Genomic DNA, 56075 nt, shown 5'->3' on the forward strand with positions numbered 1-56075 from the left:
CATCAGGTAAATCAACGATAAAAATTTCGGGAACTTTACGGCCGTCAAATGCGACCGTTTCACCAATGAAAGCTAACGCCCAACGCTGCCAATGTCCTGAAGTGGTTAAATAACCATTATGGCCGATCCAACCTTCCTCGAAAGCTCGTAAAATTTGGTCACTCCCGGGTTGAGGATGTAACGTCGTCTCGCTAACCACTACACAAAAATGAGAACCATCATGTTCGCGTGGAGCTTTATTTCTAAGAGAAACAGACTTGTGGGGAAGAGCTATCGCAACGTTACGTTGATCTTCTTCTAACGAACGTTGATGCATAACATGGTCGTTATAAGTGAAACTAATTCTGTCTCCGTCATGACTAAACATATGCACATGACTTCCACCTCTTAATGCTCCGACTGTATAAGGCGGTGTAATATCACACGCATCGATTGTCGTCGCTTTTCCGCCTGACAAGATCACACCACGGCGATGATGGATATCATACTGCCAAAATTCATCCGGATATTCTGGACCATGAATACAGATAAAACAGTCATTATCGTGTGGATGTGCAGTAATCACACCAACATGTGCCCCTTGTGTTGCACGATAAATCTCTGTGACTTGCCCTGTTTCCACGTTCACTTTCTCAACAGTTTGGCTAGTGAAAAGATGCTGAGCAGGGCGTCGGTCATACACTAGGCAGAGCCCATCAGCACTCCAAACTTGAGCATTGGTTAGTTGATGGTGGTGCGGGAGAGTCGTGACTTGAACTTCGTGCATACAACATTCCTAGTGCATGTTTTGAAAAAAGCACTATGCCGTAATCCTTGAAAACCGTCTAGGCAAAAAAAAGCTGCCTCTCGGCAGCCATTCAGGGAATAAAACGCTCTTATTATAATTAATGGATTAGACGACTTGCTCACAGTGCTAATCGTTGATATTGCGGAGTAATCTCGCAATGACTGAGTCCTGTAATAATAACGTTGGTTACTATTCTACGATTACCCAAAAATGCGATTTTTTCAGAGTCAATCATATCCGTTTTTGGATACGTTCCCGACTATTGCAGTGCCCACTGGCGAATCGCTTTCGCAACCCCATCTTCTTGATTAGACGCAGTATGATAAGAGGCTTGTTCTTTTACCGCATCAATGGCATTACCCATTGCCACACCATATCCTGCCCATGCTAACATCGTTAAATCATTTTCGTGGTCACCGACGGCTAAAACCTCTTGGGCACTAATACCCAACTGCTCCGCAAGATGGCGTACACTATTCCCTTTACTCACCCGTTTATCCAAAATTTCTAAGTAATGGCTAGCACTTTTTACTAAGGTGTAGCGATCAAATAACTCGGGGGGAAGCTGGCTGATAGCGTTGTCTAACAACTCGGGTTCGTCAACGATCATCAATTTAGGAAAACGCGCATTGGCTTGCATTTCATCGACTCCGCGATACCTTAGCGGTATTCCCGTTATCTCTGATTCATGTACAGTATAGCGGCTGATATCTTTGTTCGGTGTATATAGATACTGTTTGTCTAAGGCTTGAAAATGAACGCCTAAGCGTTGGGCCAATTGTTCAAAAAAGTGATAGTCATCCATACCTAGCGTCGTTTCAAGGATAGGCTGTCCGTCCTCTGCTCGCTGTACCAGACCACCATTATAGCTAATGCAATATTGCCCTGGTGTGTTCAACCCAAGCTCGGCGATAAATTTTTCCATGCCGATATAAGGACGACCTGAAGCCAATACGACCAATATTCCTTGCGCTTTAGCATCTTCTATCGCTGACTTTACCGCCGCAGTGATTTCATGCTGTGGATTGAGCAATGTCCCATCCATATCAAGTGCGATCATTTTTACTGTCATAGTTATCCCTCTGCATAAATAAAAAAACACCGTCAGCTAACCGCAGACGGTGTTTTTAGGGTAGCGTAGTTATCGTGATCCGACTACTGCCAAACAGTGCTAACGCACACTATCTTAAATATCAATATTCGCTGCTTTCAATGCGTTATCTTCAATGAACGCACGGCGAGGCTCAACGGCATCGCCCATCAACGTAGTAAAGAGTTGATCAGCCGCGATAGCATCTTTGATAGTAACGCGTAACATACGACGACTTTCAGGATCCATCGTTGTTTCCCATAACTGTTCCGGGTTCATCTCACCGAGTCCCTTATAACGCTGGATAGAGAGACCACGGCGTGATTCTTTGATCAGCCATTCTACAGCTTGAGCAAAGGTTGCAATCGGTTGGCGACGCTCACCACGTTCAACATAAGCATCTTCCTCAAGTAATCCATTAAGTGCATGACCTAGTTGAGAAATTTTACGGTACTCAGGACCTTCAATAAAGTCGCGGTCTAAGGTGTAATCCGTATCGACACCATGAGTACGAACTCTAATAACTGGCTCGTGAATATTTAATTCACGATTTTCACGGATAATGGCCGAGTAGCTGCTGCCATGTGCTTCATTTTCCGTGAGATAGGTGACTAAACCGTTGACCCAATTCTGCGTGTGCGTGCTATCGGAAAGCTCTACTAACGCAGGGTTATACACTAGAGCATTTAATAACGCGCTCGGATAATGACGCTCCATGCGTTTAATCATCTTACCGGTGCTGATAAATGAAGCGACTAATTGCTCAAGAGCTTCGCCTTGTAGCGCTGGCGCACCGCTTGTAGTGTGAAGTGCAGCCCCATCAAGAGCAATCGCGATGTTATATTGATCCATCGCATCACTGTCTTTAATGTATTGCTCTTGCTTACCTTTTTTCACTTTAAATAAGGGTGGCTGAGCAATATAGACGTGACCACGTTCGATCAGCTCAGGCATTTGACGATAGAAGAATGTGAGCAAAAGAGTACGAATGTGCGAACCATCGACATCGGCATCGGTCATGATGATGATGCTATGGTAACGGAGTTTATCTGGGTTGTATTCATCACGCCCAATACCGCAGCCTAGTGCAGTGATAAGTGTCGCTACTTCCTGTGAGGAGAGCATTTTATCAAAACGCGCTTTTTCCACGTTCAGAATTTTACCTTTCAGTGGAAGAATCGCTTGGTTTTTACGATTACGCCCTTGCTTCGCCGATCCGCCTGCCGAATCACCCTCCACCAAGTAAATTTCTGAGTGTGCAGGATCTCTTTCTTGGCAATCCGCCAATTTACCGGGTAGACCCGCTAGATCAAGCGCCCCTTTACGGCGAGTCATTTCCCGTGCACGGCGTGCTGCTTCACGTGCACGTGCAGCATCAATAATTTTCCCGACAACGATTTTTGCATCGCTAGGATTTTCAAGAAGATACTCAGCCAGCAATTCATTCATTTGCTGCTCAACCGCCGATTTAACTTCGGAAGAAACCAGCTTGTCTTTAGTTTGTGACGAGAACTTAGGATCAGGAACTTTCACTGAAACTACCGCGATCAACCCTTCACGAGCATCATCACCCGTGGCGCTGACTTTCGCTTTTTTGCTATAGCCTTCTTTATCCATGTACGCGTTTAGTGTACGCGTCATCGCGGCCCGAAAACCGGCTAGGTGTGTACCGCCATCACGTTGTGGAATATTATTGGTGAAACAATAAATATTTTCTTGGAATCCATCGTTCCATTGCAGTGCGACTTCAACACCGATGCCGTCTTTTTCAGTTGAGAAATAGAAAACATTTGGATGGATAGGTGTTTTATTTTTATTAAGATACTCAACGAAGGCTTTGATACCCCCTTCATAGTGGTAATGATTGGATTTATCATCACGCTTATCTTCAAGACGAATAGAAACTCCAGAGTTCAAAAACGAAAGCTCACGCAGACGTTTTGCTAAAATCTCGTATTCAAATACTGTGACGTTAGTGAAGGTTTCGTAACTCGGCCAAAAACGGACCTGCGTCCCCGTAGTGTCAGTTTCTCCAACAACAGCTAACGGGCTTTGGGGAACACCGTGTACATACGTTTGCTGGTGAACTTTGTTATCTCGACGAATAGTAAGTTCAAGTTTTGCGGATAGCGCATTCACAACCGAAACACCTACGCCGTGTAATCCCCCTGAAACTTTATAGGAATTATCATCAAATTTTCCGCCAGCATGCAGAACGGTCATGATGACTTCAGCGGCAGATACACCCTCTTCTGGATGAATCCCAGTTGGAATACCCCGTCCATCATCTTGAACTGAGACAGAGTTATCGGCATGAATGGTGACTGTAATCTCATTACAGTGACCCGCAAGGGCTTCGTCGATGGCGTTATCCACAACCTCGAATACCATGTGATGCAACCCAGTACCATCATCGGTATCACCAATATACATGCCTGGGCGTTTACGTACCGCATCAAGTCCTTTTAAGACTTTAATACTTGAGGAGTCATAAGAATTCGACATCAACGTTTCTCACTCATTTTTCTGAAGATTGAACGGTTATTTTACCCTTTTCTACGCTGAACATCTTGCCCTTTTCGTCATTCCTGTCGATTACCTGATCAAAATTAATTGCGCTTACGAAAACTTGAGCCTGTGTCGCCGTTAAACGGTCAGCTAATAATTGCCGACGCTTATCATCAAGTTCTGAAGCAAAATCATCAATCAAGTAAATACAGCGACGACCACTTTGCTGGGTAAGAAATTCACCTTGGGCTAACCGTAGTGCACACATAAGTAATTTCAATTGACCGCGTGATAAAAGGTCTTCGACCGGGGTCGCTTCTGCGCGAATTCTAAAATCCGCTTTATGAGGCCCGGACGAAGTATATGTTAGCCCGCGGTCACGCTCGAACTGGCGCTCGAGTAATTCGGCATAACCACTTTCTTTATCCCAGCCTCGATGGTAGGAAAATTGCAAAGTGAATTCCGGTAAGAACTGCTGGCAGGTTTGCTGGATCTCTCGCGCAATTTGTTGACTGTACTCCGCCCGCCACGCACTAATCTGCTCAGCCAAAGGTACCATCAGTTGGTCCCAAGGATGTAACTGCTGATAGCGGTGGACTTGTCGTAATGCAGCATTACGCTGTTTGATTAATCGACGATAATCATTCCACGCAGCAAAAAAACCCGGATAGCGATGAAAGCAGCCCCAATCGATATACGCACGCCGAAATTTCGGGCCACCTGTCAACAAGGTAAAGCCCTCTGGCGTAATCAGCTGCATCGGCAATAACTGGGCTAATTCAGCCACCCGATGCCCATCCGTGCCATCGATCCTCACTGTTGTCGTGCCGGTTCGATCTTTACTTAGCCCTAATGTTTGTTGATATTGCTCACCGTCTAAGCGGCCATGCAAGACAAATTCCGGCATCTCGTGACGGATCACTCTTCCCGTCTGGATACTACGAAACGCGCGACCATGCCCTAAGGTATAAATCGCCTCTAAAACACTGGTTTTACCGCTACCATTTTCACCAATCAAGTAATTAAACCCCGGAGCCGGAGTAAGATCTGCGTAATCGATATTACGAAAATCTTTAATAATTAAACGATTAATTGCCATGAGAGTAGCCTGTAATCAGCAAGTTATCCCTGCTTATTACCATTTAGAGTCTCATCGGCATAACTACATAAGCAGCATGCGGGCTAGCAACATCTTCAATTTGTACACTCGATACTGAATCGGTCAGCAGCAATCGTACATTTTCACATTTCAGAGCGTTTAAAACGTCCAATACGTAACTGACATTGAAACCAATCTCAAGGTCACTACCTTGGTAATCAACATCAAGAATTTCTTCAGCTTCTTCCTGCTCAGGATTATTAGCCGTGATACGTAACTGATTTTTAGTGATAAAAAGTCGTACACCGCGGAATTTTTCGTTAGATAAAATCGCCGCTCGTGCAAAGGCTTGTTTAAGAACATCACAGCCAGACGCTAATGTCTTATCCGGATTTTTCGGTAAAACACGTCGATAATCAGGGAAACGACCATCGACCAGTTTTGAGGTAAAAATATAATCCCCAACATGAGCGCGAATATTATTACTGCCAATCTGAATGCGTAAAGGTGTCTCACTACCGTCTAATAAGCGTACAAGTTCAGTCACACCTTTACGGGGAACAATCACAGAATGATGCGGTAACGACTGTCCCACAGACATAGCGCACACTGCAAGGCGATGACCATCGGTCGAGACGGTACGAAGTTCTTCACCTTCTGTTTCAAACAGCATACCGTTTAAGTAGTAGCGCACATCCTGATGAGCCATTGAGAACTGTGTAGCATCAATCAAGCGTTTTAACGTGGCATGCGGTAGTGTGAACTCCACATCACTTTGCCAATCATCAAGGTTAGGGAAATCTCCCGCAGGCAAAGTAGAGAGTGAAAAACGACTCCGACCAGAGCGAACCAGAATACGGTCACCCTCTAGGACGACATGAATTTCTGCTCCCTCAGGAAGTCCACGGCAAATATCGAGAAACTTACGTGCAGGAACAGTGGTCGCACCAGTTTCGTGCGGCTGCGTTAAACCCACCCGAGCGATCATCTCCATTTCGAGATCAGTTCCCGTTAGAGATAAACAGTTTTCCGTTACCTGTAATAGAATATTCCCTAAAATAGGCAGAGTAGGTCTACCACCTAAAGGGCTGCTAACTTGCTGTAATGGTTTGAGCAGTTGCTCACGTTCGATAATAAATTTCATAGCATCAAGAGGATAATGTTCTGATTAAATTAGAAAAGTCTTCTTTGATATCATGACTTTCTTCACGTAACTGTTCGATCTTACGGCATGCATGCAATACTGTCGTATGATCGCGTCCACCAAATGCATCACCAATCTCAGGTAAGCTATGGTTCGTTAATTCTTTTGCCATCGCCATCGCCATTTGTCGTGGGCGCGCGACTGATCGAGATCGGCGTTTAGAAAGTAGATCCGCCACTTTAATTTTATAATATTCCGCGACTGTTTTCTGAATATTATCGATGGTGACTAATTTTTCTTGAAGCGCCAATAAATCACGTAGCGCTTCGCGGACGAAGTCGATAGTAATCGCACGGCCGGTAAAATTTGCATTCGCTATTACTCGGTTTAATGCTCCTTCCAATTCACGGACATTGGAACGTAAGCGTTTTGCGATAAAGAACGCGACTTCACCCGGCAGACGGATGTTATTTTCGTCCGCTTTTTTCATTAAGATCGCTACTCGGGTCTCAAGTTCTGGTGGCTCAATAGCCACTGTCAATCCCCAGCCAAAACGTGACTTGAGGCGGTCTTCAACACCATTTATTTCTTTAGGATAACGGTCAGAGGTTAAAATAATCTGCTGATTACCCTCCAACAAAGCATTAAAGGTATGAAAAAACTCTTCTTGAGAACGCTCTTTATTAGCAAAAAACTGAATATCATCAATAAGTAATGCATCGACTGAACGGTAATAGCGCTTAAACTCTTCAATGGCATTATTTTGCAGTGCTTTAACCATATCCTGAACGAAACGCTCTGAATGCATATAGACCACTTTTGCATTTGGCTTACGCGCCATAATGCCATTACCCACCGCATGCAGTAAGTGAGTTTTCCCTAATCCCGTACCGCCATAAAGAAATAACGGATTATAAGCTCCGCCCGGATTATCAGCGACTTGTCGTGCAGCTGCACGAGCCAACTGATTGGATTTACCCTCGACAAAATTATCGAAGTTATGCCGGGTATTAACGTTTGATCGGTAAGCAACATCGACAGCCGCAGGCACACTATCCCAACTAGGACGACGATTGTCGTTTGGAATAACGGGTGGAACCGGCGCTGTAGCGACAGGCACCCTTTCAATAGCGGGGGCCGTATTGACGGTTTGTGTAGTTGCCGGACGAGCGCCGACTTCAAAACGTAATTGTGGGATATTTACGCCGCAAAATTCGTTTAGCAGGCCGTTAATATTATTGATGTACTTATCGCGTACCCAATCTAAGACAAAACGGTTGGGTGCATACAGAGCCAAAATGTTATCGCTTAGTTCAGCTTGAAGCGGTCTAATCCACATACTGAACTCAGTGGCAGGAAGCTCATCCTGCAAACGGGTAAGGCACTGTTGCCAAAGCGTAAGTGACACGGCGGACTCCACTCATACAAAAAGTAAGACAAGAAATGGCGCTAAGATATTGATAAATATGTTTTATATATATAAGCGTAGATACGTCAGCAGCGATAATTCCCCCTAGTTACCTTAGAGACAGGATAGGGATCGCTTGCGGAACCGTGGATCATAACGCAAAGCGCGCCAGAGATCTTCCTTTTCTACACTGATTTTACCCATTTTATCCACAGACTTTTCCAATAGTTGTACAGCCTAAGACAAAAAACCGTATTAGCCGGGGCAGAATGAACCGATCAATATCACCGCAACGATCTTGAACGATCCTTGCGCTTTATTAGGAAGCAAGTATAATCTTGGCCATTCTATTTTAGGGGCATTACGGTTTTTCCGTAAAATCACCTTCCAATAGAGAATAGGCGTATGATAATCAGCGAAGTAAATTGACTCCGGGCTGTACAATTATTACAATCCCGCCTCTTTGATAAAATATACCGAGGCGTTGGTCGTTTTACTGGCCTTATAACGCATCACCAAGTGAACATTTTCAAGTTTAGGTAGAAATCGCCATGAAACGCACTTTTCAACCATCTGTACTGAAGCGTAACCGTTCTCACGGCTTCCGTGCTCGTATGGCTACTAAAAATGGTCGTCAGGTTTTAGCACGTCGTCGTGCTAAAGGCCGTTCTCGTCTGACCGTTTCTAAGTAATAAAGCTAGCCCTAGTGGTTAAGCTCGCATTTCCTAGGGAGTTACGTTTGTTAACTCCCGCTCATTTCACTTTCGTCTTCCAGCAACCACAACGGGCTGGCATGCCGCAAATCACTATTCTCGGCCGCCAAAATTCGCTGGGGCATCCCCGCATCGGTCTCACCGTCGCTAAAAAACATGTTAAACGTGCTCACGAACGTAACCGAATTAAACGCTTAACTCGGGAAAGTTTTCGTCTGCGTCAACATGAATTGCCTGCGATGGATTTTGTGATTGTCGCGAAAAAAGGGATTGCGGAGCTGGATAATCAGTCACTTACGGAAGTGTTGGAGAAATTATGGCGTCGTCATTGTCGCCAAGCACGCGGCTCCTGATTGCTCTAATACGTGTTTATCAGCGGATAATTAGTCCATTACTTGGGCCACATTGCCGTTTTACTCCGAGCTGCTCTCATTACGGCATTGAAGCATTACGACGTTTTGGGGTAGTAAAAGGGTGTTGGTTAACGATTAAACGCGTATTAAAATGCCACCCTTTACATCCGGGTGGTGACGACCCTGTGCCGCCGAAAAACACTGAAACCAGAGAAAATTAACGATGGATTCGCAACGCAATCTTTTTTTCATCGCTTTTCTGTTCGTCTCCTTTATGGTCTGGCAAACGTGGCATACGGATCATAATCCGCAGCCTCAAACGCAACAGACGGTTCAGAATACGAACGCACCTGCGGGTGATGCCGCAAATCAGGCCAATAACAGTGGTCAAGGTAAAACCATTACCGTTACTACTGATGTATTATCCTTACAGATCAATACACGTGGCGGGGATATTGAACAAGCTAACCTTCTGGCTTACCCTGATAAATTAGGATCATCAACGCCCTTCCAACTACTGGAAACTGCACCCGACTTTGTTTATCAAGCACAAAGTGGACTGATTGGACAAAATGCACCAGACAGTAATGCCACACGTCCACTCTTCGCCACGACTCAGGATCACTACACCTTAGCCGATGGGCAGTCCGAATTACGTGTTCCGATGACTTGGACAGCAGCAGATGGCGTTGTCTATACCAAGACATTTATCTTCAAACGCGGCGGATATGCTGTCAATGTTGATTACAACGTTAATAACGTCACACAGCAACCGCTGTCATTAGCGATGTTTGGACAATTAAAGCAAACCATTACACTGCCTAAAGCACGCGATACCGGTAGCAGTAACTTTGCCTTACATACTTTCCGTGGCGCCGCTTATTCCACCAATGACGAAAAGTACGAAAAGTATAAATTCGATACGATTGCTGAAGACAAAAACCTGAATACTACCACCAGCAATGGTTGGGTAGCGATGTTACAGCAGTACTTCGCAACGGCTTGGATCCCTCAAACATCAGGCAACAACACGTTCTATACTGCAAAACTCAGCGATAACCTAGCCGCGATTGGTTTTAAATCGACACCAGTCACCATTGCAGCTGGGCAACAGCAAGATTTGAAAGCCACCCTTTGGGTTGGCCCTGAAATCCAAGATCAGATGGCGGCTGCGGCTCCCCACTTGGACTTAACAGTAGATTACGGTTGGTTATGGTTTATCTCGCAACCGCTGTTTAAGCTGCTGAAATTCTTACACAGCTTTATCGGTAACTGGGGCTTCTCCATTATCGTTATTACCTTTATCGTTCGCGGCATCATGTATCCATTGACGAAAGCGCAGTACACGTCAATGGCTAAGATGCGTATGCTACAGCCTAAAATCCAGGCAATGCGTGAGCGTCACGGTGAAGATAAGCAACGAGTCAGCCAAGAAATGATGGCGCTGTATAAAGCAGAGAAAGTTAACCCGTTGGGTGGATGTCTTCCCCTGTTAATCCAGATGCCAATCTTCTTAGCACTTTACTACATGCTGATGGGATCGATTGAATTACGTCATGCACCTTTTGCATTATGGATTCACGATTTAAGTGCACAGGATCCGTACTATATTCTGCCAATCTTAATGGGTGTAACGATGTTCTTCATTCAGAAGATGTCGCCAACAACCGTTACTGATCCAATGCAGCAGAAGATTATGACCTTTATGCCGGTCATCTTTACTGTCTTCTTCTTATGGTTCCCATCAGGTCTGGTGCTGTACTACATCGTCAGTAACCTCGTGACGATTCTGCAACAACAGTTGATTTATCGTGGATTAGAAAAGCGTGGATTACATAGCCGTAAGAAAAAAGGCTAATCCCGTATTACGTTAAATCGCGTTATACTTAGGCGGTCATTATGACCGCCTTTTTTTATGCTAGAGAGAATAACATGAGCCACAACGATACGATCGTCGCCCAAGCAACCCCTCCCGGCCGTGGTGGCGTTGGGATATTGAGAATATCAGGCCCAGCCGCCGCCGACGTTGCACAGGATTTATTAGGTAAATTACCTAAACCTCGAACCGCTGAGTATCTTCCATTCAAAGATACCGATGGTGCAGTGCTTGATCAAGGCATCGCGTTATGGTTTCCCAATCCACACTCCTTTACGGGCGAGGATGTGCTAGAGCTTCAAGGCCATGGCGGACCGGTTATTCTCGACCTATTACTTAAACGCATTCTGGCAACCAATGCGGTACGTATTGCAAAACCGGGGGAGTTTTCAGAGCGCGCATTTCTTAACGATAAACTCGATCTGGCTCAAGCTGAAGCTATTGCTGATCTGATCGATGCAAGTTCAGAGCAAGCCGCTCGCTCTGCCGTTAATTCTTTACAAGGTGCGTTTTCCGCACGCGTCAATCACCTTGTGGAAGCACTGACACATCTTCGTATTTATGTTGAAGCGGCGATCGATTTCCCTGATGAAGAGATCGATTTTCTTTCTGACGGTAAAATAGAGGCACAGTTAAATACCGTTATTAGTGACTTAGATGCGGTCCGCCAAGAGGCTCGTCAAGGCAGTTTATTACGCGAAGGTATGAAGGTCGTTATTGCCGGTCGCCCAAATGCGGGTAAATCCAGTTTACTCAATGCCCTTGCCGGCAGAGAAGCCGCCATCGTTACCGATATAGCGGGAACAACCCGTGACGTCTTACGCGAGCATATCCATATCGATGGCATGCCATTACATATTATTGACACAGCAGGCTTACGCGAAGCCAGTGATGAAGTCGAACGTATTGGTATTGAGCGTGCGTGGCAAGAAATTGAACAAGCTGACTGTGTATTATTTATGGTCGATAGCACGACGACTGAAGCAACGAATGCTGCAGAAATTTGGCCTGATTTTATCGCCCGTTTACCAACTTCTATTCCTGTTATTGTTGTTCGCAATAAAGCAGATATTACCGGTGAATCACCAGGCCTATCAGAGGATAATCATAATCTGTTGATTCGTCTCTCTGCGAGAGAGGGAACAGGTATAGATGCGCTGCGTGAATACCTTAAAAAGAGCATGGGGTTCGCTGGGAATATGGAAGGCGGATTTATTGCGCGAAGACGTCATTTAGAGGCATTAGAATCCGCGGGAACTCATTTATTGCAAGGTAAAATTCAATTAGTTGATGCACGCGCGGGAGAGTTATTAGCAGAGGAACTTCGTGTCGCTCAACATGCGTTAAGCGAAATTACGGGTGAGTTTACATCCGATGATTTACTCGGCCGTATTTTTTCCAGTTTCTGTATTGGAAAATAAATAAAAGGTTGGCACAGGAACGCTGTGCCTTACCTTCTACTGCTGGTTTTTTGACGCTTGGCCAACACTCATTAATACTCCAGCATTGAGTAGTCCGCCTACCGATTGCGCTAAGTCTGCAGGAATAGCAACTACTTTGCTGTTATCACTGGCAGCTAACTCTGACAATGCATTCACATAGTTATTCGCTAACTGAAAGGTCATTGCCTTCTCTCCCCCCATTTCCACTAAGGCTTGTGAGAGTTGTAAGGTCGCCTTACGTTGCCCCTCCGCTAAGGTCTCTAATGCTTCCGCTTCTCTTCTCGACGCCTCTAGCTTTGCTTCAGCCTCTAGGATCATCGCTTGCTTTTTACCTTCCGCTTCACGGATAGCTGCGTTTTTATTCCCTTCTGCGCGAGTTTCTGTCGCTTTACGCTCGCGTTCTGCCGCGGCTTGCTGTTCCATGGACTTACGCATTGAGCTTGATGGCGTAATATCTTGTATATCAACCGCTCTCAAAATCAATCCCCAATCGCTCATCTGTTCTTCCATATTAGCGCGTAGGGTTATCGCTAATTGGTCACGATTCGATAAGCTATCATCAAGATTCATTCCCCCTACCGCATTACGAATAGTGGTCATGACGAGGTTTTGAACTGCCTCGCTATAACTGTCAACGCCATAAGCGGCTTTTGCGGGATCAGCAATACGGATGAAGCAGATGGCATTGACCCCTACCGTTGCGTTATCGCGGGTAATTCCTTCAATACCTTTCACTTCAAACATTTGGTCTTTTGCTGACATACGATAAGCAACCGCATCAATAAAAGGGATAAGAATGTTTAAACCTGGATTTAAGGTTTTATTATATTTACCTAATCGTTCAACAATCCATTGATCGGCTTGTGGCACAATACGAACACATTTTAGAAATGTGATAATAACAAATACAACAAACAAGACAGCAACAATAATTCCCGGCATAATAATTAGTTAACTCCATTTTTTAATAATTCACTGGATTGCACTTTTACAATACCATTGTCCATTATGGCTGTAGCCACAACACGTGTTTGTCTTGGCAACGGCATATCACTACAGCAAGGCCATTCTTGCTTTCCCTGAATGGGTCGACTGAGAAGCAAAGTACCGATTTGTCCCGGCTTTATAGCATCAGCAAGGACGCCTTCATTACCAATCAATACTGTTTCGATATGCTCTGCAGGTTTACTTCTAATCCATTTAATCCAGATAAATGCACAGATCAGTGATGAGAATGTCCAAGTTAATAACTGTGTAATAACAGCTAATTCCGGAAAATAATAGGATATAACAGCTGGAACAAGTGCAGCAATTGCCATCCATAACCCGAAAAAGGTGACAGTACAGAATTCAATAATCGCGAATATTATCGCTACGCCGAGCCATATCCAGTAAAAACCCATCAAAAATCCTTAACATAAAAAATTCATAGAATGATACCTTTTATTTCGACTTAGAGACGGATAACAAAAAAAAATTTACATTTAATCATCCCTAGTTCTCATTGGTTAATTCAATAACGCGATCCGCACTAGCAATAGTCGAAGGACGATGGGCAATGAATACTCGTGTGATATTCAATGATCGGATTGAAGCATTCACCGCTGCCTCATTGTCTAAGTCTAAATGACTTGTTGCTTCATCTAAAAATAATATCGCTGGTCGCCGATATAATGCACGTGCAATCAGTAAGCGCTGTTTTTGCCCTCCAGAAAGGCTCCCACCCAACTCGCTGACTAAAGTTTCATAGCCCATTGGCATACTGATAATTTCGGTATGTAAGTGAGCCATTTTCGCACACTCAATAACCCTTTCACGGCTATTATCTTCACTAAAACCTGTAATATTCTCAGCAATAGACCCTGCAAATAATTTGTCTTCTTGCAAAACACAAGCGATTACATCTCTAAAATTATTCAACCCTACCTGTTGAATATCTAATCCATTAAAACGAATGGTTCCGCTGTCAGGAGTCAGTAATCCACACATCAATTTCATTAATGTCGTTTTACCAACACCTGACGCACCGACTATCGCTACACTTTCACCAGGCTCTATAGTAAATGAACGATGAGAAAATACCGGAGGTGTTAGCTTATCGTATTGATAGGATAGATTATCTACTTCAAACCTTGCTGCTTGGTTATATTCACATAAACGCGTTGAACTCTGTTGCGGTTCAGGCTCTTGATAAACAATATCAGCAACCCTTTCATTATGCAGGCTGAGCATCCTTAACTGTAAAAGCATATCAACAATTGCAGAGGCTCGTTCTGAGAATTGGCCACGATACGCGTTGAAAGCAACAAACATCCCCAACGTCATATGACCATCAATAACCATAGAAGCTCCTAACCATAGAATAAGTATCTGGTCTAAGGTGCTAATAAGTGAATTCACCCCGCCAAACAACATATCTAGACGTGTCATTCTAATAACAGCGTTGGTGGTTTCAATATTGAGATTTAGCCAATAACGAGAGCGCGTTTTGTTGAGCCCCAAGACTTTTAGGGTTGCAATACCGTACAACGTTTCCATGAAGTGCGAGCTCGCGCGCGCATCTTTAACAATTTGCTCTTCCTGAGCCTGGCGATAGCGATGATACGTCGCGAGTCGTAAGACAACATAAAGCAGAGTAAAAGCTAGTACTACGAAATATAGCCACCCACCATATATAAACATCATCACTGAAACACTGATCACCATCAAAAGATCGATGGTCCCTGAAACAACACTCGTTGTAAGCGTTTCTCTGATTGTGGCCAGCGAACTGAAGCGTGACTGAATATCCCCTAATTTTCGCTTTTCAAAATAACTTAGCGGCAAACGTAAAAGATGATCCATCAATCCCGTCTTCCATTGCACATCAATCAAGGACTGCATCACAAGCGTAGTCCAACTGCGTAACATGCCAATAAAGGTACGAAATAAAATAAAAGAGACGAGTCCCAAACAGATTAGGGTTAACAGTTCATGGTCCTTGGCGAGGATGACATGATCCATAACCAATTGCGTGCCAATCGGGATCGCTATATTGACGGCTTCCACTAAAACCGTTAACGCAAAAATTTTCGCTAATACACCGGGTAGACCAGAGATATTTTTTAATAGACTGAGAAAGCGAATACGTGAACGCGCCTTGATAGGTGTAAACTCACTATCTGGCCAAAGCTCTAAAGCGATACCCGTAAAGTGCTGAGACATCTCTTGTAAGCTCACCACTCGTCGCCCAAAAGCTGGGTCATGAATCGTAAATCTGTTTCTACCTGCTTTGATTAATACGACAAAATGACTCATATCCCAATGTAATAAACAAGGGCGTTTAAGCTGCCTAATTTCGTCTAAATCAAGAGATAATGCACGAGTTTGAAGGTTTAACTGGCTGCCAATATGAACGAGTGTTGCTAACGTTGCCCCCTGGGCGGAGAGTCCAAATTTTTGGCGTAGATTGAGGAGATCAATATTCATACCAAAATAGCGGCAAACCATCACGATGCACGCCAGCCCACACTCCGCAGCTTCAGTTTGTAAAACCTGAGGAACTTTACGAAAAAAACTGAATTGTAATTGCTGGCATAATGTTTTGAAAAGATGGCGTATTTCATCCATTTACAGGTCCCCCCAAACTACGTTTAATATCGTAATAAGGTGAAAGAATCCATTGATATAGCGGGCGTTTTTCAAGAAATAACGTCACTTCGGCCGACATACCATTTCCTATAGGTAGCGTTTTATTATCGAAATAGAGCACTTGATCATTAAGCTTTACAATCGTTTTATAAAAGGCTTCTTTAGATTGTTGCGGGGCTGTCGAGTGACTACTTTTATAGCTCATCATTTCACTGTCTGTCGCAGGCACTCGTGATAACGATGTAATTTCACCAGAGAATTGACCAAATTTTTCATAAGGATAAGCGTCATAGCGAATATTTACTTTATCACCGACATTTACAAATGGAATACTATGATTAGGAAGCCATAGCATGAGTTGATAATACTGCTGATCACCCGGTAAAATCTGTGCCAGACTATCGCCTAAGCTAAACATTTGCCCTTCCGTTAACGTCATATTTTCTATTTTACCTGTCACAGGTGCGGTAATCAGTAAAGTACCATTAGCTTCAACCTCTGCGAGCATCCGGTTAAATTCACTCAACTTTAATTCATACTCTGAAATACGATTATCAAAATCGACAGAAGTACTGATTATTTCACTTTCTAGATTAATAATTTGAAGGTTTTCTTGGATAAGCTGGCTATTCATACTTTGCCAAGATGATTGTTGCTGGTAAAAAAGATAACGTTGATTATAGGCTTGCTCTTTACTAATTAACCCTCTTTTTAAATATTCATCATAATTTTTCATACTCTCCTTCATGTCTTTCACGCCATGCGAGGAGTTTTTAACTAATAATTGCGTGTTATTATATGATTTTTTATACTCAATAAGTTGTTGTGTGAGTTTTTCTATATTTATTTTTTTATTTTCTTTTAGCTTATTAATAATATCATTAGTAAGTGTTATTTGTTGTTTAATACTTAATTTAGAGCTTTCACTTAAATTACCTAATTGGGTGTTACGACCAATATCAAGCTCGTAGATAGGTGAACCCTTAGTGATTTCATCTCCTGCTTTAACATAATTTTTTGTAACTCTTCCTTGCTGTGGTGCAATGAGATTAACTGTTTGTTGTTGTGAAAAAACTTCACCTTTGACATTAACACGACGAGTATATTCGCCTTTAATAAGGGCGATAAAAATAATGCTGATAAATAGTATTGTGCAAGAGATAATTATCCATGCTGGAATACCTTTTAATAATAATGCTTTGCCTAGCCAATGGTGACGCTGATGATAAAGTGCTTCCTTTCTAAACAGCTCATTGTCTTTCATATTAATTTTTACGTTCAGTTGCCGAATGGCTGGTAGGTATTAAACAAACAAAAAAACAAAGAGATTTATAAAAATCTCTTTGTTTTTAGTTAATTTATATTATTTTCTTAAAACAAGTTTGAAGAATGAAGTCACAGTATCGATCGCTGAGTCGATAACTAGGCCAGCATTTTTGGCAACATCAGTTGCGTTTGCTTTTGCGTTTTTCCAACCAAATGTTTCCATTACACCACCGATAGTCGATGCAACACCGCTAAATGTATTAGAAAATATACCTGCGCCAGAAACACTTTTCATCTCAACAGTATTTAACTCTTTCATTTTATCTTCCTTAATTTTTGGATTTCCGATTAAAAGTCAAAAAGGAATGCTTCTCTTCCTGACCTGGATAAGGTTACCGAGTGTTACCCTCGGTGACAATCTCATAACTTCATAAAAAAAGTAAAATTCTTCTTTTTTAGGAAATTAATAATCTTATTACTATAAATTAAGAAATCTTCTTTGGGACTAAAGGAAGGGAATGAGAAAAAGTGTAGTAAAAAAGCCAATATAGAGAACTCTATATTGGCTTAGGTTATTATTTTTTAATTGGGTTTATTTGCTAAAAATTTATCAAGTTTTTCACCGTCAAGGTGACGGACGTCTTGACCTTTGACAAAGTAAAAAATAATCTCGCAAATATTCTGACAACGATCACCAATACGCTCAATCGAACGAGCACAAAACAGAGCAGTTAAAATATTGGGTATAGTGCGTGGATCTTCCATCATATAAGTCATTAACTGACGGATAATGCCTTCGTACTCTTGATCTAATTTTTTATCGGCGTGGTAAATTTCAATCGCTGCTTCTAAATCCATACGGGCAAAAGCATCTAATACTTCGTGTAGCATTTCAACAGAATGTTGCCCGAATGATTCTAAACTAATTAATAGCGGTTGGTGCTGCTGGCTGAATTTTTCTAACGCTGTTCGGCTTATTTTTTCAGCTACATCACCGATACGCTCAAGTTCGGAGATCGTTTTTGTGATGGCCATAACTAGGCGTAAATCACTGGCTGTCGGTTGACGTTTTGCAATGATTTTAACGCAGTGCTCATCAATATCAACTTCCATCCGGTTTACTTTTTGGTCGTCTGCAATCACTCGTCGAGCTAATTCACTATCCATATTATGTAAGGCCATAATGGCGTCAGTCAGTTGTTGCTCGACCAACCCCCCCATGATCATAACTTGGGTACGAATATGCTCTAACTCGGCATTGAATTGAGCCGAAATATGCTTATTAAGATTTAAACTGTCCATATCACTCTCCACGCACTGAAATCGATTTACGCATAGTTGCTCTCCACGTCTTAGCCATAACGCCCAGTAATGTAGTCTTCAGTTTGTTTTTTGGCCGGTGTTGTAAAGAGCGTATCAGTATCACTAAACTCAACCAGCTCTCCCAAATACATAAAGGCAGTATGATCCGAGCAGCGCGCGGCTTGTTGCATATTATGTGTGACAATCACAAGTGTATAATCTTGTTTTAACTCAGTAATTAGCTCTTCAATTCTTCCTGTAGAGATAGGATCGAGTGCAGAACAAGGCTCATCTAGTAGAAGAATTTCTGGTCTAATGGCAATCCCTCTTGCGATACAGAGACGTTGTTGTTGACCACCCGAAAGGCTATACCCACTTTGATGAAGTTTATCTTTAGTTTCTGTCCATAAAGCTGCTTTCGTTAATGCCCATTGGACTCTTTCATCCATATCAGTACGAGAGAGCTTTTCAAACAAACGCACACCGAAAGCAATATTATCGTAAATAGACATAGGGAATGGGGTTGGCTTCTGAAAAACCATCCCAACTTTAGCCCGTAATAAGGCGATATCTTGCGAAGAGTGTAGGATATTTTCCCCATCAAGTAGGATCTCACCTTCCGCGCGCTGCTCAGGATAGAGTTGAAACATTTTATTGAATGTTCTCAACAGCGTCGATTTTCCACATCCTGAAGGCCCGATAAATGCGGTGACCTGATTACGTGCAATCTCTAAATTAATATTTTTTAGTGCATGGAATTTTCCATAGTAAAAATTTAAATCTCGGACTTCTAATTTACTTGGAGCTGGATTCAATTTCGCCATAGTCATAATGGTCTCTCTTTTTTCTTATTACTTACGCTTGACGAAAATCATGCGCGCTAAAATATTGAGGGCAAGTACACATAACGTAATGACCAGCACACCCGCCCAAGCAAGACTTTGCCATTGTGAGAAAGGACTCATGGCAAATTTAAAAATAGTAACCGGTAGGTTAGCCAAAGGCTGACTCATATCGGTACTCCAAAACTGGTTAGATAATGCGGTAAATAGTAGCGGTGCCGTTTCTCCTGCGATACGAGCAATCGCCAGCAACACGCCGGTCAGGATACCCGACATCGAAGCCTTCAACGTAATTGATAAGATTATCCGCCACTTCGGTGTGCCCAAGGCGTAGGCTGCTTCACGTAAGCTATCGGGGACAAGCTTTATCATGTTCTCAGTCGTACGGATAACAATAGGAATTTGTAATAACGCAAGCGCTAACATACCGGCCCAACCGGAGAAATGATGCATACGACTCACGACTAAGGTATAAACAAATAACCCGATCACTATCGATGGTGCTGAGAGCAAAATGTCGTTAATAAAACGGATAACTTCAGCAAGCCAGGTTTTACGCCCATACTCTGCTAAATAAATCCCCGCTAAAATACCGAGGGGTGTGCCCAATACCGTAGACCAAATAATCAATAGGCCACTTCCCATCAATGCATTAGCCAGGCCCCCACCATCGGTATTCGGTGCAGGAGTATCTTGGGTAAAAAGATCCCATGAGAAACCACCAATACCTTTACTAACGGTTGTCCACAAAATCCATAGCAGCCAAAATAGACCAAATGCCATTGTTAATAGAGATAGGGTTAGAGCAATATAATTTTTGAATTGGCGTCGGGCTTGACGTTTTTTACGTTCTACAATTTCTTGAGCGGTATAACTTGGTAAATAATCACTCATCCGCGTGCCCCTTCTTTTTTAGCAAGACGCCTTACCATCAAACGTGAAATTGCTAGCACAATAAATGTAATGACGAAGAGAATTAATCCCAGTTCCATCAATGCTGAAATATGTAATCCAGATCCTGCCTCAGCAAATTCATTAGCAAGCGCGGATGTGATGCTATTTCCCGGCATATATAATGATGCACTATCTAGCTGGTAAGTGTTCCCAATAATGAAAGTTACTGCCATCGTTTCGCCTAATGCTCGACCTAGGCCTAACATGACACCACCTATAACACCATTTTTAGTGAAAGGCAGAACAATACGCCAGATGACTTCCCACGTAGTGCATCCAATCCCATAGGCCGATTCCTTCATCATTACTGGTGTCTGTTCAAAAACATCACGCATGACTGAAGCAATGTAAGGAATAATCATAATAGCCAAAATAATACCGGCAGCTAATATACCAATACCAAATGCAGGCCCTGAAAAAAGACTTCCAACAATCGGGACGCTTGAGAGCAAATGACCGACTGGCGTTTGAAAATATTGTGCAAAGAGTGGCGCAAAAACAAAAAGCCCCCACATACCATAAACAATGCTGGGTATCGCAGCGAGTAATTCAATAGCCGTTCCCAGTGGTCTTCTTAACCAAGCAGGGGAAAGCTCAGTAAGAAATAGTGCAATCCCAAAACTAACAGGCACTGCAATAATCAGTGCGATCGCTGAAGTCACTAAGGTCCCGTAGATAGGTACCAGTGCACCAAATTGTTCATTAGGCGCATCCCACGTTTTATTCCATAAAAATGAAAATCCAAACTGGTGGATGCTTGGCCATGAAGAAATAATCAATGAAACAATTATCCCACCTAACATGAGGAGGACAATTAACGCAGCCGTTTTGACAAGGAGGCCGAATAGAACATCGCCGTATTTACTGGGAGCCTTAAAGGAAGACCGCTGTTGTACCATAACATTCTCGAATAAATAGATGACAGGGCAGCACGCTGCCCTGAAGATTAATAAATGTATCGTGGCGAGAACTAAGGATAAATCGCCTTTCCTGCATCAGTGGTAATGTTTTTCTTCCATGCATCACGCACTAATGTTACGACCGATTCAGGTAAAGCGGCATAATCAAGGCTATTAGCGGTTTTTGACCCTTTTTGATAGCCGTAATCAAAAAACGCTAATACTGCTTTGGCTTTATCTGTATCCATCGGCTTTTTATAGACTAACACATAAGTGGTTGAAGAAATTGGCCATGCATTATTGCCTGCTTGATAGGTCAGGTCTTGAGCAAAACTCTGCTGCCAATTGGCTCCTTTTGCCGCATCGCTGAAAGATTGCTCGTTTGGTGCAATCGCTTTACCGGCCGCATCGACTAATTTGGTATAAGTCAGATTATTTTGTTTTGCATAGGCATATTCAACGTAACCAATTGAACCAGGCAGGCGTTGTACAAACGCTGCCACACCATCATTACCTTTCCCGCCAAGACCTACAGGCCAATTAACGGTGTTACCTTTACCAATTTTACTGTTCCACTCAGGGTTAACTTTGTCTAAGTAACTGGTAAAAACAAATGATGTCCCTGAACCATCAGCGCGACGCACGACATTGATATTCGTGGCAGGAAGTTTTAGACCTGGGTTCAAGGCCACAATTTGTGGGTCGTTCCAAGTAGTAATTTTTCCTAAATAAATATCACCCGTAGTTTTACCATCTAAAATCAGCTGCCCAGATTTAATACCCGGTAGGTTGACGGCTAAAACAACACCTCCAATAACGGTTGGAAACTGAAACAAACCATTTTTCTCAAGGTCTGCATCACTCATCGGCGCATCGGATGCACCAAAGTCGACGGTTTTAGCGATGATTTGTTTAACACCACCTGATGAACCAATACCTTGATAGTTAACTTTACTTCCATTTTCTTTGTAATAATCTGCAGCCCAACGAGAATAGACAGGAGCAGGGAACGTTCCCCCAGCACCCGTCAAATCGGTTGCGGCAAAAGCGGAAACGGTAGTCAATGCTAAGGTGACTGCTGTCAGGTGAGTGGCCATCTTACGCTTCAGTTTCATACTCTCTCCAAAAAGACTCTTCAATTATTATCTATAATGTGTTGCCGCTAAATTAGGACACTTCAATGACATCAAGATGTCACTTTTATGACAGAAATATGACATTCATTTTGGGGTAAATATGATCGTCAGTGCGGGTTTTAACAGAAGTAGTGATCCCTATATTCTCAAGACCTCTCCTTCATACAATAGGGTAAGAGCCCAGTAGCCTCTACAAGCGTCGTCTGTGGGCGACCTGCTTTCAGGATTGAAAGATAAAGTAACCACTGCCTATAATTCTGCCAGTAGTACGCTGTCAGGTTTTTGATAACGAGTGAAAGGTACTGATTTTATAGGCTTTAACTTTACAGCCAGCCCGTATGAAGATGAAGGTTGGATACTCAAAGGCGGGATAGCAGTGTGACCTATTGTCTACACACGTGATGCTATAAACTTCTTAGGGTTGTTATAAATTGGTTTGAATTATAAGGAATTTTTCTAATTACCTGATAAAAAAAACCCCTCATCACTGAGGGGAAAGACAGGAATAATGTCTATGGCAAGGAAAGGGTATGGCATACTACTATGATGCGTATATCACAGTGTTACTACTGTAATTCATTACTACCACATACATTATCTATGCGGTTTTCATAATTTTGCTGAACTTGCTTTTTCTGACTAACCGTCAGAAGTCCATAAATTTGATTGCGTATATGCGCTAATTCCACTTGGGAATTGACTTGCTGGTCAGCCATTTTCTGAGCTTGACGGCGCACGGCTATCTCATCAAAGTCAGGCGATAAAGTTAGCTGTTGCATTAGCTTTACGTCACCAATATCGGTGGTCGAATGACGAAAACGAAACTGATCCGTTAAATCGCGCATTCTTTGGCGTTGAGATTCTGTCAGCTCTATTCCATCAAACATATGAGACTGAATTCGCTGAGTAAGGCTATCATTTATTGTGCAAGGTTGGTTAATCTCATCTTTAATTGAAGTTTCTTGCACTTGAGCATATCCGGCAGAAACTATAAATAAAGAGGAGAAAGCAAGAGCACAATAACGACGCATTTTACCGAGCCTCATAGCTGTTGTTGTTTAAGGCAATGGCGGGTAGTCTAAGCGAGTTGCTGCAAACATCCGTCAGGGGGTGTAAAACTAAGTAAAGTGATAAACACGTCACCATGGAAAAGGGTATTTTGCTGCCGAAGAGGAGATAACATGAATAAAATTTTACTCGTTGATGACGACCGTGAACTAACTTCACTGTTAAAAGAATTACTTGAAATGGAAGGCTTTGATGTAACCGTCGCGGGTGATGGGGAGCAAGCATTATCTTTAATGGATAGCAGCATTGACCTATTGTTGTTAGATGTCATGATGCCTAAAAAGAATGGGCTCGATACATTGAAAGAGCTACGTCAACAACATCAAACACCGGTTATCATGCTTACCGCTAGAGGCAGTGAACTTGATCGGGTTCTGGGGTTAGAACTCGGTGCCGATGACTACCTCCCTAAACCGTTCAATGACCGCGAGTTAGTGGCCCGGATCCGTGCAATACTCCGTCGGTCAAATTGGAGTGAGCAGCAACAAGTTCAAGAAACCAACTCCCCTACTCTAAAAGTCGATGAATTACGTTTGAATCCTGGTCGCCAAGAGGCGAGCTTCGACGACGAACTCCTTGAGTTAACAGGTACTGAGTTCACACTTCTTTATTTGCTAGCCCAACACTTAGGTCAAGTTGTCTCTCGTGAACATCTCAGTCAAGAAGTGCTCGGTAAACGATTAACGCCTTTTGATCGTGCCATTGATATGCATATTTCAAATCTGCGTAGAAAATTACCTGAGCGTCGTGATGGGCATCCTTGGTTTAAAACATTACGAGGTCGTGGTTACTTGATGGTTTCCGCAACATGATTGCCAGTCTGACTACCCGCATCTTTGCGATTTTCTGGTTAACATTAGCGCTCGTGCTAATGTTAGTGCTTATGGTCCCTAAGCTCGACTCTCGACAAATGACATCTCTATTGCCGAGCGAATATCGACAAGGGGCCATGGTCGAGCAACATATCGAAGCTGAATTACGTCAAGACCCTCCTAATGACTTAATGTGGTGGCGCAGACTATATCGTGCCATCGATAAATGGGCTCCACCCGGGCAGCACTTACTTTTGGTCACCTCTGAAGGTCGAGTGATCGGTGCACGCCACAATGAAATGCAAATTATCCGGAATTTTATCGGGCAGTCAGACAACGCCGATCATCCTCAGAAGAAGAAATACGGCCGTCAAGAAATGGCCGGACCTTTCTCTATTCAGGATGGAGAGGATAACTATCAACTTTATATGATCCGTCCTGCCAGTAGCTCTCAATTAGATTTTGTTAATCTCTTATTTGATAGGCCTTGGCTACTTTTACTCGTTACCATGTTAATCAGTACACCTTTACTGCTTTGGCTTGCATGGAGTCTGGCTAAGCCTGCCCGAAAGTTAAAATATGCAGCCGATGAAGTTGCCAGCGGGAATCTTCGCCAACATCCTGAACTTGAATCAGGCCCTCAGGAATTTTTAGCGGCAGGGGCGAGCTTCAACCAAATGGTTAGCGCACTTGAACGTTTAATCAAAGGACAACACCGTTTATTGTCTGATATTAGTCACGAGCTGCGCACCCCCCTTACACGTCTACAATTATCAACAGCATTACTACGCCGGCGCGCAGGAGAAAGTAAAGAGTTAGAACGTATTGAAACTGAAGCACAACGCTTAGATATCATGATCAATGACTTACTCGATCTCTCTCGTACTCAACATAAAAATGCGTTAGTCAGTGAAGCCTTACGGGCAAATCAATTATGGACCGATGTGATTGAAGATGCGCGTTTTGAGGCAGAACAAATGGGGAAAAAGATGGATATTCCCTACCCACCTGGTGCTTGGCCTCTTTATGGTAATCCACACGCATTAGAAAGTGCTGTAGAAAATATCATTCGCAATGCTCTGCGCTATTCGCACTCTGCGATAAGTATCAGTTTTTCAGTCGATCGAAGTGGAATGACGTTACATGTTGACGATGATGGGCCAGGGGTTGACCCACAAGATCGCGAACAAATTTTTAGGCCTTTCTATCGTACTGATGAAGCGCGTGACCGAGCTTCAGGCGGAACCGGGCTAGGACTTGCGATAGTCGATACCGTGATACAGCAACACCACGGACACGTTAAAGCCGAGGATAGTCCACTAGGTGGGTTACGACTAACAATCTGGCTTCCGTTATACTCAGCCAAACAATAATTTGGTATGCTGCGGCTCTCGAAAAGGGAGTCGCTATGATCAATATTGTTTTATTTGAACCAGAAATCCCACCCAATACCGGTAACATTATTCGCCTTTGTGCTAATACAGGATTTTCCCTGCATATCATTGAGCCCTTAGGCTTCGCATGGGATGATAAACGGTTAAGGCGTGCAGGACTGGATTATCACGAATTCACCGCCGTAAAGAAACATGCCAACTACGAAGACTTCCTCGTTAGCGAACAACCAAAGAGACTTTTTGCACTGACAACAAAAGGTACTCCAGCGCATAGTGCCGTTGACTGGCAATCAGGGGATTATCTTATGTTTGGGCCAGAAAGCCGGGGCTTACCGGCCGCAATCCTTGATAGCTTACCAGCGGAACAAAAGATTCGTATACCTATGGTAGAAAATAGCCGCAGTATGAACCTTTCAAATTCTGTTGCCGTGGTGGTGTTTGAAGCATGGCGTCAGTTAGGCTATCAAGGTGCATTACTCAGGGAATAAGCATCCGCTATATGCCATCACCATATTCAAATCCCATCGCTCCGGTGAAATGCTGATCCATTTCCATTGAGGGCTTTTGGCTGGTCGGACGCCCAACGATTCTCGCAGGAATTCCGGCCACTGTCGTATGGGGAGGTACCGCCATTAAGACAACAGAGCCTGCGCCAATTTTGGCACCTTCACCAATCTCAATATTACCGAGAACTTTTGCTCCCGCACCAATCAATACGCCTTCACGAATTTTAGGGTGACGATCACCAGATGTTTTACCTGTGCCCCCCAACGTGACCGATTGTAGAATGGAAACATCATTACCTACCACAGCCGTTTCGCCGATAACGATACCAGTTGCATGGTCTAACAAGATACCGCAACCGATGCTGGCGGCGGGATGGATATCCACCCCAAAAGAGACAGAAATCTCATTTTGTAGATATACCGCTAACGAACGCCTACCTTGGCGCCAAAGCCAATGACCTATACGGTAGGCTTGTAGCGCATGAAAACCCTTTAAATACAGTAGCGGTGTCGAGTATTTGTCGACAGCAGGGTCTCTCTGAGTCACCGCCATGATATCGCGTACCGCAGACATTATCATGGCAGGTTCTTGACGATACGCGTCCTCGACAATATCGCGAATAGCGATAGCCGGCATATTGGCATTGGCGAGCTTATTCGCCAACATATAGCTCAAAGCACTACCAAGGTTATCATGCTTTAACAACGTGGCATGGAAAAAGCTGGCAAGCATGGGTTCACCGGATGCCAATTCTCGCGCTTCAGCTAAAATAGCTTTCCAGATTTGCTCAAGCTCTTCCGCAGACATGACACACTCCTAATAAAAAAACGCCCAAAATGGGCGCAATAATGAGACAATGACTTAAAGTAACTTACTGACTTGTTTCGTCTTTCCTTTCTCGCCCTAATAGAGCGACTGCCGCATCACTGGTCGGCATCCCACAATAGAGTACCAGATAAATTTGTTCCACAATCGGCATTTCCACACCCACGCTGGTCGCCAACAGATAGACCTCTTTGGTATTTCGATAGCCTTCGACAACTTGGCTTATCTCTTCTTGCGCTTTCTCGACCGTCGCACCTTGGCCAAGAAGCATACCAAATCGACGGTTACGTGATTGATTATCTGTACACGTCAATACTAGATCGCCTAACCCTGCCATACCAGTAAAGGTACCCGCTTGCGCACCTAATGCCAAGCCTAGGCGAGACATCTCCGCTAAACCACGCGTGATTAGTGCAGTACGCGCATTTGCCCCAAACCCCATGCCATCAGACATTCCTGCACCAATAGCAATGACATTTTTGACTGCACCCCCAAGCTGTACACCAATCATGTCGTTATTACTGTAGACACGAAAACTTTTACCACAATGTAGTTTTTTCTGTAGATCTGCAGCGAACTGATGATTTTTGGACGCCAACGCAATCGCAGTTGGCATGCCCGCAGCAAGTTCTTTTGCAAACGTGGGCCCTGAAATGACGGCCAGCGGTATATCCGGGCCTAAAATTTCTCTTGCTACCTCTTCAAGTAAGCGACCGGTCTCAACCTCAAGCCCTTTAGTGGCCCAAACAATACGGCTATCTGAATGTAATAGCGGTTTTAATTGTTTTAATACTTGCCCAAAAACATGACTCGGTACAACCACCAGAAGATCACGACTTTGTGAAACGGCAACATCGAGTTGAGAGGTTAACGCAAGATTTTCAGGAAAAGGAACATCAGAAAGAAATTCAGCATTACAACGTTGCTCACTTAACCGCGCAATATGTTGTGGATTATGCCCCCATAACACCACAGGATAACCATTACGGGCTAAGGTTATAGCTAAAGCGGTGCCGTAAGACCCGGCACCGATCACACTCACGCTAGCTTCACGCATCGTGATTAAGCGTCCTGCGCGACTTCACCACCTTCTTGCTGCTGAAGGTAGTTCATAAAAAGTGCATCGAAGTTAACAGGGGCTAAGTTCAACTGAGGGAAGGTACCGCGTGAAACTAATGCTGAAATACATTCACGAGCATATGGGAACAGAATGTTCGGGCAGTATGCGCCTAAACAGTGGGCCATTTGTGAACCCTCAATACCCGAAATAGTGAAGATACCTGCTTGCTGAACTTCACATAAAAATGCCGTATCGTCGCCAACGGTTGCCGTCACGGTAACACGGAGAACCACTTCATAAATACCTTCTGAAAGCTGGGTCGAACCTGTATCGAGATCTAACTTGATATCAGGCTCCCACTCTTTTTGAAAGATTTGTGGAGCATTAGGAGCTTCAAAAGAGATATCTTTTGTGTAAACACGTTGAATCTGAAAAGTCATTTCATTCGGGTTCTGTTCTGACATGATACTCAATCCTTTAAAACAAAATAGAGCCTACTATTAGGCATTCAGTAATGGGTCTAATTCTGCACGCTGTTCCAATGCAAATAAATCATCGCATCCCCCAACATGGTGTTGACCAATAAAAATTTGGGGTACTGTCGTACGTTGACTACGATCTATCATTTCTGCTCGTTTATCGCTGTCATTATCAATAGCAATTTCGTGATATTTCACCCCTTTTTGATCTAACAGTGCTTTTGCACGATGACAAAAAGGACAGGTTTGTTTGGTATAGATATCGATGGATGCCATAAACGCCTCTTTAGGATTTATTTACCACGTACTAATGGAAGGTTTTCACTGCTCCACCCACTAATACCGTCTTTTAATACGGATACTTTTTCAAAACCTGCTGTATTGAGTTTCGATGCCGCATCACTTGCACTTTGTCCTGTTGCACAAACAACAATAAGCGGTTGAGATTTATATTTTTCTAACTCTGTGAAATTACCTTTCTTGATCTCTTCACTGCTAACATGCAAGGCACCAGAGATATGACCACGACGAAAATCATCACGGCCGCGAACATCAACAACGACTGCATTTTCTTTATTGATTAGGTGAGTAGCTTCACCACGCCCAATCATTTTTATTTTAGAAAACAGTCCTTTGAAGGTAGTGACAATAACAAGTATGAGTAATGCTACCCAAGCCAAACTTAAGATAAGGTGGTTATGTACAAATTCCATAATTTCTTGCATAAGAAAAACAACTCCGAGAACGATCTACTATAAAATAATCCGCGCAGCGTCTAAATTAGCTGCGTAGTTGGAACAGCGCTGCAAAATGGGAATTATCTAGTCTGATAACCATAGAGAGCCCCTTTCACACTACTGAATTCTTACCTATTATCTGATTATGCCACTATTATAGGCTGTACACTATAAAACCCGAGCGTTACTCTGGTAACCCGTGAAACATCATGGAATAATCTCAGCCTTATGACGGAAAAAAAGCGTTTCACTCTATCTCTTTCAGCTCGGCATAACACGATGTTGTCTAAACAATCTCGCCTTCTACCGCTGACCCCTAGCCTGCTGCTTTGCGCGGGCTTACTGACTTTACCTATTTTTAGTCACGCTGACGACAGTCAATCGGCGCTGCGCTCAATTCAACAAGATATTGCGGCGAAAGAGCGTAGTGTTCAAGCACAAAAACAACAACGTGACGATTTATTGGGTAAATTACAGAGCCAAGAGAAACTAATTGCTCAGGCTAGTCGGCAATTACGTGAAACGCAGTTAACGTTAAATAGTATCAATGCTGATATTCAACAACTTACTGATTCTATTGAAGAACTAATTCGCTCGCAAGCCCACGAGGAAGACGTCCTCGCCGCACAACTTGATGCAGCCTTTCGGCAAGGTCAACATAGCGGATTAGAATTACTATTAAGTGGTGAAGATGGGCAGCGAAGTGATCGCATGCTAACTTACTTCCGCTATTTAAATACCGCCCGCCAAGAGAATATTGAGTCCTTAAAACAAACTCGTGCTGATCTCGCTGATAAAAAGTCACAATTAGTGATCCGTCAGCAGCAGCAGCAAGCCCTCTTAACACAACAACAGGGCCAGCAAGATAAATTACAGGCGGCCCAGAATGCCCGTCAAAAAACGCTACAACAACTGAATGCTTCTTTACAGAGAGATCAAGCAGATCTCGCAGAGATGCGCCAGAATGAGAATCGGTTACAAAACCAGATAGCCAGGGCGGCTCAAGAAGCCAAAGCCCGTGCAGCCAGTGAAGCAAGGGCTGCAGAGCAAGTTAAGCAACGCCAAGCGCAAGCGCAAGCAAAAGGGTCGACTTACCGTCCAACGGAAGGTGAAAAAGAGCTCATCGCCCGAACCGGTGGGCTGGGGCGTGCAAATGGTCAATATCCTTGGCCAATTCATGGCCGTCTGATCCATCGTTTTGGTGATAACTTACAAGGCGAGTTACGCTGGAAAGGATTAGTTATCGGTGCGCCAGAAGGTACCGATGTACGTGCTATTGCCGATGGACGAGTCCTGATGGCCGACTGGTTACAAGGATACGGATTAGTTGTGGTGATTGAGCACGGAAAAGGTGATATGAGTCTTTACGGCTATAATCAAAGCGCTCTCGTCAACGTTGGCCAACAAGTAAGAGCCGGGCAACCTATTGCTTTAGTCGGCAGCAGCGGTGGACAAGGCACACCGGGGCTTTACTTTGAAATCAGACGGCAAGGACAAGCGGTCAACCCTTTAAGCTGGTTAGGAAAATAATGTGCGAAAGTTAGTGACCTCTCTTATCACTGTCGGTTTCTTGATATTCGTTCACTCGACGCAAGCAGGACAACTGGCATTGGTTATTGATGACTTTGGCTATCGTCCGGTCGAAGAGCATAAAGTGATTGCACTTCCCAACACTATCTCAATTGCGGTATTACCTGATGCGCCATACTCACGCACGATGGCGACTCTCGCCCACCAAGCGGGCCATGAAGTTTTGATTCATTTACCGATGGCTCCAATGAGTAAACAGCCATTAGAGATTAACACCTTAACGCCGGAAATGAGCCAGACCCAAGTTCAGAGTATTATCGAACATGCTATCCGCCAAGTTCCGTATGCTGTCGGGTTGAATAATCATATGGGAAGCCGGATGACATCCAGCTTACCGGCGATGCAAAAAGTCATGAATGTGTTGAATCACCATCAACTCTATTTCTTAGATAGCGTAACTATCGGTAACACCCAGGCTGTCAATGCTGCACGGGGTACCTCTGTAGAGGTATTGAAAAGAAATGTTTTTTTAGATGATACACAGGATGAAGCCGATATCCGTTATCAATTTCAACGCGCTATCAAACTCGCACAGCGTAATGGTTCAGCGATCGCGATTGGTCACCCACATCCGACAACAGTGAAGGTTTTACAGCAATTGCTCACGACCTTACCTCCGGATATCCATTTAGTAAAACTGAGCCAGTTGCTCCCTCATTCTCCAACCGCTGTTCAACAACAGCGACCGTCATTGTTGGTATTAGGTGCAAACTGCCCACGTATTGATCCTTTACGTCAGGGGAAACCTGCGGAGGGAATTATGATTATTTACACTGCGCTGCGTGACAGTCAGTTTGTCCGAGACGTGAAAGCCTTATTCTAATTCGCGTGGCCTTATCGGCGACACACTACCATCCTGATGTGTAGATGGTATGATTTACCTTAGTTAACTCGAGCATCAATCGAGTCTCCTCTTAGTCGAAAGGTGATTTATGATTATTGTAACTGGTGGTGCCGGCATGATCGGCAGTAATATCGTTAAAGCACTAAACGATCGTGGCTATAACGATATTTTGGTGGTCGATAACCTCAAAGATGGCACTAAGTTCATTAATCTCGCTGATCTGGATATCAGCGATTACATGGATAAAGAAGAATTTTTAATGAGTATCGTCGCCGGCGATGATCTCGGCCCTATTGAAGCCATTTTCCACGAGGGTGCATGCTCTGCAACCACAGAGTGGGATGGCAAATATATGATGGATAATAATTACCAGTACTCAAAAGAACTTCTTCACTTCTGTTTAGAGCGTCAAATTCCTTTCTTATATGCTTCTTCAGCCTCAACCTATGGTGGTAGAGACAGCGATTTCATTGAAGAACGTCAATACGAATCGCCATTGAACGTCTATGGCTATTCTAAAATGCTCTTCGATCATTATGTGAGAAGTATTCTGCCTGAAGCTGAGTCACCTGTCTGTGGGTTCCGTTATTTCAATGTTTATGGGCCACGAGAAGGCCATAAAGGAAGTATGGCGAGCGTTGCTTTTCACCTAAATAATCAAATAAATCAAGGTGAAAACCCTAAACTTTTCGCGGGAAGTGAGCAGTTTAAACGTGATTTCATCTATGTTGAGGATGTCGCTGACGTCAATCTTTGGTGTTGGGAAAATGGCGTATCGGGTATTTTCAACTGTGGTACCGGTAAAGCAGAATCCTTCCAAGTCGTTGCTGATACGGTATTAGCTCATCATCAACAAGGTGAGATCGAATATATCCCTTTTCCAGAGAAACTGAAGGGCCGTTATCAAACCTATACACAAGCTGATCTGACTCGACTTAGAGCCGCAGGTTATACCAAGCCTTTTAAAACTGTCGCTGAAGGCGTCAGTGAATATATGCGCTGGCTCAACAAGCCTTAAGAGAGTGGACGCCTTATCGATGAAAATATTAGTGATTGCTCCATCATGGGTGGGTGACATGATGATGTCACAAAGCCTTTATCAAACGCTGAAAGCACAATGGCCACAGGCTACTATTGATGTGATGGCGCCAGCTTGGTGCCGGCCACTGCTTGCTCGAATGCCGGAAGTTAATCAGGCGATAGCAATGCCAATCGGTCATGGAAGTTTAGCGCTTGGCGATCGTTATAAACTCGGTAAGGCGCTACGACATAATCATTACGACCGCGCTTACGTATTACCCAACTCCTTTAAGTCTGCCCTAATCCCTTGGTTTGCAGGTATTAAGCTGCGTACCGGCTGGTTGGGTGAAATGCGTTATGGTCTATTAAATGATCATCGACGTTTAGATAACGCCGCATTCCCCTTGATGGTTGAACGTTATATCGCACTTGCTTATGAAAAGAGCAATGTTTCACGGGCGACTGATTTACCCAAACCACTCGCCCGTCCAGCCTTAACCGTCTCACAAAGAGAAATATTAGAAACCGCTGCACTTTTCAGTCTTCATGCTGACCGGCCATTAATTGGTTTTTGCCCAGGCGCTGAATTCGGTCCCGCAAAGCGTTGGCCTGATTATCATTATGCGGCACTCGCCAAACTTCTTATCGCAAAAGGCTACCAAGTGGCACTTTTTGGCTCAGCCAAAGATAACGAAGCGGGTGCCGAAATTATTGCGCGACTTTCAGATGATGAGGCCACACACTGTATTAATCTCGCGGGTAAAACCGAATTAGATCAGGCCGTAGTTTTGCTTGCACACTGCCATGCAGTGGTGACCAATGATTCAGGGCTTATGCATGTCGCTGCAGCGCTTAATCGTCCTCTCGTCGCACTTTATGGTCCGAGTAGTCCCGATTTTACGCCGCCGTTGACCGATAAAGCACGCATCATCCGCCTTATTACTGGCTATCATAAAATTCGTAAAGGGGAGAGTGATCAAGGCTATCACCAAAGCCTGATTAATATTACCCCTCAGCAAGTCGCTAGTGAATTGAACGATCTGTTAGCTAACGTTCAGGAGCACGAATGCGCGTCTTAATCGTCAAGACATCCTCGATGGGCGATGTTATTCATACACTTCCTGCCCTCACGGATGCCTTGCAAAACATTCCCACTATTCGTTTTGACTGGGTTGTCGAGGAAGGATTTAGTCAAATACCTTCTTGGCACCAAGCGGTTGACCGTGTTATTCCCGTTGCTGTTCGTCGCTGGCGTAAAAATTGGTTTCGAGAAGATATTCGAGCTGAACGTAAGCATTTTTATCAACAGCTAACCTGCGTACATTACGATGCAGTTATTGATGCGCAGGGGCTGATTAAAAGCTCAGCGCTAATCACTCGAAAAAGTCGGGGGATCAAACACGGCCTCGACTGGCAAAGTGCGCGTGAACCAGTGGCGAGTTGGTGGTATGACCGTTCTTACCGATTAGCCAAACAGCAGCATGCGGTAGAAAAAATTCGTGCTCTGTTTGCACGCAGTTTAGGCTATCAAAAACCGACAACACCAGGCGATTACGCGATTGCCCAACATTTTTTGAACACGCTTCCCGAAGATGCTAACCACTATTTAATATTTTTACATGCCACAACGCGTGATGATAAACACTGGCCGGAAAGTGCTTGGGAAGCGTTGATCGATTTAGTCACTGCTCGTGGGCTAAAGATTAAATTACCCTGGGGGTCAGAGGTCGAGCATCAACGGGCCATTAGATTAGCAACTGGACGCCCGCAAGTGGAGGTTTTACCGAAATTGACACTCAGTGAAGTTGCTAAGCAATTGGCGGGGGCCAGAGCGGTAGTTTCTGTTGATACCGGACTGAGTCATTTAACCGCAGCATTGGACCGTCCAAATATCACGTTATATGGCCCGACTGATCCAGCGTTAATCGGCGGATATGGTAAGAACCAACACGTTATTAAAGGTCAACCGGAGGGTAAAATGAGTGAAATTGAGCCTAATACCGTTCTCGACAAACTGATCACTATTTGTGGTATCTGAGTCTACAAGACGCCTAGCTCCCTAGAGAGATAGGCGTCTGGACTCGAACTATTTTTCACGTTGTATATGATGAAAATAGCTAACCATACACCTCGCTGTAATAATCCAAGCAGAATTGATAAAGCTAGACACTCTTCGATATTGTGCAGCAGTAGCGAGGGCACATACGCTCTACTGGTTTTCATCATCCTTGATCAATGGAATGATGTCATAAGGAATCGAGGTGACCGTAGATAATGTATAGACAGGGGGATTGACCTTTTCTTTCATAAATCGCAATACGGCAATAATTTTTTGCGTATCTTTGCTAAGCTCTGACGGCATTGTAGCCTCGCCTCGCCGGTCATAAAAACGCTGGCCACCTTGTGTTAAATCGAAGCCTGCACAGATTATCTTTTGATAGGCAAGAGAATAAGCCAATTGTATCGCTGCATAAGCAACCGTCTTACAATTGCAATAACCGATAGTAATATCTTTTGAAAAGCCTTTTAATCTTTTCTTTCTCGAAAAGGGTACATCCATAATTACACTCGGATACTTAGCACAAAAAAGACCATATCTTATTTTTTTTAAAGGGCCTGCTTTTTCCCTTTTATATAATTCTTTTAAAATAAAACAATGGTCATTCAGCCAAGCTTGTAAATCGGCAGGAGCGGAATCATAAACCTCTTGATTAATAAAAGTAAAACAACTTTCTGTGCTAAAGCGTTTAAATTCTTCAAAACGTTGTAAAGGGAAACGACCATCAGTTACGAGATAAATGAAAGGTTTGATTTCATTATCAATCAGATAATGGGCGGAGCCATTTACAGCAATAATATCTTTAGCGCGTAATAATGAGAGGGATACCTCAGCAGCGGAAGGCCCAGAAAGAAAAATTAGACACTCTTTATGTTTTCTTTTCTGACGCAAATCGTTGAGCTGCACGGCTGAAAAAAATGAGCGCATTGTAGACCCTATGCTGAACGCTTAATCAAATACCCTTTAAACGCCTTAATTTTTTTGCGAAATTGAGATTTACGCTTGACCCACTGGTAAGAAAAACCACGCTCAAAATCGCAGATTCCAAAGTGTCTCTCAAGATCGATAAAATCCTTAGCGGCACGCAAGGGAGTATATGTTTTTCCTGATAAATCAATCACTCTAACTTGCCCTTTCGATAGCATAAAATTTTGCTCGTGGGCATCATCAAAAATAACATTATTTTGATGCAAAACTTTTACGCTTTCTAATACTTCAGATTTAATCTGATCAGTTAACTCACCTCTTTGAGCCAAAATATTCATTTCGACGCCAGGAATATACTCGATAATCATAATAAATCGACTGACATAATTGAAAATTTTGGTTTCAGCGAGGAGATAAAAATCGTTTGGAAACGTAATGTTACGCTGACGAAGCATGGCAGTCTGTTTAAAAAGTGTTAAAAAATAATCCCCTTTGAAAAAGGATTTAAAGAAACGTTCAACTGATTTTTCTTGCGGTACGAAGACTTTTAAAACGTAAAGTTTTCCTTCTTTTTCAACCAAGGTCACTTTAGTATCTGGGACATTTCTAAATACTTTCAGCGTCGTTAACTGACAATGAAGAAAATCATCCAACATACTGATGAAAAATTCATCATTGCCTTTCGTGTAAACGGTGTACCCAGCAAGTTTAGATTGAGTGACCATGGCTCTCTGTTTATCGCAAAGAAAGTAATTTACGGAGTAAGTATCTTAAAAAATATCCATATCCTTTAAGTCGTTTTTTCTGTTTTGTCAGATGCTTATAGCAGTAACGATATTGGTACGTCGACGTCGGTTGTTGCAACGGCTCACTATTCCAAGGAGAGTCTGCTTTTGCCTTTTGAAATGCTTCAGCACTCGCATACTGCGCCCAAAGGTGCCAAGGCTTAGTAGGCCCAATAAAATGTATAAAGATACATTGTGAGGTAAAACGTTTACGCTTAACCTCGTTGAGTTCATAGTTAAGGCTATATTGAGTATTATAAGCACTATTCAGAAAAATTTTTTTATCAATGAGCGCTAAATTCAGTAAATCTTGATCATAAAATGTCAATTTCCCTTGAATCTCTGGATTGGCGGCAAGCATTAATACTTGTTCTAAAATACCTTCTCGGCGCCAAGACTCTAAATTGAGTAGCATTACTCCTGAATTGAAATAGCCTTGCGCCAACGCTTTACAGCCAAGCACCTTAGCCTGATGAGCCCACCAAGTAGCATCACGCTCAGGGACAACGGCAGCCACGGTACTACTCAAATCAAGTTCTAATAATTCAGTAATACTGCCCTGACAAATCACATCCGCATCTAAATAAAGCATTCTATCCGCAGACTGTGCTAATACCTGAGCCATAATAAAACGATAATAAATAGCGGCAGACCAGAGCCGATTTGTCGGCAACTGTGCGAAATAGTCATTATCAAGCGTGTAGAGCGTAATCACTAACGCATACTGCTGAGCAAGGTGAAATAGCTTTTGCTGATCAAGTTGCGAAATATCATTACTAAAAAGATGAAAATGGCAACAAACTTCAGGATTATTAGTAATCACTGAGGCCATTGAAATCTGACATCCTAGTAAGAAATCACCATCAGCGCCCCAGCCAACATGAAGTTGAACCGCTCTCTCACTTACCGCACAAGGATTAATAACAGTCTGTTTTTTGATTGATTTCTCACATGCTAATAAAGACATAGCGGGTAAGTTTTTTTCAGCAGTCATAATAGCCCTACATCAATTAAAGATTTTTTCTCAGCGTACGCTGTTTAATTTTTTCTGCTTTTTTCTGGGCTTGGCGAATCAGCCCACGCTCTTTTTGAAAAATTTCATGTACTGTTTTTTCAAAATATTCAGCCAAAAAGTAACAATAATCGCGTAACGACAATGCCAGTGGAAAACTTGAATAGTAAAGTGCAATAAGATCTTTATCGCGCCAACGTAAAGGTGTTTTCTTGCGTATTTGCGCTCGATGCAGGTCAATGACCGAGAGTGTAGCTGTCCCCTTACACTCATCGAAGGGAAGCGCTAAAAGGAAATGACAAATATAACAATCACGATGATTAAGTCCTGACCGATGCATCGCGCCTACCGTTCGTGCAAGTTGTCGAATGAGCTCTCTTTTAACACAGTATCGCGGTGGCTCTATCGCCCAATTCGCACAGTAATCTTCAAGACTTACCGCTGGGTTTAAATCTTTAGTAATGATAAATGACTCACGTTGCAAGGGGTTCCAGTGACGTTGCCCATAGCCATAACAACTCATTGTCGGCACATTAACGTTGTGAAGATGTGCGATAGCTTGCCATTCGTTTTTCGCGCCTAGAACAGGTAGACGTAAAGTGATCAGGTTTTTGAATACTTCTTTTAAGGCTGTACCACGGTGGTATTTAACGAAGTAACTTTCCCCTTTAAAGTCAAAGCGCATTGTCTTTCTCGCTTCCACTTGTCGATAGGTTTCACCTTGTAGCGCTAAAATTTCAGCATACGGATCACTGTGTGCCCAAGCTTGTTTAAAGGGTTGTTCGAGTTGCAACATATTTCGCTCTCTTCTCAATAATGTCTGCTGCCTGTTCAGGTAGACCATACATATCGTGTTGATCACAGTAACGTTGTGCTGCCTGCGACCATAACAGTAGTTGCTCAGGATGCTTTAACGCATTGAGAACAGCTTGGTTAAAGTGGTCCTGGCTAAAAGGCTCGCTGATCACTACACCGCTCTCTGCGTCGGAAAGATAAGGCGCATTGCCGCATACCTCAGTACAAATTACCGGTAGACTAGACGCTAAGGCTTCAATCAAAACAATTCCTGCGGCTTCTTGGTGTGCCGGATGAAGAAGCAAATCTGCTGCGGCCATTAACTGCGGAATATCTTCTCTACCTTGGTGAAAGAAGACCCGATCCGCGATACCTTTTTTTTCAGCATATTTACGGTAAACAGCGGGATTGTCATCACCGACCACCCAAAATATCACTTTTTCCTTGAGTGGTGAGGCTAAGGCAGCGATAGCCTCTAGACTCCGCAACACCCCTTTACGACGAAAATCAGACCCTACTTGAAGGAGAAAAAAAGTATCCGTATTGATGCCTAAGGCGTGACGGATCTCATCTCGATAAACATTGCGTTGATGAGGTAAAAATTGTTGTCGATCAATACCAGGAGAAAGTAAATGAAAGCGGGTCGATGGTGTATGGTAAAACGCACTGAAGTCTGCTTGTTGCTGTGGCGTTAATACTAAAATTTCAGTATTTGAATGAGTAGAAAATACGGCTTTTTCTGCCTGGAGATAACTGCGATACCGCGGTGTTAGCGTATATAAATACCCTTTTTCCCTAGCGGCTTTAGCGGCGAAGCAAACATCTGCGGCAAAATAAATATCCAGCCCAGGCATTTTATTAAATCCTACCAACAAATCATCAGGATTGTTCAGACGATATGCTGCAATCCAACGGCTAAAGTGGTGGTTACGAGTATGATTAGATATCCCTTTTTTAGGTACAATAATCACTTCAAATCCTGGACACTTCTCTCCCTGCCATTCAGAGGTGTAGACGACTATATGATGTCCGCGCTGTTGGCAGGCTACTGCAATACGCCTAAAGTCTCGTTGCTGCCCGCCATAAGGGAAATATTTGTGTAAGCTAAAGGCTATTTTCACGTAAAACTCCTCACAAAGGGCTTTAGAATAAGGCCTACGCTTTCGTTTGGAAAAGGTAAACCTGCTACCACGGCCTTGTCGAAAAATGATAAACGTCGATAAGTATTTGTATTCCGTCGGCCCGATGATGGAAAGCTGAGTAAATATTGGGGAGTTTACACTAATTACGATAGGGGTGGGTCTATTCCGGTGATCTGTCAGCAAGTAACCGCGTATCGAAAGACGCATTATACCGATATTCTTGGTATTGCGGCCATAATGTGAGGTCGCTATTTTTCTGGTAATATCTACGCCTTTATTTCTTATTTCAGGCGAGCCGACAATACCATGCTTACTGCCGTTTATACCCTCTTACTTTATCTTATCCAGCCTTTGATTTGGATAAGACTTTGGCACCGTGGTAAAAAACTGCCGGGCTACCGCCTACGCTGGAAAGAACGCTATGGTTATTGTAAAGGCAAAGTCGTCCCGGGAGGTATTGTTTTACATTCCGTTTCGGTGGGCGAAACCTTAGCAGCCATCCCTTTAGTCAGGGCGTTACAATATCAATATCCTTCTATTCCAATTACCGTCACAACTATGACGCCAACCGGATCAGAGCGAGCACAATCAGCCTTTGGCAATAATGTTTCGCATGTTTATCTTCCTTACGATCTTCCCACGGCGATTAATCGGTTTTTAGATACGGCAGCTCCTCGCTTGATGATTATTATGGAAACTGAATTGTGGCCTAACATCATCCATACATTACATCGTCGTCATATCCCATTAATCATCGCTAATGCGCGCTTATCAGAACGTTCTGCCAAGCGCTATCAAATACTCGGTCAAGAACTCGCTCATCTTTTACAGAAAATTAGCTGTATCGCAGCACAAAATCGTGAAGATGCTGACCGGTTTCTCCAGTTAGGGGCAAATACAGAACAAGTCTCAGTGACCGGTAGTCTAAAATTTGATATTTCGGTAACACCTGAACTCGCAGCAAAAGCGGTGGCTTTACGCCGTCAGTGGGCCCCTCATCGCCCGGTGTGGATTGCGGCAAGTACTCACGAAGGGGAAGAGCGTATGATGTTAGACACTCATCGTCAGCTACTCGCCCAATTCCCTGATTTACTGTTGATTTTAGTTCCTCGTCATCCTGAACGTTTTCAAGCAGTGAAACAACTTGCACAAAAGATCGGTTTTACCCCTCTGATGCGCAGTGAAAATCAAATTCCGAACCAAGAAACACAGGTATTAATTGGCGATACTATGGGGGAACTCATGTTACTTTATGGGATTGCTGATGTAGCCTTTGTCGGGGGAAGTCTCATTGAACGGGGTGGCCATAATCCTCTTGAACCGGCAGCACACGCCATTCCGGTTATCATGGGACCTCATACATGGAACTTCAAAGATATTTGTGAACGACTCGAACGAGATCAAGGTTTGATCACCGTTACCGATCAAACCGCGTTGATTCAAGAAATGACACAACTATTAGCCGACCATGATCTGCGTAAATACTATGGGTTGCATGCTGTTGAAGTTTTGCATCAAAACCAGGGTGCCTTGCAACAACTGCTACATATTGTTGAACCCTATATTAATGCTCACCCCCATTAGGAGTGTATATGTCAATCGTGGCAATCTATCCAGGAACCTTTGATCCACTCACTCTTGGACATTTGGATATTATACAGCGCAGTGCAGCAATCTTTCAGACTGTAATTCTCGCTATCGCATTGAATCCGAGTAAAAAACCACTATTTAGTTTAGAGGAGCGAGTTCAGCTCGCTGAGCTCGCAACCGCTTCGCTTCCGAATGTTAAAGTGATGGGATTTGATAGTCTGCTCGCACAGTTCGCCGAGAAACATGATGCAACAGTGTTAATTAGAGGTGTTCGCTCAGTGTCGGACTTTGATTATGAACGTCAACTCGCACAAGCTAATCAACATCTTAATCCTAGTCTTGAAACAATATTTATGATCCCTAATGAAAAATATGCATTCCTCTCTTCAACGATTGTAAAAGAGGTTGCACGTCATCAAGGAAATATCGACGCGTTTGTGACCACAGAGATTCGTCACGCGCTGCAACATAAATTTATGATGACTTAGTGCTGACAGTGAGGACACCAAAATGTGCTACGCTGAGCATGTCGCCCCGATATGATTAGCGTGCCACACTGTAAGCAAGGCTCACCGGCTCTCCCATAGACGTTGAGCTGTTGAGCAAAGTAACCGGGTTTACCATCACTCTGTAGAAAATCACGTAGTGTTGTGCCGCCCTGCTCTATTGAACGTTGAAGCACTGTCTTAATACTAGTAACTAAGCGTTCACTCTCTTGTTGCGTCAACCCGCTTGCAGTACGGTCAGGATGAATACCGGCTTGAAAAAGCGATTCGCTTGCATAAATATTACCCACCCCAACGACTAACTTGTTATCCATAATCCAAGGTTTTACGGCAATTTTTTTGGTCGCTGATTTCTGCATCAACCAAGCCGCATTGAATGTATCACTGAGTGGTTCTGGCCCTAAATGACGTAAGACTCGACTTTGGGTCAAGTCAGTCTCCCATAACCACGCGCCAAAACGGCGTGGATCGGTATAGCGTAATATTTTGCCATTACTAAAAACTAAATCGACATGGTCATGCTTTTCAGGGGCTTTTTCTTCGCTGAGAATGCGTAAACGACCAGACATACCAAGATGGATAATAATCCAGCCATGTCTCAGTCCAAGCAGTAAATACTTTGCACGCCGCTCTAAACTAATAACAGGCTCATCACTCAACTGAGTAATTTCTTCAGATACCGGCCAACGTAGTTGCGGGTGCCTAACAACAGCATATAGCAATGTTTCACCCACGATGTGGGGGGCAATACCACGTCGACTCGTTTCGACTTCAGGTAATTCAGGCATCTAGAACTCCTTCTGACAAAAACAAAAAACCCGACCATAGGGCCGGGTTTTTATAAGAATACTAAAATTATTTAATTTTAGCTTCTTTATAAAGCACATGCTGACGAACAACTGGATCAAACTTCTTAAGTTCCAGTTTTTCTGGCTTAGTGCGCTTGTTCTTCGTGGTGGTATAGAAGTGACCTGTACCAGCAGAGGAAACTAGCTTGATCTTCTCACGAATACCTTTAGCCATGATTCAGTTCCTTAGTACTTCTCACCGCGGGTACGCATGTCTGCTAACACAGCATCAATACCCTTTTTATCGATTACACGCATACCTTTAGCAGATACACGCAAAGTAACAAAACGCTTCTCACTCTCAACCCAAAAACGGTGTGAGTGTAAGTTCGGAAGAAAACGGCGTTTCGTCGCGTTCATTGCGTGGGAACGGTTGTTACCCGTTACCGGACGCTTGCCAGTTACTTGGCAGACTCGTGACATGTCTTATCTCCAAAAATCAAAATCAGCTCGAGCTTTTCACTTAGGTTTTGGCCGCCTCGTCAGGCTTTTAACCTATCCAGGCGAGTTCAATGTGAACCCGCTGAGCAGGCCTAAACGCCAAACCCGAGATTCTCAAAGGTGGCGTAGTATACGCCCTGTCGACCAAGTGCTCAAGACCCGAACAGATAAAGATCTCCTTGGATCGACGAAAAAGTACACTTTTTCTGTTGGTTGTCTATTTTTTGCACTTTTTTTCGGCCTTATAGCCATCCACGCTGTGCAAATGAAAAAAACTCACCTTTTCCAATAACAAAATGGTCAAGAACGGAAATATCAAAAAGACGACAGGCTTTTTGTATTCGTTGGGTAATATTTTTATCCGCTGCACTCGGTTCAGAAATCCCTGATGGATGATTATGCGCCAATATCATCGCTGCTGCATTTTGGGATAGCGCTTCTTTCACAATTTCCCGAGGATGAACTTCTACACTGTTAATTGTGCCTTGAAACATAATTTTTGCTTGAAGAACACGATGTCGATTATCAAGAAAAATGACTTGGAAAACTTCCCTTTCTAGGTGAGCCAATTGAGTAGTTAGATAATGATAGGCTTCGGCCGGATCTGATATTGTCTCTTGGCATAAGAGTTTCTCTTGGTAAAAACGTTTACCAAGTTCTGCAATGGCATAAATCTGACACAACTTTGACTGACCAATACCCTTAACTGTAGAGTACTGTTCCTGCGTGGCACTCATGACTGCGTTGAGACTACCAAAGTGCGATAAAAGATGACGAGCAAACTCCATTACTGGCATTTCAGGGTTACCGGTACGCAAAAAAATGGCTAGTAATTCGCTGTCGGTCAATGCAGCAGCCCCTTTCGTTAATAATTTTTCCCGTGGTTTCTCGTCCATGGTATCTCTCCCAATCAAAATAAACCTAAAGTTAGGTATTATTTAATCGCATTAAAAGTCGGAGAGCCTAAACCTACGAGTAGGATCTAAGTTTTTGACTTTATCCAGATATTCAAGACTCAAAAATAGAGTAATTCTATTACTAATCAGTGTAATAGCCTTATTGATATGGCTAAGCTTTCTTTGTGATACCATACGAAACGTTTCTCTTCTGACCATCTTGACCTACTACGATGAGGCACCCTATGAGTAAGCTGACCAGCAAACGTATCCTACTTGGTGTGAGTGGAGGAATTGCCGCCTATAAAACACCTGATTTAGTCCGTCGGTTACGTGAGCAAGGCGCAGAGGTTCGCGTAATGATGACTCAGGCTGCCGAGGCATTCATTACTCCCTTAAGTTTACAAGCTGTCAGTGGTTATCCTGTATCCAATGACTTACTTGATCCCAATGCTGAAGCTGCAATGGGGCATATTGAACTTGCTAAATGGGCTGATTTAGTCATCATTGCTCCAGCCTCTGCAGATATAATTGCCCGTATTGCCCAAGGGATGGCTAATGATATTGTAACAACGGCTTGTCTCGCGACTGCGGCACCCATTGCTATAGTGCCAGCGATGAATCAGCAGATGTATCGTTCAACATTAACCACCAGCAACTTAGCTAAGCTTCAGGCACATCATTTTATGCTATGGGGACCTGATCATGGTCATCAAGCCTGTGGCGATGTCGGCCCAGGTCGTATGCTCGACCCTCTGACTATTGTCGAGCATGCAATTGCATGGAATCAGTCGCGTCATGATTTGGCTCATCTGAATATTATGATAACGGCAGGTCCGACTCGTGAAGCCTTAGATCCCGTGCGTTACATTAGTAATAAAAGCTCAGGAAAAATGGGGTTTGCTATTGCCCAAGCCGCAGCGCAACGTGGGGCAACGGTCACATTAATTAGCGGGCCGGTTGAATTAACAACCCCTTCAGGGGTTCATCGTCAAGACGTCGTTTCAGCAGAAGAGATGCAAAATGCCGTGATGGCAACCATTCAGCAACAACATATTTTTATAGGCTGTGCCGCCGTTGCCGATTATCGTGCGCAAGAAATTGCTGCCGAAAAAATAAAAAAAACCACTGAAAGTGACGTTATGACCCTACAACTGGTTAAAAATCCGGATATTGTTGCAGGCGTGGCTGCACTATCTGCACCTAAACCGTGGGTGGTTGGATTTGCGGCAGAAACCCAGAATGTGGAAGAATATGCCCGACAAAAAAGAGAACGTAAAAATATAGACCTGATTTGTGCTAACGACGTCTCTGACACAACTCAAGGTTTCGATAGTGATAATAATGCCCTTCACCTTTTCTGGCAGAAGGGAGAAAAACAGCTACCACTGTGTAGTAAACAACTCCTTGGCCAGCAATTATTAGACGAGATAGTCAACCTCTATGAAAAAGATCGATATTAAAATTCTTGACCCGCGAGTAGGTAAAGAATTCCCTTTACCTGCTTATGCTACCCCTGGTTCTGCAGGTCTTGATCTGCGAGCATGTATTGATGGATCAATAACACTCGCCGCAGGGAGTACCACACTGATTCCAACCGGTCTTGCCATACACGTTGCGGACCCTGAACTAGCGGCCGTTATTTTACCGCGATCTGGCTTAGGTCATAAACACGGTATCGTACTTGGTAATTTGGTAGGCCTGATTGATTCCGATTATCAAGGCCAACTGATGGTGTCAGTATGGAACCGGAGCGAACAGTCCTTCGTTATTGAGTCTGGCGATCGTATAGCACAATTAGTCTTTGTTCCTGTTGTTCAGGCAGAATTTAATCTTGTTGAAGCATTCACTGAAACAGAGCGCGGTGAAGGTGGATTTGGGCACTCTGGTCGTCAGTAATCGAGCCCCTTTAGATAACTTATCTCTGATGTAGCCCCACATTCCGGGCTACTCATTAAGATTTTTAGGATGGTTAACGGCATGACAGAGAAAAAAAATACGCGGGGCAACCGACGTGAAGAAATCTTACAAGCATTAGCACATATGCTGGAATCGAGCGACGGTAGTCAACGTATCACCACGGCTAAACTTGCCGCAAGCGTAGGAGTATCTGAAGCTGCACTTTATCGCCACTTTCCCAGCAAAACAAAGATGTTCGATAGCTTAATAGAATTTATCGAAGACAGTCTTATTACTCGAATCAACCTAATTCTTAGTGATGAAAAAGAGACACTGCTGCGGCTAAAACTGATCGTTCAGCTTATATTGGGATTTGGTGAAAAAAATCCAGGTTTAACCCGTATCATGACTGGCCATGCATTGATGTTTGAACAAGACCGTTTGCAGGGGCGGATCAATCAATTGTTTGAACGTATTGAAGTCCAGTTACGCCAAGTAATGAAAGAGAAAAAAATTCGCGATGGAGAAGGTTTTCAAGTCGACGAAGCGTTACTCGCAAGTCAACTCATCGCGTTTTGCGAAGGCTTGCTGTTACGTTATGTCCGCTCAGAATTTCGCTTCAAGCCCACCGCAAATTTTGAATTACGCTGGCCATTGCTCGCTACTCAATTTTACTAACGTAACAAGGATAGCGGGTAACCCCGCTAGCCTTATCAGATCCCATACTGTTCGCGATACGCTTTTACCGCGACTAATGCCTCAGCCATTGAAGGTTGCTCTTCCAGATAACTAATCAGATCACTGAGGGTAATAATCGAAATAACGTGGCACTGATAATCGCGTTCCACTTCCTGAATCGCAGAGATGTCGCCTCTTCCTCTTTCTTGTCTATCCAGTGAGATCAATACCCCCGCAAGACTTGCGTGATGTGCGGCGATGATTTCCATCGACTCACGGATCGCTGTACCAGCCGTGATCACATCGTCTACTAACATGACACGCCCTTCGAGTGGACTACCAACCAGTAATCCCCCCTCACCGTGGTCTTTAGCTTCTTTACGGTTGAAACAATAAGGAAGATCACGATGGTGATGGTCAGCCAGGGCAACAGCTGTCGTTGTGGCGATCGGGATACCTTTATAGGCAGGCCCAAACAGTAAATCAAAACTGATCCCTGAATCGACTAAGGCTTGTGCATAAAAGCGGCCAAGTTGAGCTAAATCACGGCCAGTATTGAATAAGCCAGCGTTGAAAAAGTAAGGACTTTTACGCCCTGATTTTAAAGTAAACTCACCAAATTTTAGCACTTTTTTACTGATTGCAAATTCAATGAATTCACGCTGCCACGGTTTCATTTTCTTTCCCCATAAAAAAGCGACCTAATGGTCGCTCGGTACCTATTATTGATTAAGCGCTGCTTTCTGAGCAGTAATTAAATATGAAATTCCATCTTTCGCTAAAGCGAGTAGAGCAAGAAGTTCTTCATGGCTAAAGGGTTCACCCTCTGCGGTACCCTGAACTTCAATCATCCGGCCATCTTCTAACATCACGACATTCATATCCGTATCGGCCGCAGAGTCCTCAACGTATTCAAGATCGCAACGTGCCTCTCCCTCGACAACGCCGACTGATATTGCCGCAACCATGCCTTTCATTGGATTCTTCGCTAATTTACCTTTGGCTACCAAGGCATTTAATGCATCCGCTAACGCAACACAAGCTCCAGTAATCGACGCCGTACGCGTACCACCATCAGCTTGAATAACATCACAGTCCAACGTAATGGTGTACTCGCCCAACGCTTTTAGATCAACCGCTGCACGTAATGAGCGTGCAATTAACCGTTGGATTTCTAGGGTACGGCCACCTTGTTTGCCCTTCGCGGCTTCACGAGGCATACGACTGTGTGTTGAACGGGGTAGCATTCCGTACTCTGCGGTCACCCAACCTTGACCCTGTCCTTTTAAGAAACGAGGCACGCCTTCTTCAACGGTAGCGTTACAGAGAACTTTAGTTTCCCCAAACTCGACTAATACCGACCCTTCTGCGTGTTTGGTATAATGACGCGTGATGGTAACGGGACGGACTTGCTGTGCACTACGGCCTGCTGGACGCATAAATTCTCTCCGACTACGGTGAATAACGCTGCACAGTATACGGATTTCAAGATTCAGTGTCTTGTTAGCCAAAAAATTTGCCAAAATTACAGATGAAAAAATTTGCCAGCTATGGCTAAATAATGCTCTTTCGCGAATGAAAAGTCTTGATATGTCGACCTTACTCCATTTTATCCTCGCCCTCGCCGTTATCGGGGCATTGGCATTACTCGTCAGCCACGATCGCCAGCATATTAGACCCCGCTACCTCCTACAGCTTCTCATTATTGAAGGTGCGATAGGTTGGTTCTGCTTGCACTCCTCTGCAGGATTGGCCTTGGTCGATGGGGTGAGTGGCTTCTTCGAGGCGTTGCTTGGGTTTGCTGCACAGGGCACTGATTTCGTCTTTGGTGGCCTGCATCAACAGGGTCTCGCCTTTGTGTTCCTTGGGGTACTCTGCCCGATTATTTTTATCTCTGCATTAATCGGTATTTTACAGCACTGGAAAATTTTACCTCTGTTGATCCGTATCGTCGGTACCTTGTTGTCGAAAATTAACGGTATGGGTAAGCTCGAGTCCTTCAACGCGGTAAGTACCCTCATATTAGGGCAGTCAGAGAATTTCATCGCTTATAAGGGTATTCTTGCCGATATCCCCCCCAAGCGGCTATACACCATGGCGGCTACCGCGATGTCCACCGTCTCGCTATCGATTGTCGGCGCCTACATGTCGATGATCGACGCGCGTTATGTCGTGACCGCTCTGCTCCTAAATATGTTCAGTACATTTATCATATTGTCGATTATCAACCCAACACCTCATCACGAAGACGCGCCGATCTCTTTAGCTAAGCTTCATGAAAAACAAAGTTTTTTCGAGATGTTAGGCGAGTATATTCTCGCCGGATTCAAAGTGGCGATGATTATCCTCGCGATGCTGATTGGATTTATCGCCTTGATGAGTGCCATTAACGCGCTGTTTTCAGCATTATTTGGATATAGCTTTCAACAGCTTCTCGGCTACGTATTTTCGCCTCTCGCTTGGTTGGTAGGTATTCCCAAACAGGATGCATTAAGGGCAGGAAGCGTAATGGCCACTAAACTGGTGTCGAATGAATTTGTCGCGATGATTGATTTACAGAAGATGGCTGGCCAATTTACGACGAAAGGCCTCGGGATCTTATCCATCTTTTTGGTCTCTTTCGCTAATTTCGCCTCGATAGGCATTGTCGCGGGGGCGGTCAAAGGGCTTGATGAAAAACAGGGAAATACGGTCTCGCGCTATGGCTGGAAACTCGTCTATGGCTCAACACTCGTCAGCCTACTCTCTGCAGCCTTCGCCAGCCTATTCCTCTAGCCACGATTTAGGCGCCCATGAGGCGCCTAAAGATTAAAAGGCGACGCAAACGGGCTGATCAACACGCATGACAGAGTCTTGCGAGAAAAGCTGCCGATAACGAGCACGTATCTGGTCGATCGCCTGTGATTTCTCTTTGCTCGCCTGATAAATCAAGAGGACGCCCCGGCTACTCTCTCTTACTCTTACGCCGTCATGGCCTAACCACTGCCCTGTTGCCTCGATCACCGATAATCCTTGTGGGAAAGCCGGAGTGATGACTTGATCAACGAACTGCTGCCACTGCTGTGGCGAAATAATACGCCCGTCTGGCTGGCTTAAACCAAACCACAGTTGCGTTTGTTGCAATACTGCCCCCGTCTGGCAAGATTGTTGTGTCGAGACAGCCTCTGAATGCCTAGCTTGGCATCCCGCCATCAGCACACAGCAAGAAAGTAATAACCCATAAGACTTTAGATTCATCACCCCACCTTGGTTCATAAAGAAATCCCTATCCTAAGCGCTAATCAAGGTTATTCCCATCGGTAAAAATGAGACGCTGTTTTCAAATCCCCTCGACCGTTATACTGAGACTAATATTGACCAAAATGAGTAACGATTATGATCCGCAGTATGACCGCTTTTGCACGCCACGATATGAAAGGAGAATGGGGTAACGCCAGCTGGGAGCTACGTTCCGTCAACCAGCGTTATCTTGAAACCTATATTCGTCTTCCTGAGCAATTTCGTAGCTTAGAGCCAGTGATCCGCGATCGTATTCGTCAGCGTTTAACCCGTGGTAAGGTTGAGTGCCAACTTCGTTTCGACGCCAACCCTGGCGCCCAAGGAGAATTGAGCCTAAACCAAACCTTGGCACAGCAGGTGATTAACGCCGCAAACTGGGTGAAATCCCGTACCGAAGAAGGGACTATCGATCCTGTCGATATCCTACGCTGGCCAGGTGTCATGAGCGCCGGCGAGCAGGATTTAGATGCCATCAACCAGCAATTACTCGCAGGATTAGACCAAGCACTGAATGACTTCGTTGAGGCTCGTGAAACAGAAGGCGCAGCACTTAAGCAACTTATCGAGCAGCGCTTAGCCGCGGTAAGTCAAGAAGTGGCTAAGGTCAGATCAGAAATGCCCGCCGTGCTAGTTTGGCAGCGTGAACGTCTAGTCAGTAAACTCGATGATGCCGCGATACAAGTAGACAGCCAACGGCTCGAGCAAGAACTGATTATGCTCGCTCAACGTATTGATGTCGCCGAAGAGCTTGATCGCCTCGATGCACATATCAAAGAAACCTATAACATCCTGAAAAAGAAAGAAGCCGTGGGTCGTCGCCTCGATTTTATGATGCAAGAGTTTAATCGTGAATCTAATACCCTCGGGTCTAAATCGATTACTGCGACCATCACTACATCAGCCATTGAATTGAAAGTGCTGATCGAACAGATGCGTGAGCAGATTCAGAATATTGAGTAAGCTATCACAAAGAATCACCCACCCACACAAAATCCTTATAAGCCGCGCATTGTCGCGGTTTTTTATTATCAACAGCTATCATAAAGACGCAACAAAGCGCACATTTTCCGTGTACACAAAGGTGTACCCAATGGTATTTTGATGAACATCTTTGGGTACACCCCCTATTCAATGTTCAGGTATTCGCAAATGACAAAATTAACAGACATGCAGATCCGCGCATGGATTAAAGCCGATGAACGGTTTGAAGGGAAAGCAGACGGTAACGGCCTTTATTTAAGGTTCAGGCCAGCAGACCGATCACCTAGCTGGAGATTCCGTTATAAATTCGCTGGTAAATCTCGCGCTATGCTTATCGGCTCATACTCAGAAATATCCCTATCGAAAGCCCGTGACATGGCGAAAGAATTATCTGCGCGGGTATCTTTGGGTTATGACGTTGCCGGAGAGAAGCAGGAGAGGAAGGCCGATGCTATCAAAAAGATGGAAGCCGAGAAGAATGCCAAGAAGTTTCACCAACTCGCAGCCGAGTATTTTGAGAGCCAAATACTAGGACGTTGGAAGCACCCCGATATTCTCAGGCGCAGAATCGACAAAGATATAAACCCGAATATCGGAAGCATGAAGGTAGAGGACGTTAAGCCCCGCCACATTGATGACATGCTAAAAGGTATTGTGAAGCGTGGTGCGCCTACCATAGCAACGGACGTTTTACGCTGGACACGCAGAATCTTTGATTACGGTATTAAGCGCGAGTATCTGGAAGTAAACCCATGTTCAGCGTTTGAGGTGTCTGATGCTGGCGGGAAAGAGGTTAGCCGTGATAGATGGCTAAACCGTGATGAACTAATCCGATTGTTTCAGGGGATGCGAACCGCTAAGGGATTTAGCCGCCAGAATGAACTGACCTTTAAGCTACTACTGGCCTTATGTGTCCGTAAAATGGAGTTATGCGCGGCAAGGTGGGAAGAATTCGACTTAGATAACGCAGTCTGGCACTTACCAGAGGAACGCAGCAAGAACGGTGACGCAATAGACATCCCACTAGCCCCCGTAGCAGTTGAATGGCTTAGAGAGCTTCACACGTTTTCGTGTAACAGTAAGTTCGTCTTACCCGCCCGTAAGATGCAAAACAGGATGATCCCCCATATTCAGGAATCAACTTTACCCGTAGCACTAGCAAAGGTTCGGGCAGAGTTACCGGACGTTCCAAACTTCACGATACACGACTTTAGACGGACAGCGAGGACTCACCTTGCGGCGTTAGGTGTAGATCCGGTAGTCGCTGAAAGATGCCTTAACCACCGCATTAAAGGCGTAGAAGGTATCTACAACAGACACCAATATTTTAACGAACGCAGGGCAGCCTTAACGCAATGGGCTGAATTGCTGGTGGCATTGGAAGCTGGTACAGAATACAACGTAACGCCGATAAGAAAGGCGCAGTAGCAGAATAGATTGAGTCTAGCCCGACGGGGCGAAAATCGGCAAACCTACCGCCTGACTCAATCCCTTTTAAGGTTTAACGTTAGAGGTGACGTTATGGCTCTACCTGAGCATAAATATTACACGCTTAAACAAGCTGCAAAGAAGGCAAACTGTGAAATTGAGGATTTAATTCATTTTGCTGCAATAGGAAAACTACAACTCTGTATCAAAACTCCAGATTTAGACTTTTCTTTTACTACTCCCGAAGGGGAAGGTGATGAGTCAGTTAAGATCAACTTTGAATCAACAAGCACCCTTATGGTTGACGATGCCAAGTTAATAGCTGAAAACCCATACCCAGAAAATCTGAGAACTTGGGAGGATGTTACAGGAGATCATAACTGCCTTAACGCAAGTAATGAGGAAGATGAAGATGAAGATGAAGATGAAGATGAAGGTGAAGGTGAAGGTGAAGGTGAAGAGGATGATTATCCATTAGCTAAGTATTATTTGAGATTTAATTACCAATCAGAATATTTACGAGTTATTGAACAATACGAAATATATACAAGGGATAAAAATATCTGGAAATGGGATGGATTTCTAGCGATACCAACATCAGAAATCTACGCCATAGAATCAGAGTTCGATAGCAATAGCGGCACAACGCTTCTTATAGATAACTTACTTCGCCCTAGATGCAAAGAAGAAAAGTTCAGTGCAGATTTTGTCCCTAGCGAGTTTTATTGCGATAGTTGGCTCTCAGTTAATACTAATGATTGCTATGTAACGGCGTATGAAATGAACTTATTACTTCAAGGCGGCCTTGATATTGATGCCAAAGGAAAACCCATCATTGCAAGCCATCGAGAAAAGGCTGAGATAAAAAAAGAAAATTACTCCAAGCAAAAAGCGTCATTAATCAGGTCATTAATTAAACTGTCATTCCTATCTGATGGCGGAATAGAAAAACTTTCAATGGAATCTATTTCCGAGCAATTACAAGAAAAATTCAAGAGAAATAATATTGAGTATGACGACATAAACCCCGCAAACATAAGGAATTACCTAAGGAAAGCAAAGGCTAGATAATTCTAAAACTTTCAAAGTTTTAAATACTAATCTGAAAGTTTGCTTTAGTTTGCACACCATATTTCTAATCATACCCCTATCGACTATCACTAGGAGTTAGGGGTATGACCTCACAACAAGCCGCACAATCAGTAATTCCCACAACTGGCTATATCCGCCGTTTCCGCTTGCCTTCACTACTAGGCGTATCAACCTCAACTATTGACCGTTGGATTAAGAACGGCACATTACCGCGCCCTGTAAAGCTGACAGAGAACGTCACCGCCTTTGATGCGGTAGAGATTAATAACTGGCTGGCAAAGCGTAGGGAGGCGATTTAATGGTGAAAAAAAACCACCCTGCACAGGTGGCTCATTCAGATATTCGCGGGATTGATTCTACACCCGCAGATCATATCAAGCAATCAGCCAATCACACCAAGCGCACACCAAAGAAGCACCGAGCCTTTACCTATATCGCATCAAGCGGAATTAACGGAGTTACTGAGAACGAGATTTTATTTCAATGCCGACTATCTTCTGGTCGCAACTATGTTTCAGAAATCGAACGCGAGACAGGGATCACCTTTGAGCGCTTAGACGAGAAAAACCCAGATGGTATTGGCAGCCATTACCGCTACCGCTTGGCCTGCCGTAAAGACGCATCACAGTTGCTCAGGCTTATTAACTTCAAAGCCAAAGAGGGTAACTACCCTGGTCTATCTCAAGTTCAAGTAAACGATATTCTGAGCCTTTATTCAGATAACGCCACTAGCTAAATAACGGAAACCGACATCATGAAAAAAAGCGAATTAAGTTTCGAGGTATCCCCACGCCCTGAGCATGTCAGCGGTGATATTTTCCGGGCAAGCAATAGTGATATTTCAGTTATCAACTTTGAGGGTAAAACAGTACGCATAGTGAATGTTTTTGGTGAGCCGTGGTTTGTGGCCAAAGATATTTGTGACGCGTTGGAGCTGAGTAATCCAAGTAGCGCCATTTCTGCTTTAGATGATGACGAGGTAATGACCCTAAGTTTAACCGAGGGTCATTCTGGTAAGCGCGGCGGGGCTAGGAGCTGGAACATGGTCGCCGAATCAGGTTTCTACAAACTGATGGCTCGCAGTCGTAAAGCAACAACAGCGGGAACATTCTCCCATAAGTTCACTAATTGGGTATTCCGTGAGGTAATCCCCTCTATCCGCAAGACCGGTTCCTATGGCGTCCCTTTCGCTTTCCTCAATGACCACAGCAAACGGAAAGCGGCCTATGACAAGAAGGCCAGCAAGCGTGGTAAAGAACTCCAAGCCTGTAAGGGAGAGAAAGCGCAGCTCATCGCAGAAGAAGCGGAGCTATGGCGTAAGTATCAACCTCAGTTACCGGAGGTTCACTAATGCTATCCGTCCAGAATAAATGCCCTTCACTGGCTGGCCTGTTTAACATTCCTCAATCACAGGGATGTACTCCATGCCGACAACATCCAAAATATTTTGGAGATAGTCACTCAGCCAAAGAATCGGCTCAGTGCGGTGGCTCAGAGCATCGGGCAAAAGTTCGTCCGATGTTCGAGTCTTACATAGCCGGAATTCCGGTATCTAAACAGTGCCGAAATCGGGATCTTTACGGTGAGTTTGCTGTAGATGTCCTGACTTCTCAGGATATTAAAAAGCAAAGCACTTATTCTTGCATCGGTCATAAAGCAGACGAAAAAAAGGGTAGCACTGCGAATGCCACCCTTTCGACTACAGCCAGAGATTATCAGACCTTTGGTTCAATACCGCGAGATTGTAACTCTTTACGGATAATGCGCTTAATCCAAGCCGATACCGATGCGTCACCGTCTTGGGATAAAGCCTGTTTAATGCCAGCTTCCAACTCCGGCTCCACTCGCAATGCTATTTGCTTATTACCTTTACCGTTAAGGCTAATGGTTGACATTTGGTTGACACCTGATTATCTTAAAGTGGTAATCAAGTGTATGACAAGTGCATACCAAAAAACAATGCCCCGAAGCGCGCCAACGCTAACAGGGCATCTAACAACCACCGTTATCTATAGTAACGAGGAAGCTGTGAAAGAGAATACCACACCCGCACAAGGGCGGCACTCGCTCAACCTAAAATCAGGTAACGAGCAACAATCATTCATCTGGATTATCGCAGCAGTTCGCCGTGATTGTCCGACTATCAAAGCGACTATTCACCATATCGCAGCACCTACAGAACGAGAAGCCCGTCTATCGCTCGTCAAAGACCACGTTTGTTTTTTTGCCGGCCGCATTAATCAGGCGGTGTCTCATGCTTAGAGTTTATCAATCGCCCTGCGACCTAGCTGATAAGGCCGACACGCTCCTTGAAGTGCTTAATGTCATTGATGGCGTTATCGCCCAAGACTGCCCCAACCAAAAGCGCACCCTGACCGCATTGAACGACCTGATGCGACTAGCGGTACATGACCTCTACTGTCTACTGGACGGCTGCGAGATTCGCGGAGGTGAGAATGTTTAACGCCTTCAGACAGCCGCTTATTAACGGCAGTGAAATGCTTATCGATGCGCTTGAGTTTGTTAATCAGGCTCTTGATAGCAGCTACCGCGAGTCAGATTCAAACGATGATGCGATGTACCTTTCTGGTGTGAGTAGTTCTCAGGAGGTGCCAGCATGAACGCCATTGCCCTGAGCAATCAAAATCTGCCGCTGGTGGAGTACAAAGGCCAGCGTGTTGTGACTTTCGCAATGGTTGACCAAGCGCACCAGCGCCCTAACGGTACAGCCTCCGCAGCCTTTCGCCGTCACCGTGACCGCTTCACCAAAGGAAAGCATTACTTTGAGCTTGATGCCGAACAGATACGCGATGAATTAAAAGTCACTGGGTACGTTAAACGTACTCAGTCAGATGAAAAAGTAACCACCGACATTAAACGTCGCTGGATAGTTAGTGATCTATTCCCCATTAAATCGAGTCACGGGGTAGTC

Annotated in this window: 64 protein-coding genes (2 of these 64 running past the window's edge); 29 read left to right on the forward strand and 35 right to left on the reverse strand. The window is 44.1% G+C overall.

Going from position 1 to position 56075, the window contains the following annotated elements:
- The 6 genes from HGT73_RS08250 to dnaA all read right to left on the reverse strand — a co-directional run.
- A protein-coding gene (locus HGT73_RS08250) for a DUF3748 domain-containing protein (protein WP_214213542.1) crosses the window boundary here: on the reverse strand, positions 1–766 show its 5' portion. 509 nt of this gene lie to the left of the window's left edge; 766 of the gene's 1275 nt are visible here — the first part of the coding sequence; its start codon is at positions 764–766; its stop codon lies beyond the left edge, outside the window.
- A 280-nt stretch (positions 767–1046) separates the two neighbouring features.
- Positions 1047–1859, reverse strand: coding sequence for a sugar-phosphatase (yidA, locus tag HGT73_RS08255; protein ID WP_214213544.1), 813 nt, complete (start codon positions 1857–1859; stop codon positions 1047–1049).
- 114 nt (positions 1860–1973) lie between these two features.
- The gene (gyrB, locus tag HGT73_RS08260) at positions 1974–4382 is read right to left on the reverse strand and encodes a DNA topoisomerase (ATP-hydrolyzing) subunit B (RefSeq protein ID WP_214213546.1); all 2409 of its coding nucleotides are present in this window, start codon (positions 4380–4382) and stop codon (positions 1974–1976) included.
- A gap of 13 nt (positions 4383–4395) precedes the next feature.
- Positions 4396–5484: a DNA replication/repair protein RecF gene (gene recF / locus HGT73_RS08265; protein WP_214213548.1), complete on the reverse strand. Its 1089-nt coding sequence runs from the start codon at positions 5482–5484 to the stop codon at positions 4396–4398.
- Between the two features lie 43 nt (positions 5485–5527).
- A complete protein-coding gene (dnaN, locus tag HGT73_RS08270) occupies positions 5528–6628 on the reverse strand; it encodes a DNA polymerase III subunit beta (RefSeq protein ID WP_214213550.1) in 1101 nt (366 codons plus the stop codon).
- Positions 6629–6632: 4 nt separating this feature from the next.
- Positions 6633–8036, reverse strand: coding sequence for a chromosomal replication initiator protein DnaA (dnaA, locus tag HGT73_RS08275; RefSeq protein ID WP_214213552.1), 1404 nt, complete (start codon positions 8034–8036; stop codon positions 6633–6635).
- 551 nt (positions 8037–8587) lie between these two features.
- Between dnaA and rpmH the strand changes: the two genes are divergently transcribed.
- The 5 genes from rpmH (at position 8588) to mnmE (ending at position 12399) form a co-directional block, all read left to right on the forward strand.
- Positions 8588–8728 (forward strand): 50S ribosomal protein L34, encoded by a 141-nt coding sequence (gene rpmH, locus HGT73_RS08280; RefSeq protein ID WP_003849659.1) that lies wholly within the window; start codon positions 8588–8590, stop codon positions 8726–8728.
- Positions 8729–8742: 14 nt separating this feature from the next.
- Entirely contained in the window at positions 8743–9102 is a 360-nt protein-coding gene (rnpA, locus tag HGT73_RS08285; RefSeq protein WP_214213554.1) for a ribonuclease P protein component, read from the forward strand.
- On the forward strand, positions 9066–9323 hold the full coding sequence (gene yidD / locus HGT73_RS08290; RefSeq protein ID WP_214213556.1) for a membrane protein insertion efficiency factor YidD: 258 nt from the start codon (positions 9066–9068) through the stop codon (positions 9321–9323). The genes rnpA and yidD overlap by 37 nt, the downstream gene beginning before the upstream one ends.
- A 2-nt stretch (positions 9324–9325) precedes the next feature.
- A complete protein-coding gene (gene yidC, locus HGT73_RS08295; protein WP_214213558.1) occupies positions 9326–10960 on the forward strand; it encodes a membrane protein insertase YidC in 1635 nt (544 codons plus the stop codon).
- A 74-nt stretch (positions 10961–11034) separates the two neighbouring features.
- A complete protein-coding gene (gene mnmE, locus HGT73_RS08300; RefSeq protein WP_214213559.1) occupies positions 11035–12399 on the forward strand; it encodes a tRNA uridine-5-carboxymethylaminomethyl(34) synthesis GTPase MnmE in 1365 nt (454 codons plus the stop codon).
- Between the two features lie 36 nt (positions 12400–12435).
- On the opposite strand, the gene HGT73_RS08305 is transcribed toward mnmE, so the two are convergent.
- The 11 genes from HGT73_RS08305 to HGT73_RS08355 all read right to left on the reverse strand — a co-directional run bounded on the left by HGT73_RS08305 (position 12436) and on the right by HGT73_RS08355 (position 23480).
- A complete protein-coding gene (locus HGT73_RS08305; protein WP_214213560.1) occupies positions 12436–13362 on the reverse strand; it encodes an SPFH domain-containing protein in 927 nt (308 codons plus the stop codon).
- Positions 13363–13367: 5 nt separating this feature from the next.
- Entirely contained in the window at positions 13368–13823 is a 456-nt protein-coding gene (locus HGT73_RS08310) for an NfeD family protein (RefSeq protein ID WP_214213561.1), read from the reverse strand.
- A 91-nt stretch (positions 13824–13914) separates the two neighbouring features.
- A complete protein-coding gene (locus tag HGT73_RS08315) occupies positions 13915–16029 on the reverse strand; it encodes a peptidase domain-containing ABC transporter (RefSeq protein ID WP_214213562.1) in 2115 nt (704 codons plus the stop codon).
- Positions 16022–17314 carry an HlyD family secretion protein gene (locus HGT73_RS08320; RefSeq protein ID WP_214213563.1) on the reverse strand — a complete coding sequence of 431 codons (1293 nt, stop codon included), beginning with the start codon at positions 17312–17314 and terminating at the stop codon, positions 16022–16024. Before HGT73_RS08320 ends, HGT73_RS08315 begins: the two co-directional genes overlap by 8 nt.
- Positions 17315–17413: 99 nt before the next feature.
- Positions 17414–17635 carry a hypothetical protein gene (locus tag HGT73_RS08325; protein ID WP_214213566.1) on the reverse strand — a complete coding sequence of 74 codons (222 nt, stop codon included), beginning with the start codon at positions 17633–17635 and terminating at the stop codon, positions 17414–17416.
- A gap of 263 nt (positions 17636–17898) precedes the next feature.
- The gene (phoU, locus tag HGT73_RS08330; RefSeq protein ID WP_214213568.1) at positions 17899–18618 is read right to left on the reverse strand and encodes a phosphate signaling complex protein PhoU; all 720 of its coding nucleotides are present in this window, start codon (positions 18616–18618) and stop codon (positions 17899–17901) included.
- A gap of 50 nt (positions 18619–18668) precedes the next feature.
- Positions 18669–19442 carry a phosphate ABC transporter ATP-binding protein PstB gene (gene pstB / locus HGT73_RS08335; protein WP_214213702.1) on the reverse strand — a complete coding sequence of 258 codons (774 nt, stop codon included), beginning with the start codon at positions 19440–19442 and terminating at the stop codon, positions 18669–18671.
- A 27-nt stretch (positions 19443–19469) separates the two neighbouring features.
- Positions 19470–20354, reverse strand: a complete 885-nt coding sequence (gene pstA / locus HGT73_RS08340) for a phosphate ABC transporter permease PstA (protein WP_214213570.1) — start codon at positions 20352–20354, stop codon at positions 19470–19472.
- The gene (pstC, locus tag HGT73_RS08345) at positions 20351–21313 is read right to left on the reverse strand and encodes a phosphate ABC transporter permease PstC (protein ID WP_214213572.1); all 963 of its coding nucleotides are present in this window, start codon (positions 21311–21313) and stop codon (positions 20351–20353) included. Before pstC ends, pstA begins: the two co-directional genes overlap by 4 nt.
- 71 nt (positions 21314–21384) lie before the next feature.
- Positions 21385–22428: a phosphate ABC transporter substrate-binding protein PstS gene (gene pstS / locus HGT73_RS08350; RefSeq protein ID WP_214213574.1), complete on the reverse strand. Its 1044-nt coding sequence runs from the start codon at positions 22426–22428 to the stop codon at positions 21385–21387.
- Positions 22429–23015: 587 nt separating this feature from the next.
- Positions 23016–23480: a Spy/CpxP family protein refolding chaperone gene (locus HGT73_RS08355; RefSeq protein ID WP_214213577.1), complete on the reverse strand. Its 465-nt coding sequence runs from the start codon at positions 23478–23480 to the stop codon at positions 23016–23018.
- Positions 23481–23630: 150 nt separating this feature from the next.
- Between HGT73_RS08355 and cpxR the strand changes: the two genes are divergently transcribed.
- Genes cpxR through trmL form a run of 3 tightly spaced genes read left to right on the forward strand, consistent with a single transcriptional unit; the run spans position 23631 to position 26211 of the window.
- Positions 23631–24329 (forward strand): envelope stress response regulator transcription factor CpxR, encoded by a 699-nt coding sequence (gene cpxR, locus HGT73_RS08360; protein WP_214213579.1) that lies wholly within the window; start codon positions 23631–23633, stop codon positions 24327–24329.
- On the forward strand, positions 24326–25702 hold the full coding sequence (gene cpxA, locus HGT73_RS08365; RefSeq protein ID WP_214213581.1) for an envelope stress sensor histidine kinase CpxA: 1377 nt from the start codon (positions 24326–24328) through the stop codon (positions 25700–25702). Before cpxR ends, cpxA begins: the two co-directional genes overlap by 4 nt.
- Before the next feature lie 35 nt (positions 25703–25737).
- Positions 25738–26211: a tRNA (uridine(34)/cytosine(34)/5-carboxymethylaminomethyluridine(34)-2'-O)-methyltransferase TrmL gene (gene trmL, locus HGT73_RS08370; protein WP_214213584.1), complete on the forward strand. Its 474-nt coding sequence runs from the start codon at positions 25738–25740 to the stop codon at positions 26209–26211.
- A gap of 7 nt (positions 26212–26218) precedes the next feature.
- Here the strand turns inward: trmL and cysE are convergent, their stop codons facing one another.
- The 5 genes from cysE to HGT73_RS08395 all read right to left on the reverse strand — a co-directional run bounded on the left by cysE (position 26219) and on the right by HGT73_RS08395 (position 29319).
- Positions 26219–27037, reverse strand: coding sequence for a serine O-acetyltransferase (cysE, locus tag HGT73_RS08375; protein WP_214213586.1), 819 nt, complete (start codon positions 27035–27037; stop codon positions 26219–26221).
- Positions 27038–27101: 64 nt separating this feature from the next.
- Positions 27102–28112: an NAD(P)H-dependent glycerol-3-phosphate dehydrogenase gene (gpsA, locus tag HGT73_RS08380; protein WP_214213588.1), complete on the reverse strand. Its 1011-nt coding sequence runs from the start codon at positions 28110–28112 to the stop codon at positions 27102–27104.
- Between the two features lie 5 nt (positions 28113–28117).
- A complete protein-coding gene (secB, locus tag HGT73_RS08385; protein ID WP_214213590.1) occupies positions 28118–28579 on the reverse strand; it encodes a protein-export chaperone SecB in 462 nt (153 codons plus the stop codon).
- Between the two features lie 36 nt (positions 28580–28615).
- Entirely contained in the window at positions 28616–28870 is a 255-nt protein-coding gene (gene grxC, locus HGT73_RS08390; RefSeq protein ID WP_214213593.1) for a glutaredoxin 3, read from the reverse strand.
- Positions 28871–28887: 17 nt separating this feature from the next.
- The gene (locus HGT73_RS08395; protein WP_214213596.1) at positions 28888–29319 is read right to left on the reverse strand and encodes a rhodanese-like domain-containing protein; all 432 of its coding nucleotides are present in this window, start codon (positions 29317–29319) and stop codon (positions 28888–28890) included.
- Between the two features lie 240 nt (positions 29320–29559).
- On the opposite strand from HGT73_RS08395, the gene envC reads away from it, so the two are divergent.
- From envC to rfaC, 5 genes are all read left to right on the forward strand, one after another.
- A complete protein-coding gene (gene envC, locus HGT73_RS08400) occupies positions 29560–30861 on the forward strand; it encodes a murein hydrolase activator EnvC (RefSeq protein WP_214213598.1) in 1302 nt (433 codons plus the stop codon).
- Between the two features lies 1 nt (position 30862).
- Positions 30863–31744, forward strand: a complete 882-nt coding sequence (locus HGT73_RS08405; RefSeq protein WP_214213600.1) for a divergent polysaccharide deacetylase family protein — start codon at positions 30863–30865, stop codon at positions 31742–31744.
- A 109-nt stretch (positions 31745–31853) separates the two neighbouring features.
- Positions 31854–32783, forward strand: a complete 930-nt coding sequence (gene rfaD, locus HGT73_RS08410) for an ADP-glyceromanno-heptose 6-epimerase (protein ID WP_214213602.1) — start codon at positions 31854–31856, stop codon at positions 32781–32783.
- Between the two features lie 19 nt (positions 32784–32802).
- Complete coding sequence (gene rfaF / locus HGT73_RS08415) at positions 32803–33864, forward strand: ADP-heptose--LPS heptosyltransferase RfaF (RefSeq protein ID WP_214213604.1); 1062 nt, start codon at positions 32803–32805, stop codon at positions 33862–33864.
- Positions 33852–34823 (forward strand): lipopolysaccharide heptosyltransferase RfaC, encoded by a 972-nt coding sequence (gene rfaC, locus HGT73_RS08420; RefSeq protein WP_214213606.1) that lies wholly within the window; start codon positions 33852–33854, stop codon positions 34821–34823. Before rfaF ends, rfaC begins: the two co-directional genes overlap by 13 nt.
- A 171-nt stretch (positions 34824–34994) precedes the next feature.
- Here rfaC and waaZ read toward each other — a convergent pair whose 3' ends face one another.
- From waaZ to HGT73_RS08445, 5 genes are read right to left on the reverse strand one after another with little or no spacing between them, the layout of a single operon-like run.
- Complete coding sequence (waaZ, locus tag HGT73_RS08425) at positions 34995–35771, reverse strand: 3-deoxy-D-manno-oct-2-ulosonate III transferase WaaZ (protein WP_214213608.1); 777 nt, start codon at positions 35769–35771, stop codon at positions 34995–34997.
- Positions 35772–35779: 8 nt separating this feature from the next.
- Complete coding sequence (locus HGT73_RS08430) at positions 35780–36496, reverse strand: lipopolysaccharide core heptose(II) kinase RfaY (RefSeq protein ID WP_214213610.1); 717 nt, start codon at positions 36494–36496, stop codon at positions 35780–35782.
- A 10-nt stretch (positions 36497–36506) separates the two neighbouring features.
- Positions 36507–37550 carry a glycosyltransferase gene (locus tag HGT73_RS08435; protein ID WP_214213612.1) on the reverse strand — a complete coding sequence of 348 codons (1044 nt, stop codon included), beginning with the start codon at positions 37548–37550 and terminating at the stop codon, positions 36507–36509.
- Between the two features lie 16 nt (positions 37551–37566).
- The gene (gene rfaP / locus HGT73_RS08440) at positions 37567–38364 is read right to left on the reverse strand and encodes a lipopolysaccharide core heptose(I) kinase RfaP (protein WP_214213614.1); all 798 of its coding nucleotides are present in this window, start codon (positions 38362–38364) and stop codon (positions 37567–37569) included.
- A complete protein-coding gene (locus HGT73_RS08445; RefSeq protein ID WP_214213616.1) occupies positions 38339–39484 on the reverse strand; it encodes a glycosyltransferase family 4 protein in 1146 nt (381 codons plus the stop codon). The genes rfaP and HGT73_RS08445 overlap by 26 nt, the downstream gene beginning before the upstream one ends.
- A gap of 327 nt (positions 39485–39811) precedes the next feature.
- Here HGT73_RS08445 and waaA point away from each other — a divergent pair, with 327 nt between their 5' ends.
- Positions 39812–41089 (forward strand): lipid IV(A) 3-deoxy-D-manno-octulosonic acid transferase, encoded by a 1278-nt coding sequence (gene waaA / locus HGT73_RS08450; RefSeq protein WP_214213618.1) that lies wholly within the window; start codon positions 39812–39814, stop codon positions 41087–41089.
- Positions 41090–41097: 8 nt separating this feature from the next.
- Positions 41098–41583, forward strand: coding sequence for a pantetheine-phosphate adenylyltransferase (gene coaD / locus HGT73_RS08455; protein ID WP_214213620.1), 486 nt, complete (start codon positions 41098–41100; stop codon positions 41581–41583).
- On the opposite strand, the gene mutM is transcribed toward coaD, so the two are convergent.
- From mutM to radC, 4 genes are all read right to left on the reverse strand, one after another.
- On the reverse strand, positions 41580–42389 hold the full coding sequence (gene mutM / locus HGT73_RS08460) for a bifunctional DNA-formamidopyrimidine glycosylase/DNA-(apurinic or apyrimidinic site) lyase (protein WP_214213622.1): 810 nt from the start codon (positions 42387–42389) through the stop codon (positions 41580–41582). The two genes, coaD and mutM, sit on opposite strands and share 4 nt — an antisense overlap.
- A gap of 67 nt (positions 42390–42456) precedes the next feature.
- A complete protein-coding gene (gene rpmG / locus HGT73_RS08465; protein ID WP_003024094.1) occupies positions 42457–42624 on the reverse strand; it encodes a 50S ribosomal protein L33 in 168 nt (55 codons plus the stop codon).
- Between the two features lie 11 nt (positions 42625–42635).
- A complete protein-coding gene (gene rpmB, locus HGT73_RS08470) occupies positions 42636–42872 on the reverse strand; it encodes a 50S ribosomal protein L28 (protein WP_048913021.1) in 237 nt (78 codons plus the stop codon).
- Positions 42873–43132: 260 nt separating this feature from the next.
- Positions 43133–43786, reverse strand: a complete 654-nt coding sequence (gene radC / locus HGT73_RS08475) for a RadC family protein (RefSeq protein ID WP_214213624.1) — start codon at positions 43784–43786, stop codon at positions 43133–43135.
- Between the two features lie 245 nt (positions 43787–44031).
- Here radC and coaBC point away from each other — a divergent pair, with 245 nt between their 5' ends.
- From coaBC to slmA, 3 genes are all read left to right on the forward strand, one after another.
- The gene (gene coaBC, locus HGT73_RS08480) at positions 44032–45249 is read left to right on the forward strand and encodes a bifunctional phosphopantothenoylcysteine decarboxylase/phosphopantothenate--cysteine ligase CoaBC (RefSeq protein WP_214213626.1); all 1218 of its coding nucleotides are present in this window, start codon (positions 44032–44034) and stop codon (positions 45247–45249) included.
- Positions 45230–45685: a dUTP diphosphatase gene (gene dut, locus HGT73_RS08485; protein ID WP_214213628.1), complete on the forward strand. Its 456-nt coding sequence runs from the start codon at positions 45230–45232 to the stop codon at positions 45683–45685. The genes coaBC and dut overlap by 20 nt, the downstream gene beginning before the upstream one ends.
- 81 nt (positions 45686–45766) lie before the next feature.
- Positions 45767–46363 carry a nucleoid occlusion factor SlmA gene (slmA, locus tag HGT73_RS08490; protein ID WP_214213631.1) on the forward strand — a complete coding sequence of 199 codons (597 nt, stop codon included), beginning with the start codon at positions 45767–45769 and terminating at the stop codon, positions 46361–46363.
- Positions 46364–46398: 35 nt separating this feature from the next.
- Here slmA and pyrE read toward each other — a convergent pair whose 3' ends face one another.
- Together pyrE and rph are read right to left on the reverse strand one after the other, a co-directional pair.
- The gene (pyrE, locus tag HGT73_RS08495) at positions 46399–47040 is read right to left on the reverse strand and encodes an orotate phosphoribosyltransferase (protein WP_214213633.1); all 642 of its coding nucleotides are present in this window, start codon (positions 47038–47040) and stop codon (positions 46399–46401) included.
- 45 nt (positions 47041–47085) lie between these two features.
- Complete coding sequence (gene rph, locus HGT73_RS08500; RefSeq protein WP_214213635.1) at positions 47086–47802, reverse strand: ribonuclease PH; 717 nt, start codon at positions 47800–47802, stop codon at positions 47086–47088.
- A 151-nt stretch (positions 47803–47953) separates the two neighbouring features.
- Between rph and HGT73_RS08505 the strand changes: the two genes are divergently transcribed.
- On the forward strand, positions 47954–49138 hold the full coding sequence (locus HGT73_RS08505) for a NupC/NupG family nucleoside CNT transporter (protein WP_214213704.1): 1185 nt from the start codon (positions 47954–47956) through the stop codon (positions 49136–49138).
- A 33-nt stretch (positions 49139–49171) separates the two neighbouring features.
- On the opposite strand, the gene HGT73_RS08510 is transcribed toward HGT73_RS08505, so the two are convergent.
- Positions 49172–49618, reverse strand: a complete 447-nt coding sequence (locus HGT73_RS08510; RefSeq protein WP_241622499.1) for a DUF3574 domain-containing protein — start codon at positions 49616–49618, stop codon at positions 49172–49174.
- A gap of 120 nt (positions 49619–49738) precedes the next feature.
- On the opposite strand from HGT73_RS08510, the gene HGT73_RS08515 reads away from it, so the two are divergent.
- The 6 genes from HGT73_RS08515 to HGT73_RS08540 all read left to right on the forward strand — a co-directional run bounded on the left by HGT73_RS08515 (position 49739) and on the right by HGT73_RS08540 (position 54494).
- Positions 49739–50602, forward strand: a complete 864-nt coding sequence (locus tag HGT73_RS08515; protein ID WP_214213636.1) for a YicC/YloC family endoribonuclease — start codon at positions 49739–49741, stop codon at positions 50600–50602.
- 189 nt (positions 50603–50791) lie between these two features.
- Positions 50792–52051, forward strand: a complete 1260-nt coding sequence (locus HGT73_RS08520; RefSeq protein ID WP_214213639.1) for a tyrosine-type recombinase/integrase — start codon at positions 50792–50794, stop codon at positions 52049–52051.
- A 93-nt stretch (positions 52052–52144) separates the two neighbouring features.
- Positions 52145–53122: a hypothetical protein gene (locus tag HGT73_RS08525; RefSeq protein WP_214213641.1), complete on the forward strand. Its 978-nt coding sequence runs from the start codon at positions 52145–52147 to the stop codon at positions 53120–53122.
- A gap of 104 nt (positions 53123–53226) precedes the next feature.
- Positions 53227–53442, forward strand: coding sequence for a helix-turn-helix transcriptional regulator (locus tag HGT73_RS08530; RefSeq protein ID WP_214213643.1), 216 nt, complete (start codon positions 53227–53229; stop codon positions 53440–53442).
- Positions 53442–53879: a hypothetical protein gene (locus HGT73_RS08535; RefSeq protein ID WP_214213645.1), complete on the forward strand. Its 438-nt coding sequence runs from the start codon at positions 53442–53444 to the stop codon at positions 53877–53879. Before HGT73_RS08530 ends, HGT73_RS08535 begins: the two co-directional genes overlap by 1 nt.
- Positions 53880–53897: 18 nt before the next feature.
- A complete protein-coding gene (locus HGT73_RS08540; RefSeq protein WP_214213647.1) occupies positions 53898–54494 on the forward strand; it encodes a BRO-N domain-containing protein in 597 nt (198 codons plus the stop codon).
- Positions 54495–54858: 364 nt separating this feature from the next.
- Here the strand turns inward: HGT73_RS08540 and HGT73_RS08545 are convergent, their stop codons facing one another.
- The gene (locus HGT73_RS08545; protein WP_214213649.1) at positions 54859–55038 is read right to left on the reverse strand and encodes a hypothetical protein; all 180 of its coding nucleotides are present in this window, start codon (positions 55036–55038) and stop codon (positions 54859–54861) included.
- A 133-nt stretch (positions 55039–55171) separates the two neighbouring features.
- On the opposite strand from HGT73_RS08545, the gene HGT73_RS08550 reads away from it, so the two are divergent.
- The 4 genes in view from HGT73_RS08550 to HGT73_RS08565 are tightly spaced (each overlapping or abutting the next) and all read left to right on the forward strand, a layout consistent with a single transcriptional unit that may run on beyond the window.
- Positions 55172–55405: a host cell division inhibitor Icd-like protein gene (locus tag HGT73_RS08550; protein WP_338111593.1), complete on the forward strand. Its 234-nt coding sequence runs from the start codon at positions 55172–55174 to the stop codon at positions 55403–55405.
- The gene (locus HGT73_RS08555) at positions 55398–55607 is read left to right on the forward strand and encodes a hypothetical protein (RefSeq protein ID WP_214213651.1); all 210 of its coding nucleotides are present in this window, start codon (positions 55398–55400) and stop codon (positions 55605–55607) included. Before HGT73_RS08550 ends, HGT73_RS08555 begins: the two co-directional genes overlap by 8 nt.
- Positions 55600–55764 carry a hypothetical protein gene (locus tag HGT73_RS08560; RefSeq protein WP_214213653.1) on the forward strand — a complete coding sequence of 55 codons (165 nt, stop codon included), beginning with the start codon at positions 55600–55602 and terminating at the stop codon, positions 55762–55764. Before HGT73_RS08555 ends, HGT73_RS08560 begins: the two co-directional genes overlap by 8 nt.
- Positions 55761–56075: the 5' end (the start) of an ORF6N domain-containing protein gene (locus HGT73_RS08565; RefSeq protein WP_214213655.1), read on the forward strand. It continues 342 nt past the right edge of the window; 315 of the gene's 657 nt are visible here — the first part of the coding sequence; the start codon lies at positions 55761–55763; the stop codon falls past the right edge of the window. The genes HGT73_RS08560 and HGT73_RS08565 overlap by 4 nt, the downstream gene beginning before the upstream one ends.

This window comes from Rosenbergiella australiborealis (assembly GCF_018494035.1).
Classification (GTDB): Bacteria; Pseudomonadota; Gammaproteobacteria; order Enterobacterales; family Enterobacteriaceae; genus Rosenbergiella; species Rosenbergiella australiborealis.

What these genes read in the sequence shown, in the direction of transcription:
- dnaN (WP_214213550.1), bottom strand. Translation starts at nt 6,628, where the DNA reads ATGAAATTTATTATCGAACGTGAGCAACTGCTCAAACCATTACAGCAA.
- rfaD (WP_214213602.1), top strand. Translation starts at nt 31,854, where the DNA reads ATGATTATTGTAACTGGTGGTGCCGGCATGATCGGCAGTAATATCGTT.
- HGT73_RS08545 (WP_214213649.1), bottom strand. Translation starts at nt 55,038, where the DNA reads ATGTCAACCATTAGCCTTAACGGTAAAGGTAATAAGCAAATAGCATTG.
- HGT73_RS08555 (WP_214213651.1), top strand. Translation starts at nt 55,398, where the DNA reads ATGCTTAGAGTTTATCAATCGCCCTGCGACCTAGCTGATAAGGCCGAC.
- cpxA (WP_214213581.1), top strand. Translation starts at nt 24,326, where the DNA reads ATGATTGCCAGTCTGACTACCCGCATCTTTGCGATTTTCTGGTTAACA.
- cysE (WP_214213586.1), bottom strand. Translation starts at nt 27,037, where the DNA reads ATGTCTGCGGAAGAGCTTGAGCAAATCTGGAAAGCTATTTTAGCTGAA.
- pstA (WP_214213570.1), bottom strand. Translation starts at nt 20,354, where the DNA reads ATGAGTGATTATTTACCAAGTTATACCGCTCAAGAAATTGTAGAACGT.
- rpmH (WP_003849659.1), top strand. Translation starts at nt 8,588, where the DNA reads ATGAAACGCACTTTTCAACCATCTGTACTGAAGCGTAACCGTTCTCAC.
- trmL (WP_214213584.1), top strand. Translation starts at nt 25,738, where the DNA reads ATGATCAATATTGTTTTATTTGAACCAGAAATCCCACCCAATACCGGT.
- pstC (WP_214213572.1), bottom strand. Translation starts at nt 21,313, where the DNA reads ATGGTACAACAGCGGTCTTCCTTTAAGGCTCCCAGTAAATACGGCGAT.
- HGT73_RS08530 (WP_214213643.1), top strand. Translation starts at nt 53,227, where the DNA reads ATGACCTCACAACAAGCCGCACAATCAGTAATTCCCACAACTGGCTAT.
- pstS (WP_214213574.1), bottom strand. Translation starts at nt 22,428, where the DNA reads ATGAAACTGAAGCGTAAGATGGCCACTCACCTGACAGCAGTCACCTTA.
- HGT73_RS08430 (WP_214213610.1), bottom strand. Translation starts at nt 36,496, where the DNA reads ATGGTCACTCAATCTAAACTTGCTGGGTACACCGTTTACACGAAAGGC.
- HGT73_RS08315 (WP_214213562.1), bottom strand. Translation starts at nt 16,029, where the DNA reads ATGGATGAAATACGCCATCTTTTCAAAACATTATGCCAGCAATTACAA.
- envC (WP_214213598.1), top strand. Translation starts at nt 29,560, where the DNA reads ATGACGGAAAAAAAGCGTTTCACTCTATCTCTTTCAGCTCGGCATAAC.
- waaZ (WP_214213608.1), bottom strand. Translation starts at nt 35,771, where the DNA reads ATGCGCTCATTTTTTTCAGCCGTGCAGCTCAACGATTTGCGTCAGAAA.
- HGT73_RS08355 (WP_214213577.1), bottom strand. Translation starts at nt 23,480, where the DNA reads ATGCGTCGTTATTGTGCTCTTGCTTTCTCCTCTTTATTTATAGTTTCT.
- rph (WP_214213635.1), bottom strand. Translation starts at nt 47,802, where the DNA reads ATGCGTCCAGCAGGCCGTAGTGCACAGCAAGTCCGTCCCGTTACCATC.
- yidD (WP_214213556.1), top strand. Translation starts at nt 9,066, where the DNA reads ATGGCGTCGTCATTGTCGCCAAGCACGCGGCTCCTGATTGCTCTAATA.
- HGT73_RS08505 (WP_214213704.1), top strand. Translation starts at nt 47,954, where the DNA reads ATGTCGACCTTACTCCATTTTATCCTCGCCCTCGCCGTTATCGGGGCA.
- mnmE (WP_214213559.1), top strand. Translation starts at nt 11,035, where the DNA reads ATGAGCCACAACGATACGATCGTCGCCCAAGCAACCCCTCCCGGCCGT.
- HGT73_RS08325 (WP_214213566.1), bottom strand. Translation starts at nt 17,635, where the DNA reads ATGAAAGAGTTAAATACTGTTGAGATGAAAAGTGTTTCTGGCGCAGGT.
- slmA (WP_214213631.1), top strand. Translation starts at nt 45,767, where the DNA reads ATGACAGAGAAAAAAAATACGCGGGGCAACCGACGTGAAGAAATCTTA.
- secB (WP_214213590.1), bottom strand. Translation starts at nt 28,579, where the DNA reads ATGTCAGAACAGAACCCGAATGAAATGACTTTTCAGATTCAACGTGTT.
- pstB (WP_214213702.1), bottom strand. Translation starts at nt 19,442, where the DNA reads ATGGCGAAATTGAATCCAGCTCCAAGTAAATTAGAAGTCCGAGATTTA.
- HGT73_RS08395 (WP_214213596.1), bottom strand. Translation starts at nt 29,319, where the DNA reads ATGCAAGAAATTATGGAATTTGTACATAACCACCTTATCTTAAGTTTG.
- phoU (WP_214213568.1), bottom strand. Translation starts at nt 18,618, where the DNA reads ATGGACAGTTTAAATCTTAATAAGCATATTTCGGCTCAATTCAATGCC.
- dut (WP_214213628.1), top strand. Translation starts at nt 45,230, where the DNA reads ATGAAAAAGATCGATATTAAAATTCTTGACCCGCGAGTAGGTAAAGAA.
- yidA (WP_214213544.1), bottom strand. Translation starts at nt 1,859, where the DNA reads ATGACAGTAAAAATGATCGCACTTGATATGGATGGGACATTGCTCAAT.
- rpmG (WP_003024094.1), bottom strand. Translation starts at nt 42,624, where the DNA reads ATGGCTAAAGGTATTCGTGAGAAGATCAAGCTAGTTTCCTCTGCTGGT.
- mutM (WP_214213622.1), bottom strand. Translation starts at nt 42,389, where the DNA reads ATGCCTGAATTACCTGAAGTCGAAACGAGTCGACGTGGTATTGCCCCC.
- HGT73_RS08540 (WP_214213647.1), top strand. Translation starts at nt 53,898, where the DNA reads ATGAAAAAAAGCGAATTAAGTTTCGAGGTATCCCCACGCCCTGAGCAT.
- HGT73_RS08560 (WP_214213653.1), top strand. Translation starts at nt 55,600, where the DNA reads ATGTTTAACGCCTTCAGACAGCCGCTTATTAACGGCAGTGAAATGCTT.
- grxC (WP_214213593.1), bottom strand. Translation starts at nt 28,870, where the DNA reads ATGGCATCCATCGATATCTATACCAAACAAACCTGTCCTTTTTGTCAT.
- coaBC (WP_214213626.1), top strand. Translation starts at nt 44,032, where the DNA reads ATGAGTAAGCTGACCAGCAAACGTATCCTACTTGGTGTGAGTGGAGGA.
- HGT73_RS08520 (WP_214213639.1), top strand. Translation starts at nt 50,792, where the DNA reads ATGACAAAATTAACAGACATGCAGATCCGCGCATGGATTAAAGCCGAT.
- rfaP (WP_214213614.1), bottom strand. Translation starts at nt 38,364, where the DNA reads ATGTTGCAACTCGAACAACCCTTTAAACAAGCTTGGGCACACAGTGAT.
- HGT73_RS08435 (WP_214213612.1), bottom strand. Translation starts at nt 37,550, where the DNA reads ATGACTGCTGAAAAAAACTTACCCGCTATGTCTTTATTAGCATGTGAG.
- gyrB (WP_214213546.1), bottom strand. Translation starts at nt 4,382, where the DNA reads ATGTCGAATTCTTATGACTCCTCAAGTATTAAAGTCTTAAAAGGACTT.
- HGT73_RS08515 (WP_214213636.1), top strand. Translation starts at nt 49,739, where the DNA reads ATGATCCGCAGTATGACCGCTTTTGCACGCCACGATATGAAAGGAGAA.
- HGT73_RS08525 (WP_214213641.1), top strand. Translation starts at nt 52,145, where the DNA reads ATGGCTCTACCTGAGCATAAATATTACACGCTTAAACAAGCTGCAAAG.
- coaD (WP_214213620.1), top strand. Translation starts at nt 41,098, where the DNA reads ATGTCAATCGTGGCAATCTATCCAGGAACCTTTGATCCACTCACTCTT.
- yidC (WP_214213558.1), top strand. Translation starts at nt 9,326, where the DNA reads ATGGATTCGCAACGCAATCTTTTTTTCATCGCTTTTCTGTTCGTCTCC.
- radC (WP_214213624.1), bottom strand. Translation starts at nt 43,786, where the DNA reads ATGGACGAGAAACCACGGGAAAAATTATTAACGAAAGGGGCTGCTGCA.
- pyrE (WP_214213633.1), bottom strand. Translation starts at nt 47,040, where the DNA reads ATGAAACCGTGGCAGCGTGAATTCATTGAATTTGCAATCAGTAAAAAA.
- rfaF (WP_214213604.1), top strand. Translation starts at nt 32,803, where the DNA reads ATGAAAATATTAGTGATTGCTCCATCATGGGTGGGTGACATGATGATG.
- HGT73_RS08510 (WP_241622499.1), bottom strand. Translation starts at nt 49,618, where the DNA reads ATGAACCAAGGTGGGGTGATGAATCTAAAGTCTTATGGGTTATTACTT.
- HGT73_RS08320 (WP_214213563.1), bottom strand. Translation starts at nt 17,314, where the DNA reads ATGAAAGACAATGAGCTGTTTAGAAAGGAAGCACTTTATCATCAGCGT.
- HGT73_RS08305 (WP_214213560.1), bottom strand. Translation starts at nt 13,362, where the DNA reads ATGCCGGGAATTATTGTTGCTGTCTTGTTTGTTGTATTTGTTATTATC.
- rpmB (WP_048913021.1), bottom strand. Translation starts at nt 42,872, where the DNA reads ATGTCACGAGTCTGCCAAGTAACTGGCAAGCGTCCGGTAACGGGTAAC.
- HGT73_RS08535 (WP_214213645.1), top strand. Translation starts at nt 53,442, where the DNA reads ATGGTGAAAAAAAACCACCCTGCACAGGTGGCTCATTCAGATATTCGC.
- gpsA (WP_214213588.1), bottom strand. Translation starts at nt 28,112, where the DNA reads ATGCGTGAAGCTAGCGTGAGTGTGATCGGTGCCGGGTCTTACGGCACC.
- rfaC (WP_214213606.1), top strand. Translation starts at nt 33,852, where the DNA reads ATGCGCGTCTTAATCGTCAAGACATCCTCGATGGGCGATGTTATTCAT.
- cpxR (WP_214213579.1), top strand. Translation starts at nt 23,631, where the DNA reads ATGAATAAAATTTTACTCGTTGATGACGACCGTGAACTAACTTCACTG.
- recF (WP_214213548.1), bottom strand. Translation starts at nt 5,484, where the DNA reads ATGGCAATTAATCGTTTAATTATTAAAGATTTTCGTAATATCGATTAC.
- waaA (WP_214213618.1), top strand. Translation starts at nt 39,812, where the DNA reads ATGCTTACTGCCGTTTATACCCTCTTACTTTATCTTATCCAGCCTTTG.
- HGT73_RS08310 (WP_214213561.1), bottom strand. Translation starts at nt 13,823, where the DNA reads ATGGGTTTTTACTGGATATGGCTCGGCGTAGCGATAATATTCGCGATT.